Here is a 56,367-nt window from a genome sequence, read left to right as displayed (position 1 = left end):
CGGCGCGTCGACGATGGGCACGCTCTCCGGTGGCGGCAAGGAGATCATCTCGCTGGGCAAGCGCTGCCTGCTCGGCGCCAATGCCGGCTGCGGCATCCCGCTCGGCGACGACTGCGTCATCGAGGCGGGCCTGTACGTCACCGCCGGCACCAAGGTGACCGGTCCGGACGGCACCCAGATCAAGGCACGCGACCTGGCGGGCCAGTCGAACCTGCTGTTCCGTCGCAACAGCCTGACCGGCGCGGTCGAGGTCGTGCCGTGGAAGGGCGACGGCATCGCACTCAACGAGGCGCTGCACAAGCACAACTGAGGTCGACGCAGACCCACCCCTGTGGCCGGACCCAGCACCGACGAGGTGCTGGGTTCGGCCATTTCTGGCGGGTTTTCACTCGGGTCATGCGCCGGCGGGTGGCCGGATCGCCGAATGACTCGTACGGTGGACCCATGAGCACATCGAACAGCAGTTCGACGCCGGGCGGCGATGACGTCCTCGGCGCCGGGGCCGGCAACACCACCGAGAAGGATCCCGACGACTGGGTGACCGGCGACGAGCCGATGACCGGCGCACAGCGCAGTTATCTCGACACCTTGGCCCGCGAGGCGGGCGAGACCATCTCCGCCGACCTCACCAAGGCCCAGGCATCCGAAGAGATCGAGCGGCTGCAGAGCAAGAGCGGGCGGGGCTGACCGCCCGAGACGCCTAGCCGGCCAGGCGCGCGGCCGCGGCGGCGATGCGTTCGTCGGTGCCGGTGAGCGCCATGCGGACGTGCTTCTCCCCGGCCGGCCCATAGAAATCGCCGGGCGCGCAGAGGATTCCGCGCTCGGCAAGCCAGGCGACGGTGTCGCGACACGGCTCGTCGCGGGTGGCCCAGAGGTACAGGCCGGCCTCGGAGTGGTCGACGCGGAAACCCGCCGCCTCGACCGCGGCGAGCAATGTCCGACGCCGAGCTGCGTAGCGTTCACGCTGTTCGTCGGCGTGGGCGTCGTCACGGAGTGCGGCGGTCATCGCCGCCTGGATCGGGAAGGGAAGCATGAAGCCGGCGTGCTTGCGGACCGCGAGCAGTTCGGCGATGAGTTCGGCGTCGCCCGCGAAGAAACCGGCGCGGTACGACGCGAGGTTGGAGATCTTCGACAGTGAGTGCACCGCAAGCAGACCGGTGTGGTCGCCGTCGCAGACCCGCGGGTCGAGGATGGAGAGCGGCTCGCCCTCCCAGCTCAGCCCGAGGTAGCACTCGTCGGACACCACGACGGTCCCGCGTTCGCGCGCCCAGCCCACCACCTTCCGCAGGTGGTCGACGCCGAGGACCTTGCCGGTCGGGTTCGACGGCGAGTTGATGAACATCAGCGCCGGATTCATCGGGCCGAGGGCGACGGTCGAGTCGGCCCGGATGGCGCGAGCTCCGGCCAGCAGGGCACTGACCTCATAGGTCGGGTAGGCGACCTCGGGGATCACCACGTCGTCTCCCGGGCCGAGGCCGAAGGTCGACGCCAGGCCGGCGATCGCCTCCTTGGTGCCGATGACCGGCAGGATCCCCGACTGGTCGAGGTTCGTCACGCCGTGGCGCCGGGTGAGCGACTCGGCAGCGGCCTCGCGCAGTTCGGTGGTCCCGACGGTCGTCGGGTATCCCGGGAATCCGGACGCGTCGGCCAGTGCGTTCCGGATGAGCTCCGGCACCGGGTCGACCGGCGTACCGACCGACAGGTCGACGATGCCGTCGGGATGGGACTGCGCCGTGGCCTTGGCACCCGCGAGGGTGTCCCACGGGAAATCGGGCAGCCGACCGCTCACACGCGTCGCCGACACACGCAGCGGCTCTGCTGCGCGAGAGGTGGGGATGCTCACTGCAGGGCCAGTCCTATCCGTCCGGGGTCTACTTCGAAGACGGGAAGCCGTCGAGCCGTCAGTCGTCTTCGTTCATGGGCGGCAGGCCCTTGATGAAGGCCGGGTCGGCGTCGGTCTTGCCGACCTTGCTCGCGCCGCCGGGCGAACCGAGATCGTCGAAGAAGTCGGCGTTGGCGCTGACGTAGGGTTCCCACTCATCCGGGACATCGTCCTCGTAGAAGATCGCCTCGACCGGGCACACCGGCTCGCACGCACCACAGTCGACGCACTCATCCGGCTGGATGTAGAGCATGCGCCCACCCTCGTAGATGCAGTCGACGGGGCACTCCTCCACGCAAGCCTTGTCCAGGACATCGACGCAAGGCTCCGCGATGATGTAGGTCACCACTCACTCCTTCGCTAGGGAAGATCGTTGCCGGCGCGAGGCGGATGAGCAGTTCGGCGTCGAACGACTCTCCGGCGTCGGCGCCGGTTGCGGTCCGAGGGCTGGTCGAACCGCAACCCAGAGTATCCGCCCCGGTGGTGCCCACGACGAAATCACCCCCGGCTCCAGAGCACGCAGAATGCCCGGTTGTGCCGAGAATCACATCAGCGGCCGCTCGCCGGCCCGAACCGGCACCACGTATGCCGGGCGGAGATACAGCGACGTGAAGCCGGACTTTCGCTCAGCGTGCCGCCAATTCTCGACAAAGGGTGGCCCGAGAGGCATCCTCGGCGACATGTTCGTCGTGAATCCGGTCGCTGTGGGCCGCCCTCGCACCAGCCTGTGGGCTGTGTCGGGGCTCGAGCCGGCGTCGCGGAACATGTGTATGTGCTGTCGCTGACCCTCTGCTCCCGACCCGCACATCCACTCCCCTCAAGGATCTCGTCATGACCTCGACCCTTGCCCGCGCGACGTCTGCCTCTCTCCGCTCGCAGAACGTCACTCCCCCGACCCGGACCCGGGTGGCCGCCGACGCACCGCGCCCGCGAACCCACCTGCCGACACATCTGCGTCCCGCCGACCTGCTGCGCATCACCGACCAGGGCGTCGCCGACGTCCTCGACGGTCGGCACGACGCCCTGCTCCCGGCCGAATGGGACACCGCGCACCGCTGGTCGACGCGCCTCTACGCCGACGACGACCTCGACGTCTGGCTCATCAGTTGGACGCCCGGCGAGGCCACCGAACTGCATGACCACGCCGGCTCGCTCGGTGCACTGACCGTCCTCTCAGGCTCCTTGCGGGAGTACCACTGGACGGGGGACGATCTGGCCGTGCGTGTCCTCGACGCCGGCGACCAGGCCGCCTTCCCTCTCGGGTGGGTCCACGACGTCGTGAAGAACCCGACGATCCAGGTGGCCGGGCCGACGCTCAGCGTCCACGCCTACTCCCCGCCGCTCACCGCGATGTCCTACTACGAGGTGGCCGACGCCGGCCACCTGCGTCGTACCCGCACGGTCCTGACCGACGAACCCGAATGAGCGACAAGCCGACTCCGCGCACCATCGACGACGTGCTCGCCGAGGCACGCCTACGACTGCAGCGCGTCGACGCCGCGTCGGTCCCCGCCGAACTCGAGGCCGGGGCGATCCTCGTCGACATCCGACCGGCCGCCCAGCGCGCGCAAGAGGGCGAGACGGACCTGGCGCTCGTCATCGAGCGCAACGTCCTCGAGTGGCGATGCGATCCCGCCAGCGACGCCCGGATTCCCGAGGCCGTCGACCACGACGTGCGCTGGATCATCCTGTGCCAGCAGGGCTACACGTCGAGTCTCGCCGCGGCCGCATTGCAGGACCTCGGACTGCATCGCGCGACCGACGTGATCGGGGGATACGAGGCGCTCGCGGCCATGTTGCGCTGATTTCGATACGGCTCCTCGCTCCGCTCGTCACCTACTCAACCAGCAGGACAAACGGCCCCCCTCGCCCCGCTCGTCACCTACTCAACCAGCAAGACAACGGCCCCCTCGCGGCGCTCGTCACCTACTCAACCAGCAGGACGAACGGCCCCCTCGCCCCGCTCGTCACCTACTCAACCAGCAGGACAAACGGCCCCCCTCGCTCCGCTCAACCAGCAGCAGGGCGCGGCGCCACTCCTGCCGGCCGAGTGGCCCGAGGCGATAGCCGAGGGACGTATCGAGGTCAGGCGACGGCCGGCCAGGGTCGCGGTGCGGGGCGGGTGTCGACGGCGAGCCCGGTCTCCGGGTCGGCGAGCGCGGCGACGTGGTGCGTGAGGGCCGGGTCGATCCAGTCCGCAGCGTCGAGCACATATCTCGGCTGGGCCGTGATCCGTTCGGTGAGAACGAAATCCGACTCGGCGGTCCGAGCGGCGAGTGCATCCAGGTTCGGCCAGGGACGTTCGGGGTTCACGTGGTCGGGGGTCAGCGGCGACACCCCGCCCCAGTCGTCGATGCCGGAGGCGATCAGCGCGGCACATTCGGCCGGGGACACCAGGTTCGGTGGGGCCTGTACCCGCATGTGGGGTCCGAGCACGATCCGCGCGACGGCGACCGCCGCCAGGAACTCACTCATCTCCGCATCGGGCGTGGATCGCATCGCGGTGTCGGGCTTGGCCCGGAAATTCTGCACGATCACTTCTTGGATGTGACCGCCCGCGGCCTGTACCTCCGCGATGGCGAGCAGGGATTCGGCTCGCTCGTACAGCGATTCGCCGATGCCGACGAGGATGCCGGTCGTGAACGGGACACGTGCGGCACCGGCGTCGCGCAGTACCTGCATTCGGACCAGCGGGTCCTTGTCCGGGCTCCCGTAGTGCGGTTGCCCCTTCTCGGTGAAGAGCCGACGCGACGTGGTCTCGAGCATCATGCCCATCGACGGGGCCACCGGTCGCAGGTGCAGGAGTTCCTCGAGGCTCATCACCCCGGGGTTCAGATGCGGCAGCAGGCCGGTCTCGGTCAGCACGGCCACGGCGGCTGCTCGGACGTAGTCGAGGGTCGACGCATAGCCGCGTTCGGCGAGCCATTCGCGGGCCTCCGGCCACCGGTCCTCGGGGCGGTCCCCCAGCGTGAACAAGGCTTCCTTGCAACCGAGTTCGGCTCCGCGGCGGGCCAGGTCGACGACCTCGTCGAGTTCGAGGTACAACCCCTCGCCGGCGCGGGCGAGTTTGCCGGGCACGGTCACGAAGGTGCAGTAGTGGCACCGATCGCGGCACAGCCGGGTCAGCGGGATGAACACCTTGCGCGAGTAGGTGACCTGCCGGGACCGGCCGACTGCGGCCAACCCCTCGTCGCGGATCGCGCCGGCGATCGACTGCAGGCGCACGAGATCGGCACCCGCACAGGACAGCAGGATGACGGCTTGGTCGAGGTCGATCGGCTCACGGGACTCGGCAGCGGTAAGCGCGGCGTCGATCGCCTCACGCGAAGGACGTTCCGCGGCGGTGTCTTCCGCCTGGTCGGTGCGCACAGTGGGGATGCTGAGGTCGGTCATCGTTCCGCCTCCGGAGAATCGGTGATGGTCAGATAGGGCGCGGGATCGAAGGTGCCGTTGCGTTCTCGGAACGACGCCGCCGTCCCCGGCCACAGCAGGGTCAGACGGCCGCTCTCCGGGTCGACATACCAACTGTCGCAACCGGTCAGCCACACCGTCGACGCGCTGCGCTCGTCGATCTCGCGGGTGTAGGCGGCTTCGGCCTCCGCGGAGACCTCCAGCGCGCGAACCTCGGTGTTCCCCATGAACTCCAGCGCGCCGAGCACGTAGTCGAGTTGCGTCTCGATCATGTAGATCGCCGAGTTGTGACCGAGCGCGGCGTTCGGCCCGTCGAGCACGAACATGTTGGGGAATCCGCTGACGACGGTCGAGGCGTACGAGGTCATCCCGGACGACCAGTGCTCGGACAGACGCAGTCCCGCGCGGCCGACAACGCGGCTCGCGGCCGGAGGGCGGGTGGACTCGAAACCCGTTGCCATGACCAGGACGTCGAGGTCGAAGGTGCGTCCGCTGCGCGCGGTGGCCTTCGACTCGGTGATCGACTCCAGCGCACTCGGCTCGAACACCACGTTCGACCGCTGCAGCGCCGGATAGAAATCATCGCTGAGAAGAATTCTCTTACAGCCGATCTCGTAATCCGGGGTCAACAGCTCACGCAGCTCCGGATCGTCGACCTGCTCGTGGAGATGGTTGCGGGCACGGGCCCGGATCTCGTCGATGTCGGGATGGAGGCCGAGTCGCTGGCGGAACGCCCCGTCGGCCTCGGTGAGTAGCCGGTGGCGAACCTCGCCGGCGACCTCGGGGTCGAGCAGCGCGGCGCGTTCGTCGGACGTGTACCGGCGGTCCTCGCGGGGCACCACATAGGGCGCGGTCCGGCAGAACACGACGAGTTCCTCGGCGGCGTCGGCCAGATGCGGGATGAGCTGCACCGCCGAAGCGCCGGTTCCCACCACGCCGACCCGGGCGCCCTCGACCGCGACGGCGTCGTGCCAGGCCGCCGTGTGGACGACCTGACCGGGGAACTCGCCGAGACCCTCGATGTCGGGGATCTTCGCCTCCGACAACCGGCCGACGGCGAGGACGAGACTGCGCGCGCGGAACGTCCGGCCGGGTCCGTCCGCGGTCTCGGCGGTGATCGTCCAGCGGGCCGTGACCTCGTCCCAGGCTGCCTGCCGCAGTTCGGTGTTCAGCAGAATGTGCTCGGCGAGACCCTCGTCGGCGACGGTCTGCTCGAGGTAGTCGCGGATCTCGCGGCCGCTCGGATACCGCGATGCCCAGTCGGCCGGCGGGCGGAAGGAGAACGAATACAGGTGCGCGGGGATGTCACAGGCGATGCCGGGGTAGACGTTGTCGCGCCAGGTCCCGCCCACCGCGTCGGCACGTTCGAGGACGACGAAGGTTTCGCGGCCGCGACGGGCGAGCTGCGTGGCCATCCCGAGGCCCGCGAAGCCGGCACCGATGATGGCGACATCGACGTCGGGCACCGTGTCGATGTCCACCCGCTCACCCCCCTGCGTCGTCGTCACCGTCACGAACGTACCTGCGGGATCGGGATCAGCCGATCGGCTTCCGGCTCGGCATAGCGGGTGGTGCGCTGACGCGGTGCGCGACCGGCGCGGTCCGCGATGGCGACGAGGGTGTCGACGTCGAGGACGCGGCCCACCTCCGGACCGGCATCCGGCATGAGCCGGCCGTCGAGCAGCAGGCCGCCGATGTCGTCGGCGCCTCCGCGCAACAGCAGATCCACGGTGTCGGGGTCCAGCTTGGTCCAGGCGACCTGCACGTGGTCGATGAGACCGACGGACATCAGCCGGGCGACGGCATGCAGCGCGCGGGTCTCCCGCCGCGAGGCGGTCGACGTCGCTGCGGCGGCCAGGTGCGGGGGCGTGTTGGTGGCGACCATCGGCATGAGGATCAGCTCGGTGAATCCGCCCGTGCGCCGCTGGATCCCGAGCAGCGTGCGCAGATGCGCGACCTGCTGCTGCGGGGTCTCGACATGCCCGTAGACGATGGTGGCCGTCGAGAAGAGGCCGGCGCCGTGCGCGGCCTCGATGACCTCGATCCAGTCGCGGGCAGGTGCCGAGCCCGTCGGCGACAGGTATCCGCGGACGGTGTCGTCGAGGATCTGGGCGGCGGTTCCGGGGATCGAGCCGAGGCCCGCTGCGCGCAGGCGACCGAGATGTTCGGCGATCGGCACCCCGGTCCGGCTCGCGCCGTCGGCGATCTCCGCGGCGCGATACGCGTGCAGGTGCAGACCGTCTGCCGCACCGGTGATCTCTTCGACGAGACGGACGTAGTCGGTGGCCGGTCGGTCGGCGGGCAACGGCCCCTGCATGCAGATCTCGGTGGCGCCGAGTTCCACGGCCTCCCCGACCAGATCGGCGAGCGCGGGTTCGCCGGGACGACGTCCATCCGAGACGAGGCGGGCGGCGACCCCGGTGTCCAGATTGCGGTTGACGACGAAGGTCAGGGTGTCGGGGTCGGTGACCCGGGCCCGGACGGTGTCGGCGAGTTCGCACAGTTCTTCCAGACCGGTACCGGAGGCGCCCAGCAGCGCGACCCAGCCCTCGTCGTCGAGGGCATCGGGGCCGAGGGCCGTCGGGTCGTCACGGAGACGGCTCAGGGCCGCTGTGACGCGCTCGATCGGGGCCGTGATGTCTTCGGCCCACGCGCGCAGAACCATGACCACACTCTAACGCTCGTTCGGTATCGCCCTTCGTCCCGAGGGAACAGCGGCGGGGAAAGTCAGTCGTCGGCCTCGGGGAGCCGGTGGGTCCAGCTGAGCACGGCGGCCGGGCCGACGCCCAGCACGAGTAGGAGAAGGGTCTGGACCAGGTAGTTCCCCGACGTGCTCAGGATGACGTCGCCGCCCGGCCCCGGGAAGCCGCCGGCGATGACGACGACGAGCCCCCACGCGCCGAGCGGCGCATAGCGCAGCGGCGACGACGTGTACCCGGCGGCCAGCCACAGCAGCACCGCGTTGAGGAGACCGCCGATGAGCGCCGCGACGGGCAGCGCGACCCCGCCGAACCGCTGGTATGCGAACGCCACGCTGAGCAGGCCCACCACCAAACCGTCGAGGGTCAGCAGCGCCAGCAGCAGCCGGTTGCGGACGTCTGGATCGAGCGCCGGCATCGTCGCTATCCGATCCCGGCGAAGAGGTCCGTCTCCCGGTCGCCGTCGAGAGCCGGACGCGGATCGTGGTCGGTGAGGATGAAGTGCTCGTGGTCGATGATCGGCTGCAGGATGTTGTTCGACAGCGCGTATTCGGTCCCCGACGGAGCGACCGTCACCTGCGTGGCGTGCGCGGCGAGCCCGGCGACCTTGCACGGGTAGTACGCCCGCACATCGACCTCGGTGGTGATCTGGTCGTCGGGGTAGCTCGGGAGTTCGCCGGGGTCCGGCATGCGCCAACCATCGGGTACGGCCTGCGCGGCCGCCAGCCCGTTCTCCAGAGCGCTGTGCTCGGTGACCGACTCGTACAGCTTCGTCGGCCCCGCACCGGCCTCCCGGGCACGTGCGACCGCGGCTGCGGTGACCTCGTGGACGAGCTTGTGGTCGGGGTGGCCGTACGTGCCCGACGCGTCGTAGCTGACGACGACCTGCGGGGCGAAGTCGAGGAGTAGATCGAGCAGTACACCGACCGGCTCGTCGAACGACGCCTGCACGAGCGCGCGTGGGTGATTCGCCGACGGCGCCCCGGCCATGCCGGAGTCACGCCAACGGCCGGCCCCACCGAGGAAACGCGGCGTGAGGGTCGGCCCGTCGGCCGGGCTCAGCGCCGCGAGGGCACGGGTCAGCTCCGCGATGCGGTACCCACCGAGCTGGTCGGCGCCGCCGTCGGCGACGAGCTGTGCGTACTCGTCACCGATGACCTCGCCCTCCTCGCCGAGGGTGAAGGTCAGCACCCGCACGTCGACGCCTTCGGCGAGGTAGCGGGCGATGGTCCCGCCGGTCATGATCGTCTCGTCGTCGGGATGGGCGTGGACGAGCAGCAGCCGCCGGTCGGCGGAGGGAGAAGTGTCGGTCACGAGAGTTCCCAGTTGACCGCGGTCCCGAAGATCGACTCCTGGATCGGGCCGGTGAGAGGCACATCGCGCACCTCGGGCGTGACGCCGACGACCATCGAATCCTGGTACAGCGGCAGGTAGATGGCCTGCGCGGCGAGCAGCGGCTCCGCCTCGTTGAGCGTCGAGATCGGGTCCTCCTCGGACATCGCGTCGCGCGCGAGTTCGATCAGTGTCGGATCGCAGAGGCCGGAGATGTTGCTGGCGTAGCTGTCGCCGACATCCCCACCGCTCGGCGCGATGCTGGTCGGCGTCGGCGGCGTCGCGGGCGACGGCTCGGTGCTCGGCTTGGGCTGGTTGCAGTCGACCTGGGACGCCAGGGACGCTGCGGGCGGCACACCGAGTCCGGTCCAGCCGACGACGAGGTCGACGCGCTTCTGGGTCAGCGCCGATCCGTACAGCTCGCTGTTCGGCATCGTCACCACCTGGGCGCGGATTCCGGCGCCGCGGAGCTGGTCGACGACGCTCGAGGCGGCCGACGTGGCGCGCGGGTCACCGGCGACGGCGCCGACACGCACGAGAAGATCCTGGCCGTCCTTCTGGAACGGCAGGACGCCCTCGGGTAGCTTCGCGACCTCGACCGCACCGGGGGTCGGCGTCGCCGCCGGGGTCGACGGCGTGGACGAGCCCGGCGCAGAGGGCGTTCCCGAGGCCGGTGCGTCCGTGGATGGTTCGGGGACCGGCGAGGTCTCTCCGGCCGTCTCCGGGTCTGCCCGCCGGTACCCGGCGTCGGCGAGGAGTGCGTCGACCGCGGCGCGATCGGGACGCGGCCGCGAGACGGGTGTGTAGCCGGGGTCGGAGGGTGCGAAGACGGTGTTCGCATACGGTTCGACGATCCAGTCCCCCGCGCCGGCGAACGTGGTCAGCCGCGGGTCGACGAGGCCGAGGATCGCGCGCCGCACCTCGACCGAGCTCATCGCGTCGGTGCGGGCGTTGACGCTGATCCCCAGCGACCGCGAGGTGAGGCTGCGTTCGGTCTCCAGGCCGGGCAGGGCCGCCAGTTCGGCGGCGGTTGCCGGTGAGGCGCCGAGGGCGACGATCTCGGAATCGTCGGAGCGGACCGAGTCGAGCATCTGGGCGTTGCTGCCTGCGCGGCGGAGCACGACCTGGTCCAGTCGCGGCGGCGTCACCCAGTAGCGGTCGTTGCGGGCCAGCCGCACCTCGTCGCGGGTCTTGTCGATCCCGACGATGGCGTACGGGCCGGCCGACACCGGTTTGCCGGTGTCCATGCCGGTCTGGAAGCCGGCCGGGGCGCCCTTGAGGACGTGACTCGGCAAGAGGCCGGTGAACAGCTCGCGCCAGGCCGGATACGGGCGCTCGAAACGCACCTCGACGAGCTTGCCGCCCTCGCGGGACTGCACCGAGTCGATGAGGCGGTAGCCGGCCGGGGCCACCACGTTGGGCTGCCGCGACATCTGCTGCCACAGGTAGCTGAAGTCGTCGCCGGTGACCGGCAGACCGTCGGACCACTGGGCGTCGGTGTGGATCCGGTAGGTCACCGTGAACGGCTGCCGCGATGTCACCTCGGCGGAGGTGACGAAGTGGCGCTGGAGTTCCCAGACCGGTCCGGCAGGCGTCTGCACCGGCGAGAAGGCGCTCGGCAGCGTCATCGCGGCGACCGCGGTGGTCACCGGGTTCTGATCGGCCGCGATGTGCGGGTTGAACCCGTTGCCGACCGAGTCGGTGGCCACGAAGACCGTCTTCTCGACGGGGTACTCCGTCGGCGTCGGCGGCGGACCGGTGTCCCGGACGGGCGGCGGCGGATCCGCCGTGCACGCCGTCAGGGCGATGAGCAGGGCGGCGCCGCACGAGAGCAACCCGAGCACACTGCTCCGGGTCCGGTTCGTGGCGTCGCGACCCTGTGGCCTCGCGCGTTTCACCTCGGATACCCCCATGAAGATGCTTCTCGGTCGATCAGACGAGTGCCGGTCCCCCGCTCGCGCGAGAGACCGGCTCGGCGGTCAGCTGACCGCAGCGTCCCGGGACTTGGCCCGCGAGCGCTCACGGGCACGCGTCGACGAATCGAGGTGAACCTTACGCACTCGGACCACCTCGGGGGTGACCTCGACACACTCGTCGGCGGCACAGAATTCCATGGCGCCCTCGAGATCGAGCTGCATCGGCTTGGCCAGCGTCTCCATCACGTCGGCCGAGGACTGACGCATGTTGGTCAGCTTCTTCTCGCGGGTGACGTTGATGTCGAGGTCCTCCTGGCGCGGGTTGATGCCCACGACATGGCCCTCGTAGCTGTCGTCGCCCGGGTTGACGAAGAAGGTTCCGCGGTCGGCGAGCTGGATCATCGCGAACGGGGTGACGGTGCCGGAACGGTCGCTCACGAGCGAGCCGGTGTGGCGAGCGCGGATCTCGCCGGCCCAGCTGTCGTAACCCTGGAAGACGGCGTTGGCGATGCCGGTACCGCGGGTCTCGGTGAGGAAGTCGGTACGGAAACCGATCAGACCGCGCGAGGGGACGATGAACTCCATACGGACCCAACCGGTGCCGTGGTTGTTCATCTGCTCCATACGACCCTTGCGGGCGGCCAGCAGCTGGGTGACCGCGCCGAGGTACTCCTCGGGGACGTCGACGGTGAGGTGCTCGTAGGGCTCCTGCACCTTGCCGTCGACCTTGCGGGTGACCACCTGCGGCTTGCCGACGGTCAGCTCGAAGCCCTCACGGCGCATCTGCTCGACGAGGATGGCCAGGGCCAGCTCGCCACGTCCCTGGACCTCCCAGGCGTCCGGACGGCCGATGTCGAGCACGCGCAGCGACACGTTGCCGATCAGTTCGGAGTCCAGGCGCTGCTTGACCATGCGGGCGGTCAGCTTGTGACCGGACACGCGGCCGGCCAGCGGCGAGGAGTTGGTGCCGATGGTGACCGAGATGGCCGGCTCGTCGACGGTGATGCGCGGCAGCGGCTGCGGGTTCTCGAGGTCGGCGAGGGTGTCGCCGATCATGATCTCCGGCATACCGGCGACGGCCACGATGTCGCCGGCCGACGCGGACTCGGCCGGTGCGCGGTCGACGCCGACGGTCGCGAGCAGCTCGGTGATCTTGGCGCGCTCGACGACGGGCTCGCCGTCGATTTCACGGCACCAGGACACCTGCTGGCCCTTGCGGATGGTGCCGTTGTGGATACGCACGAGCGCCAGGCGACCGAGGAAGGCCGAGGCGTCGAGGTTGGTGACGTGGGCCTGCAGCGGGGCCTCCGGATCGCCCTTGGGCGCCGGGACGTGCTCGAGCAGGACGTCGAAGAAGGCGTCGAGGTTCTCGGCGTCCGGGACCTGACCGTCGGCGGGCTGCTCGGTGGAGCACACGCCGGCGCGGCCGGATGCGTAGAGCACCGGGAGTTCGAGAACGAGCTCGGCAGCCTTGGCGGCTTCCTCGTCGAGATCCGACGCGAGGTCGAGCAGGAGGTCCTGCGTCTCGTCGACGACTTCCTGGATGCGGGCGTCGGGGCGGTCGGTCTTGTTGACGACCACGATCACCGGCAGCTCGGCGGCAAGCGCCTTGCGCAGCACGAAGCGCGTCTGCGGCAGCGGGCCCTCGGAGGCGTCCACGAGCAGGACGACGCCGTCGACCATCGACAGGCCGCGCTCGACCTCGCCACCGAAGTCGGCGTGGCCGGGGGTGTCGATGACGTTGATGACCACCTCGGTGCCGTCCGGCTGACGCCGGTGCACCGCGGTGTTCTTGGCGAGAATGGTGATGCCCTTCTCACGTTCGAGGTCTCCGGAGTCCATCACCCGGTCGACGACCTCGGCGCGCTCTCCGAAGACGCCGGACTGGCGCAACATGGCGTCGACGAGGGTGGTCTTTCCGTGGTCGACGTGCGCGACGATCGCGACGTTACGGAAGGTGGGGGCAGCGCTCACAGGCTCTCTTTCGTGTTGATGGGGTCCGCCTCGGCGGCAGGCACTCGACGCGAGCCGAACATCTCCGACGCTCGCGGCCGAACAGCTCTGACCGGCGACAAGTGCAGATCACCTAGGGATTCAACGCTACAGAGTATCTGTTTATGCGGTGAGACTGCGATCACAGGCTCCCGATCACCCGTTATTAGGGTCTGCTAACCTCGCCGCATGGGCAAGGTCGACGCGGCCAAGGTGGGCTCTTTGAAGCCCAAGAAGAAGTGCTGCAAGAGCACCAAACGGTGCGTGCGGTGTCCCGTGGTGATCCACCGGATGCGCAAGCTCGACACCTCCGAGATGAGCAAGAAAGAACTCAACAAGGCGCTGAAGAAGGCGCGCGCCGCCTGAGCACTCAATTCGGCGGGAGCTCGTCCTCCTCGACCGACCGCACCGCCACCGCCAGCGCGACCGCCGCGATCCCGAGGGCCTCCAGCGGCCGGGGTACCTGACCGAGCACGATCAGCCCGATCACCGCAGCCGTCACCGGTAGCAGTGCGAGCAGGATCGCGAACCGCGCACGACCGACGCGGCGCAGCACGACCTGATCGAGGGCGTAAGGGATCGCAGTCGACGCCACGCCCAGCACCAGACCCTGGCCGATCAGTGCGGCCGGCGACACACCCTCGCGTACCCCCTCGACCACCCACCAAGCCAGCGGCGAGGTGACGAGAGCGGCGATCACGAAGCCGGTCGCGAGATCCTCGACGCCCGCCCCGCGCGCCGCGACCCGCTTCCCCAGCACGATGTAACCGGCCCAGCACGCGGCAGCGGCCAGCGCGAGCAGCACCCCCACACCGGTCCCCGACCACCGGACGTCGGCGATGAGGACGACGCCGAGCCCGGCGAGGACGAGTGCCGCAATGTCGCGCCGGGTGCGGGAACCCAAGGCCGCCACCGTGATCGGGCCGAGGAACTCCAGCGCCACGGTTGTCCCCATAGGCAGATGCGCCAATGCCTCGTAGAAGGTGATGTTCATGCCTGCGGTGATCACGCCGAAACATCCAGCCAGCCGCAGGCGGGACCACTGCCACGCCGGCCGCGGTGGCCGGACCCAGATCAGCAGCACCAGTGCGGCTCCGGCGATGCGCAGCCAGGCCACCGCCGACGGGGCGACGTCGTCGAAGAGGCCGACGGCGATCGCCGCACCGAGATACATGGACGTCGCGCCGAGCACCATCAGCCCCGGCGGGAGCAGGAGGTCGCGTCGCGCGGTGTCCGTCATCGGGCGGCCGTCGTCATCCGATGACCGCGACCCGCTCGGGAACCAGTCGGATGCGTACCCGGTCGCCGATGGCGACGGATTCGTCTGCCACGGCGTCGATCTCGCCGACCGCGGTCTCGATCCGGACGCGTGGGCCGGCCGGGAGTTCGGCGACGAGCACGACCGTCGCAGTGCCCGTCCCCGAATCGTCCGCCCCCGCCGGACCCATGACCTCGACCGACTCCGGGCGGAGGCCGAGCCGACGCGATCCGTCGGGCAGGTCGAGGACGATCTCGCCGAGCACGGTGTCGGCGATCCCGGCCCGCAACTGTGCGTCGACGACGGTGGTGACGCCGAGGAACTTCGCCGTCCACTCGTCCACGGGGCGTCGCCACAGGTGGGAGGGCGTGGCGACCTGCACCATCGCGCCGTCGCGCATCACCGCGATCTCGTCGGCCATGGTCGCGGCCTCGGCGTGATCGTGGGTGACGACGACGGTCGGCACGCCCGCCGCACGCACGATCTCCGAGATCTCCACCGCCAGCTCATCTCTCAGGCGCCGGTCGAGCGCCGCCAGGGGTTCGTCGAGCAAGAGGAGCCGCGGATGCGGGGCGAGCGCACGCGCCAGGGCGACCCGTTGCGCCTGGCCTCCGGACAGGGTGTCGACGGAACGCTTCTCGTAACCGGGCAGCCCGACGACGTCGAGCAATTCGGTCACGCGGTCGGCGATCCGACGACGCGACCAGCGGCGCATCCGCAGTCCGTAACCGATGTTCGACGCCACGCTGCGCCCGCCGAAGAGCTGCCCGTCCTGGAAGACCACCCCGAAGTCGCGTCGGTGGACCTCGACCCCGGCGAGGTCCTGACCGTCGAAGCGCACGACGCCACGGGTCGGCTGCTCCAGACCGGCGACGGCGCGCAGCAGCGTCGACTTTCCGCACCCGGACGGACCGAGGACGGCGGTCACCAACGACCCCGATCCCCCGACCTGCCAGGACAATCCGTCGATCACAGGGTGTCCGCCGTAGGCGACGGCGAGGTCGCAGATCTCGAGGAGGGCGTGCGACCTCGTGGCAGCGTCTCGTCCGGTCACAGCAGCGGCACCTCCGAACGGGGACGGAACGCCTCGACCACCAGCACGGCGAGGGTCGTCGCGACGACCAGGACCACCGACGCGGCCATCGCGGTCGCGAGATTCGCGGCGCCCGGCCGGTTGAGCGCCGATCCGATCAGCACCGGCAGGGTCGTCGTATCGGCGCGGGCCAGGAAGCTGCTGGCCCCGAACTCGCCGAGCGCCATGACGAAGGCGAAACCGGCGGCCGCGCCCATCGAGCGGCCGACGATCGGCAGGTCGACGGTCGCGAACACGCGGGCGGGCCGGGCGCCCAGCGTCGCGGAGGCCTGGCGCAGCCGGACCGGTACCGATTCGAGCGCCGGGACCATGATGCGGATGACCATCGGGATGGCGATCAGCGCCTGCACGCACGGGACGATCGCCGGCGACGCCGCGATCGCATAGGGCATCGACGCCAGGACGATCAGATATCCGAAACCCAATGTGACAGCGCTGATCCCGAGCGGGACCAGGGAGATGGCCGAGGCGATCGAACCGACCACGCCGCGGGAACGATGGAGCGCGACGGCGGCGAGCATGCCCACCACGAGCGCGATGACGGTCGCGAAGGCCGCCGACACCAGCGAGTACTGCAGACTCTCCAGCGGCGTGACGCCGTTGACCGGTTCGGCGAGGGCCCGGTATCCGGCCAGCGTCCAGTCCCCGCCGACCGTCGGCCGCACCGACCGAGCGATCAACACCACGACCGGTCCGACGAGCAACATCACCGTCCACGCGCCCACCAGCCACATCGCCGGACGCACGAACCGCCCGTGCGCGAACGCCACATCCCGACGCCGTCGCTCGACACCGCCACGGGCCGAACCGGCCCCGGCGGGGTCGGCGAACACGCGGGTGAGCATCAGGGCCGCGAACACGACGACGATCTGCACCATCGACAGCACAACCGCCTCGGGGATGCGGAAGTAACCGATGGCCTGGGTGTAGATCTCGGTCTCGAGGGTGCGCAACTCACCCGCGCCGAGGATGATCACGACACCGAAACTGGTGGAGCAGAACAGGAAGATCAGTGCAGCGGCACCCGCGATCGCAGGAAGCAGTCGGGGGATCACCACCGTCAGCGTCGCCCGGAGTCGCCCGGCGCCCAGGGTGCGCGCCGCCTCCAGCAGCCGGGGGTCGAGGTTCCGCCACGCCGCACCGACCACGCGGACGACGACGGCGACGTTGATGAACACGTGCGCGGCCAGCACCGCACCGAGACCGGACTGGATGTGCAGGAAGGACAGTGGGCCGGTCAGCAACGACCGGAACGCGACGCCGACGACCACCGTCGGCAGCACGAACGGCACCGTCACCGCGACGGCGAGGAGGACCGACGCCCGCCCGCCGACATGGGCGTACAACCAGGCGATCGGCGCGGCCGCGAGGAGCGCCAGCACGGTCGACGCCGCCGCCTGTCCGAGGGTGACCCCCAGGAGTGTGAGTGCGTCTGTCCGGGTGAGGAGTTCACCGAGTCGCTCCCCCGACGCCGCGGCCAGGTTCACCCCGCGGCGGACGAGCGCGAGCACCGGCCACGCGAAGAGGACGGCGATGAACAGAGCCGGGATCAGCCGCAGTGCCACCCGCCCGGCGACCGTCGCCGTCCGTCCAGTGGGCCGCGCCCCGGCCCGGCTCACCGGACGGTCACCTGCCGACAGCGTCACGCCACTGGTCGAGCCACCGCTCGCGGTTCTCCGCGATCGTGGCGGGCGGCAGCGAGGACATCCACCCCGGCACCTCCGCCCGGGCCGGCCAGCCCTCGGGCAGGTCGACGTCGCCTTGCACCGGGTACACGTACATCGACTCCGGCAGGGCGGACTGCACCTCCGGGCTCAGCATGTAGTCGACGAGCTTGCGTGCTCCGGTCGAGTTGCGGGTGCCCTTGAGGACGCCGATGTACTCGATCTGCGGGAAGCAGCTGTCGAGGAGGGCGCTGGTGTCGGGGGTCGCTGCGGGTGAGGACGCGTACGACAGCACGATCGGCTTGTCACCCTTCCCTTCTCCGGCGCTGAACAACTGGTTGTAGGCGACCTCCCAGCCGGACACGATGGTCGCGCCACCGCCGACGACCCGCTTCCAGTAGTCCTGCCAGCCGTCGCCGAGTGCGCCGACCGTCGTCAGCAGGAAGGCCGTCCCCGGCGAGGAGGTCGCGGGGTCGGTCAGGACGGTCTGCGATGCGTACTCGGGCTTCACGAGGTCGCGGAAGCTCGCCGGCGGGGTCAGCGAACGCGATTCGTACCAGGCGTCGTCGATGTTGAGGCAGACGTCGCCGCGGTCGACTGCGGTCAGCTTGTCGGCCGCACCGGGCACCGCGTACTCGTCGGCCCCGTCGGCGGCGAGCGGAGACTCATAGGACTCCAGGGCTCCCGCTTCGATCGGCCGGGACGCGAAGGTGTTGTCGATACCGTAGACCGCATCACCCTTCGGCGCGCCGGGGGTCAGTGACACGGTCGAGGCCAGCTGTCCGGCGTCACCGGAGCGCACGATCTTGAGGGTGAGCCCGGTCTGCCGGCGGAACCCGTCGATGACCGACTCGGGCAGCTCGAAGGACTCGTGGGTCAGCAGGGTGACCTCGCCGCCCGTCGTCGACTCGTCGGCGCAGGCCACCGCGGTCGTGAGAACCATCCCCAGGCCGACGACGAGCGTGACGACCCGGGAGGCGATCCCCGACCACCCTCGACGACGGCCGGCTCTCTCGGCCTGCAGTTCGTCCACACCCGGCAGGTGGTTCACATCCGACTCCTCGCGACTGGCTGTTCCCATCTCCCCCATATCCAACCAGGTGGCGACGAGACGCACGATTCAGCGCCCACGGAACCACTTCTGTAACATTTGCATCAATAACCACATACGTCACAGTCGCAACCGGCCGGAGTACCTGGACACAGAAGACATCGAGGGGCTTAGAATGACCCGCGACGTCCGGGGTGGGAAGATCGACGAACGCCCTCAAGCCCCGGGCGATTCACACGACCAGGATCCACACGACCACGAGGCGCACGAGGCTTGCTCTTCCAGCCGACGCAGCGCCACGACCGATAGGACACCACCAGTGCGTTTCACACGGCCGTCGAGGTTGCGTCCGACCACCTCTCGCCCGCACCGGACCCGGCGCAACCGCCTGTTACTCAGCGCCTCGGCCCTCGTCGCCGCAGCCGGCCTCGCACTTCCGGCCGTCGCCGGTGCTGCGCCCGCTCCCAAGGTCGACCAGCGCGTGCTGGACTCGCTCGGCGCGTTCGCCCCGGCGATCATCGGCTCGGTGGCCACCCCCGGCCCCGACGGCAAGGTCAATGCCCAGCTGCTCCAGCAGGCCGAGGCATTCGCCAACACACCGGGAATGCCTGCCGAGGTCTCCAAGGTCTGGCGCTCGGTCGCCGACTTCCTCGGTGAGCCCGGACGCAAGGCCGCAGCCCGCCAGCTGGCCGCAGAGGCCAAGCCCGGCGATCCGGAGATCCCGAAGGGCCCCAAGGCTCCGAAGATCCAGGAGTTCCTGTACCCGACCTTCGGTCTCGGCTGCATCCCCGGCGGCGGTTCGCTGGGCCGCGCCCTGGTCACCGCAGGCCCACAGGAAGCACCGGCGCCCGGCCCCAAGCGCGGCGAGGGCGGGTATGTCTACACCGCGCTGGGCACTGGCCCCGCCATCGACAACAAGGCCAAGCCGCTGATCGTGAGCTGGCTCAACGTCGACACCGGCCGCACCGGCACCACCACGCTGAAGCGGAACCCGAAGATCAACGTCAAGGACGGCCCCGGTACCTTCACCGGCATCGCCCGGACCGGCAAGGGTCGCGTCATCTCCGCGATCCACGGCAACGTGACCACCAAGACCAAGGGGCAGGTCGTGTCCTGCACGATCGTGCCGGTGATCGGCCTCGCCGTCATCTGACCTCCGGTCGACTTCCTCCAGCGACACCCCGGCATATCGCCGGGGTGTCGTTGTTTTCGGGACCGTTGTCCACGTTCGCCACCCGTCACGTCGCGTTATCCCTTCGAAGCGGCTGTGGCGCCGGCCTCAGTGTCCCCGGGAGCAAAACACCAGGTCGTCGGGAATGTCGGTATCTCGCCGATCGCGCGAATGTCACAGGTCGGACTCGCGACTTGCCGCACTCGTCCCACACATGGTCTCTTTTAACTCAAGTCCCATCTGTCACACCCGCCACACGTGGCGGGGTGTTCGGCTGTTTGAAGGAGTGCCATGTCCCTCACGTCTCGGTTCACACGTCCCCTGATCGGTCGGCGCGGAATCCGGCGCTGCGGCGTGGGCTTGGTGGGCGTGGCGATGGCCGCAGCCGCGGTCACCTCGACCGCCCCGGCCTCGGCCGCGCCGTCGCTCCCGCTTCTCCCCCCGAACATGCTGAGCGCCTACTCGATCCCGTTCGATGCCGAACTGGCCGGCGCGGTCCGTTTGCTGAAGTCCGCGGGCGTCGACCAGATGGCCCTCAAAGCCGCTCAGGCGGTCATGGGCAGCTCCGGACAGCTGTCGGTCCAGGACGTCGTCGGACGCGCCGGTGCGCTGCCCTTCGACGCGTCACAGCCCAAGCCGGCCGCGGCGACTCCTCAGCCGGTGGCTACCACCGATCCGCTGGCGCTGCTGAAGAGCCTGGGCATCCAGACGTTGACCCCGTCCGTCGCCCCCTTCTGCACCACCCCCACCCCGGACAACCCGCTCGGGCTGGTCACCGCGGGCGCCGGCGCGGTCGCGGGCCCGTGGCCACTGAAGACCGATCCGATCGCCGAGCTCAAGCCGCTCCTCGACATGCTCCCGATCGCCGGCATCCCGGACAAGATGAACGTGGTCGAGAACGGCGAGACCGCCTACGCATTCGTGCCGGCCTCGACGAACGCCGGCAAGGGCGGCACCATGCAGGTCGCGTGGTTCAACACCAGCACACTGCAGGGCGGCTTCGCCGATCTCGAGCCGCTCAAGAACGGCGCCACCCTGACCGCCCTTCCCCTGCTCTCGGGTGTACGCCTTGCCCCGGTGAAGACCGGTAAGGGCACCATCCTGTCCGCCGTCTTCGGCACCGCGCAGAACGGCTCCCAGAACTGCTGGTTCCTCCCGGCCGTCGGCATCGTCGACGCCTGATCCCCGATCAACGGCGGGACTCCCTCTCGCCGTTGACCTTCCACCCAGTCACACCGAACGAATAGACGACACATGAATACGCACGGCATCTCTTCAACCCGTCGGAGTGCCTCCATCGCCCGCACGGTCGCGGTCGCCGCAGCCCTCACCATGGGCCTGACCTCGTTCGGCCTCGTCGCCGAGGCCGCCGCGGAACCGACCACGACCACCCCGTCGACCAGCACCCCCTCGCTCGGCGCCACCACCGACGCCACGGATGAGGACACGGGCGCGCCCGCCGACGACAACGCGGGCACCATCGACGCCCGTGGTCCCGGCCAGGCGCCGGGTGCCGTCTACGCCAACCGTGACCTGCCCCGTGGCCGAATGGTGGCCGGTTCCGCCTCCGGCAACGACTTCACCTACTGGAGCACCGGCGCCGACGGCAAGGCACATCTGTCGTCGGGCGTGCTGATGGTCCCGGCCGGCCGGGCACCCGCCGGCGGTTGGCCGGTCGTCGCCTGGGCCCACGGCTCGCGCGGCATCGCCGACAAGTGCGCCCCGTCGGAGCGTCCGACCAAGGACGACACCACCGAACTGAGCCGATGGCTCGGCCGCGGTTACGCCGTCGTCTCCACCGATTACGCGGGCGTCGGCACGCCGGGAACCCCGCAGTACTACGACCTGGAGGCCACCGCCCGCAACATCGTCGACGCGGTGAGTGCCGCCCGCGACGTCACCGACAACCTGTCCCGCTCGTGGGCCGTCGTCGGCGAGGGTCAGGGTGCCGCGGCCGCGATCACGCTGGCCCGCCTGGCGCCGAAGCTGCAGCCGCGCAACTCGCTGGACTTCAAGGGTGCGGCGGCGACGTCGATCCCCGCCGAATTCGGTGCGCTCCTCGCCAATCTCGGACCGTCCTCGGCGAGCATCCCGTCCGGTCTCGCCGCCGACGCGTTGTACACCCTCAGCGCGATCCGCAACGTGAACCCGAAGCTCGACGTCGACTCGCTGCTCACCGACACCGGTAAGAAGTGGATGGCCAAGGCCGCCAACGAATGCATCACCGAGTTCCGTAAGAACGTAGACGGTCTCGCCATCGGCTCCCTGTTCGCAAAGCCGGTGTCGGGCAACACCGAGCTGACCAACCTGCTCACCGAGGCCACCGACCTGCCGAGCCGTGGCTTCGTCAAGCCGGTGATCATGACCCAGTCGCTCCAGGACACGTCGGTCGTCGTGCCGCTGTCGCTGAAGTACCTGAACGAGGCGCGTGCCGACCGCAAGGTCCAGGCCCGCACCTACCTCACCCTCGACGCTGCGCAGTCGGCGAAGTTGTCCGACAACGACATCCGCGCCTTCATCGCCAAAATCCTGAAGTGAGTCGGTGATGGGTCGCCGCCTGCCCGACCGTCGCCTGTCCGGGCAACGGACCTTCGACCTCGCCTACGCGGCGACGACGGCGGCGGCCACCGTCGCCGGTGCTCTCGGGCACCGGCGGGCGGCGGGCCTCACCAAGCCGCTGCCGATGCTGTTGCTGGTGGCACAGGCGGCGGCCGGGGCGCGGGAGCGCGACGCCCTCGACAACGCCGGATTGGCGGGAGCGCTGGCGTTCTCGATGGCCGGCGACCGACTGATGCTGCTCGAGGAGTTCGAGACCGAGCCGGTCGCCAAGGACCGGTACCTGCGTCTCGGTGCGACGCTGTTCGCCGGCGCCCAGTTGAGCTACATCGCGACGATGTGGCGTGCGGGTGCCCGGCCCTCGGCGAAACAGCTGCTCCCCCGCGTCGGGGTGCTCGCCGAGTCGGCCGCGGTGCTGGCCCGTCACCGGCCGGCACTGTTGCCCGTCCTGGGCACCTACGGCAACACCCTGGCGACGATGTCGGCGACCGCGAGCGCCATGCCCGCTCCGCAGCCGCGGTTGCGGATCGGCGGGCTGACGTTCCTGCTGTCGGACCTTGCGATCATCAACCGCCGTCACCTCGTCACCGACCCGCGCCTCCGGATGGCCGGCGAGGCGTGGGTGCTCGCCAGCTACTTCGCCGCGCAGTACCTGCTCGTCGGCGGACTCAGCGAACGCCTGCGTCGACGCTGATCGTCTCTGTCAAGCTGTCGCCCGCCCGCTGCACGACAAGTACTGCGGATTGACCATCGGGACGAATGCCAGGGCGCCGAGCTTCTGCTTGATCGTGAAGACAACCGGACCACGACCCGGATGGATGTCGACCTGCCACTTGACGGTGAATCCGCGCCCCGGCACGAAGACGGAGCCGGTGCGCCCGGTCCGCAGGTTTCGCCACGACACCGTGACGTCGTAGGTGTATTCCAGCGCAACGGGTTTCGCACGATCGGTGCCGATGAGCGCGATCGCCGGTCCGGGTAGGCCATCCGCCGGGAACCGGATGTCGTTGAACACGTCGACGCGGATCTTCACCGGACCGGCCGGCCATGGATTGGCCGAGGTGCAGTTCAGCGTCGTGACGTAGTTCGGTTCGGTGTAGTCGGGGATCGCACTCGCACTTCCCGGCCCGACGACGCCGACGAGCGCCGCCACCAGCCCGACGATCACCGCACCGATGCCCGCCCGGAACGCTGCCCGTGATCCTGCTTGCCCCGTCATGCTCTCCCCGCTGATCATGGGGGCAGTCTAGAGCGGCGCGCGTACCGCGTCTGCCAGAATCGATTCCATGCCGAAGATCCAGATCGCCCAGGAACCCGCGGCCGACGAACTGCTCTCGACCGATTCGTTCGCCCTGCTCGTCGGGATGTTGCTGGATCAACAGTTCCCGATGGAACGTGCCTTCGCCGGACCGGCCAAGATCCGCGACCGCTTCGGCACGATGGACCCGGTCGAGATCGCCGACGCCGACCCCGAGGCCTTCGCGGACCTGTGCTCCACTCCCCCGGCAATCCACCGCTACGGTCGCTCGATGGCGGGACGTGTGCAGGCGCTCGCGAAGGTCGTCGCCGAAGAGTACGGCGGGGATGCCTCCCGCATCTGGACCGAGGCGAGCAGCGGCGCCGACCTGATGAAGCGCCTTCGCGATCTGCCCGGCTTCGGTGAGCAGAAGGCGAAGATCTTCGTCGCCCTCGTCGCCAAGCAGCTCGACGTGAAGCCGTCCGGCTGGACCAAGGTCGCAGGTGACTACAGCAAGCAGGGATACCGCTCGGTCGCCGACGTCGTCGACCCCGATTCGCTGCAGAAGGTCCGCGACTTCAAGAAGGCGGCCAAGGCGGCAGCGAAGGCCGCGAAGGAGTAGCGGTCCGATGTTGGTCACCTGACCACGAATCACCCGACGTTGACCCACGATCAAAAGCCGGTGGCCTAGTGTCGAGAAGCATGGAGTCTCTTCCCGAACGAAGCGCGCCCACCGGGGCCGACCCGGCACGCTCGCTCATCGAGATGCCGTTCCGGCTGGGGTTCGCGGTGGCGGGGGTTGTGCTGGATGCGGCCGAATCAGCGGTGACCATCGCGCGGATCACCGCCGGCAGCGTCCAGAACGAATTGACCCATGCGGTGGGCCTCGACGACGACAGCGTGAACGTCGCGCGCACCCCGATGGCGCTGCTCAGCCAGTTGTCGGAGCTGCTCGGCCCGGACCGGCCGTTCGGACGCATCCTCGCGACCGATGGACCGTTGGAACGACTTCTCAACCCAGGCGGCGTCATCGACCGCCTTACCGCACCCGACGGCCCGTTGGAGAAACTCACCGCCAAGGGCGGACTCCTGGACCAGATGGCCGACGAACGCGGCATCCTGATGCGTCTGACCGCCAAGGACGGTCCGCTTGACCGCCTGACCCGCCCCGGTGGTGTGGTCGACCAGTTCACCGAGAACGAGGGCATCCTCGAACGCCTCACCTCCGAGGGCGGCATCGTCGACAAGCTCACCGCACCCGACGGCATGTTGGAGAAAGTCACCGAGCCCGGCGGCATCCTGGACCGGTTCGCTGCCGAGGCCGGCCTCCTGGACCAGCTGGTCGGCGAAGGCGGTGCGATCGAGCGCGCCATCGCACCTGGCGGCCCGCTGGACCGGATCACCGAGCTGACCGAGGTGATCGGTCAGCTCGCACCGAATCTGATCGCCATGCAGGACACGGTGCACGAGCTCGCCGAGACCGTGGACCTGCTGAACCAGACGGTCGCACCCCTCGGCGGTCTCGCCGAGCGTCTGCCCAAGCGGCTCACCCGCGGCCCCAAGGGTTCCGGCGGCAACGGCAACGGTGACGCCGCCCCGGCGGACACCAACGGCTACCCGAAGGGCTGACCTCAGCTGACCGGGTCGCCTCGTAGGCATTCCCGCGCAACCATTTCCTTACCGCTTGGCGGGTAGCGCCCGCGCGAAGGAATCCCAATCGCGGGAAGGAAACGGTTACGCGAGAGCCGCCCGCAACAACTCCACATACCGGTCGACGTCGGGCATGATCTCCGGACTGGTGGTCACCGACACCGCGACCCGGTCGCCGATGCCGTGCACCCCGTGGGTGAGCCCCTGAACCGGCGACAGCGCGGGAAAGCCGGTGGTGAACAGGATCTCGCCGCCGTCGAGGTCGAAGTCGGCGGCACCGCGGTCCACCGAGGACACCACGGTGACACCGGTGACCGTCTCCGGCCGGGTGTCGAGGTCGAAGGCCCGGATGCCCCACCATGCGAGGATCGCCGGAGTCACCTCCGATACGCGTCGCTGCGCGACTCGTGCCGGGTCGGCGTTCGCGGCGCGGGCGGCGTCGATCTCACCGCGAATGAGCCGAGCCCGTGCCGCAGAGTCGTCGACTTCGACGTGCAGGTCGATCCCCACATTGCGGAAGTTGTTGCGCGCCTCTGATCTCTCCGATCGCCCGACGGTCAGCTCCACACCGAGACGTGTGCAATCCTCGCCGAGGTATCGCGGTAGAGCCTGCGAGATCGCGGTCAGCACGGCGACGGTGACCGGAGACCCGGCTGCGGTGAGACGCTCGCGTTCGAGCACGATGACCCGCAGGAGCCTCCGCGGTCCGGGGTTGCGGTTCAGCCGTGTCAACGGATAACCCGGTGTCCCCGGATTCGCCTGTCCCCCAACCCGAGAGACCTGTATACCGCGTCGGATCGTCCTGACGAACTCACCCGGAAACCGCAGCATGCCGAGCGCGAGGGTCCCGACCTCGCGTATCGGCCCTGGCACTCCGAAGGCTCCCAACCGGCGCTCATCGTCGTGCGGCGCGGTGAACAGATCCCGCGCGATCTGCGATGCGCGACGACCGTCACCGAGTGTGTGCGAGATCTGCAGCACGACAACAACTCCCGTGACCGACTCACCCTCGCCCGTCGGGAGGTCGGTCACCGGACCGAACAGATGCAGGCGCCAGGCCGCGCGGGACGGCACCAGCTGATCGGCGACGAGTTCGCCAACGGCCACCAGAGACGACGACCAGGTCCGCGTCGTGGTGTCGACGCGGACCTGGTCGGATGTGGGTTCGGCGGAGACCCAGTACGGACGGTCGGCGGTCGCCGGGACGTCGTGGACCCGTAGACACAGGTCGTCGACGTGCCTCGCCCGCGCCAGCAGTCGCCGGGCACATTCGTCGAGTGAGATCGACGGTGCGGCAAAGCAGTACAGCAGGAATTGGTCGTTCGGGATGCGTTCGGACATCCAGTACGATGCGGCGTCCGCCGCCGCCATCCGCTGCATGCGGCCAGGGTAACCCCCTACTTCTGGCCGGCACTCCATGCATAGGGCAGATCGGTGCCGTTGAGGACGTGGTCACCGATGGCCTGCAGCTTGAAGATCAGCGGGTTGTGCACCGAGATCACCCGGGCGTTGCGCCAGTGGCGGTCGAGGCGCAGCCGCTCGGAGGTGATCGACGCACCGCCGACCTCGAACAGTTGGGTGGTCGCGTCGAGCACGAGCGGGATGACGGTCGCCTGTGCGCGGGCAACGTCGAATTCGACCTTGTCGAGCAACTTCTCGTCCTGCCAGCCGGTCTCGGCGAGTCGGTCGAGCTGATCGGCGATCTCGAGGACGATCGTGCGCGCCGAATAGGCGGCGGCAGTCAGCCGGCCGATGACCTGCTGCACCAGCGGATCGTGGCGGGGCAGGTCGGCGGTCGAGTGGGTGAAGGTGCGCTTGCGTTCACGGACCCACTCGGACACGTCGTCGGTGGCGCGCTGCGCGATGCCCGCGAGCACCGACAGCTGCACGAGCTGGAGGTAGGACGTCGCGTAGGTCCGGCCGGCGGAGCCGTAGCCCGGGCCGAGGATGCGGTCATCGGACACCTGCACGCCGCTGAACTCGGTGGTGCCGCTGGCTGTCAGGCGCTGACCGAAGCCGTCCCAGTCGTCGTGCTGGGTGACTCCCTGGGCGTCGGCGTCGACGAGCACCGACACGCGCTCGCCGTCTTGGTCGGCGGCGACGAGGATGTGGTCGGAGTAGAGGCTGCCGGTGCTGTAGTACTTGGTGCCGTCCAGACGCCATGCGTCACCGTCTGCCGTCAACCGGGTCTGGTAGCGGTCGATGGCGCCGACACCGGGCTCGGTGATGGCGTTGCCGACGAGCGTGCCCTCGGCGACCTCGCGGAGCCAGCGCTCGGCTTCGGGATCGGGCAGCGCGGTGAGCTGATCCTCGACGAACGACCAGTGCACGCGCAGCGCCTGCGGGAGGTTCGACTCGGCGGTCGCCAGGTCGATGAGAAGCCGGAACACCTGGCGCACCGAGGCGCCGTACCCGCCGAGCTCGACCGGGACGCGCAGGGCGCCGAACTTGGCATCGCGAAGCCACGACACCTCGTCGTGTGCGAGCCGGCGGTCGTCTTCGCGTGCCACCGCACCTTCGGCGATACGGGCGAAGATCGGGGCGAACACCTCGTCGAGCCGTTCGTCGGTGGTGCCGGCGGCCGACGTGCTCGTGGGCACGGTTGCGGTCATCAGATGGTCCTTTCGGTGCAGACTGTCGGCGGATAGTCTGGCCGTCGCCCGAGCCGAGGACCACGATTGAAACCGCGCTGAACGCAACGTTCCCAAGCCTCGTATCCGACGCCACAATGAAGACCGAACCCGCAGGTATGGGCGTATGCGGGACCACTTTGAGACGTCAGCCCCGTCTTTGTGCCATTGTGTGCGTATGCCAATCTCGATCGCTGATCTCGATCCGAACACCCCTGTTGTCGTCGGCGTCGGCCAGGCCTCCGAGCGTCTGACCGATCCCGGATACGAAGCGCTGGGTGAAGCGGACTTCGCGGCGCGGGCCGTCACCGCCGCCTTCGACGACGCCGGGGCCTCTGACCTCGCCTATTCCATCGACACCATCGCCGCGATCCGCTCGTTCGAGATCTCCAGTCCGCTGTCCTCATCGCCGCTCGGCCGGCCGGACAACATGCCCCGCGCCGTGGGTAAGCGCGTCGGCGCCGACCCCCGTCGCGCCGTGCAGGCCGTGACCGGCGGTCAGACCCCGCAGACGATGCTCACCGAACTCGCCGGCGACATCGCGGCGGGCGACTCCGATGCCGCGATCATCTTCGGCGCCGAGGTCATGTCGACCGTGCGCCATCTCCAGTCCAAGCCGGACAACGAGCGCCCGAGCTTCGCCGAGGAGGTCGGCGGACAGCTCGAGGACCGCGGTTACGGCCTCAAGGGCATCATCACCGTCGCCGAGATGCGTCACGGTCTCGCCTCGGTGATCCCGCAGTACGCGCTGCTGGAGAACGCCCGCCGCCACAACACCGGCCTGGGCCGCGAGGCATACGCCACCGCGATGGGCGAGCTGTTCGCCCCGTTCACGAAGGTCGCCGCAGCCAACCCCCATTCGGCTGCCCCGACCGAGCGCGACGCCGCCGAGCTGGTGACCCCGACCGAGGGGAACCGGATCGTCGCCGATCCGTTCACGCGCTACATCGTCGCCCGCGACCAGGTGAACCAGGCTGCCGCCGTCGTCGTCATGTCGGTTCGCGCCGCGCAGGCCGCCGGCATCGACCCGTCGAAGTGGGTCTTCCTGCACGGTCACGCCGAGACCGTCGAACGCACCTCGCTGCTTCGACCGAACCTCGGTGCCGCGCCCGCCGCCCCGGCCGCGGTGAAGCACGCGCTCGAGGTCGCCGAGATCGGCCTCGACGACGTGTCGGTCATCGACATCTACAGTTGCTTCCCGATCGCGGTGTTCAACATCCTCGACGGGCTCGGCCTCTCCCCCGACGACCCGCGTGGTCTCACCGTCACCGGCGGCCTGCCGTTCTTCGGCGGTCCGGGCAACAACTACACGCTGCATGCGATCGCCGAGGTGGTCTCGCGCGTCCGGCAGTCCCCGGGCGACTTCGGTCTCGTCATCGCCAACGGCGGTGTGCTCAGCAAGCACGCGGCCGGCGTCTACTCGACGACCCCGGCTCCGTGGCGCGCCGATCACAGCGCCAAGATCCAGGCCCAGCTCGACGCGGCGCCCACCGTGCCCACTGTCGGTGACGCCGACGGCCCCGCGATCCTGGAGACCTACACCGTCATCCCGTCGAAGAGCGGAAAGCGGACCGGCGTCGTCGTCGGCCGCCTCGTCGACGACTCGGCACCGGACCGCCTGGGCGCCCGGTTCGTCGCCAACCTCGACTCAGACGACGAGGAGTTCTTCGACCTGCTGCTGAACGCGGACGACCCGACAGGCACCGAGATCGTGGTGCGTTCCTTCGACAAGGGCAACCGCGTCAAGCTGACCGAGGCCGCGATGAATGCCAAGTACCCGGCGGTCGTACCGGCCTTCCGCGACAGTTACGAACACGTCGAGATCCGTCGCGACGGCCACCTGCTCGAGGTGACCATCAACCGTCCCGACGCGCGCAACGCGCTGAACCCGGCCGCCAACGCCGAGCTGGACTCGATCTTCGACGCCTACTTCGCCGACGACGACCTGTGGGTCGCCATCCTGACCGGCGCGGGTGACAAGGCGTTCTCGGCGGGCAACGACCTCGCCGCCACGGCGAGCCCGGCCGCACTGTCGGTGCCCAAGAACGGATTCGCGGGACTCACCGCACGCGAGAGCCTGCCCAAGCCGGTCATCGCCGCGGTCAACGGCTTCGCACTCGGTGGCGGCTGCGAGATCGCGATGGCCTGCCACATCATCGTCGCCGACGAGGAGGCCTCGTTCGGCCTTCCCGAGGTGAAGGTCGGGTTGGCCGCCGCCGCAGGCGGTCTGGTCCGTCTGCCGCGGATGATCCCGCCGGCACTCGCCCGCGACATGATCCTGACCGGCCGCCGAATCTCGGCCGCCGAAGCCGCCGAAGCAGGGCTCGTCAGCCGGATCGCCCCCGCCGGAACGGTTCTCGAGACCGCCCGCAAGGTGGCCGGGGAGATCCTCGCCGCATCGCCGACCTCGGTTCGCGCCTCGATCGCGACGATGGAGCAGTCCGACGCGATCACCGACACCGTCGAGGCCGTCCGCGCGAGCACCAACGTCCTGGACTCGCTGATCATCAGCGGTGACATCCTCGAGGGCATCATGGCGTTCGTGATGAAGCGCGAACCCCAGTGGAAGGGTCGCTGACCCCGGAACGCGAGTGAGGCCGATGGCGGCACCGCAACTGCACGAAAGCGCCGCGGAACCCCCTGAAGTGCTGAAGACTTGACTCCGGCTCACGCCGGAGCGAGCCGCCGCACCCAGGGGGTCCCGGTAGAAAGGCGCTGTCCGATGCCTGATCACGACCAGCCCGCGCACGACGAGCCCGACCGCGACAAGCCGGCCGACAGCGATCCCGGCCGCGGCGATGCCGGCCCCGTTCGAAAGGCATCCGCCCACACCCGGGACCGTGGTTCTCGGGACAGGCGTGGGCGGGACACCGTCACCCCCACCTACCGCCCTGACCCACCGGCCTGGACGCTCCCGCGCGGCACCATCGTGCTGCTCACGATCGCCGGGCTTGTGGTCGCGGTCGCCGGCATCAAGGCGGTGGCGTCGTTCGCCGCGCCGACGTTCCTCGCGTTGATGCTGACCGTCGCGGTGCAGCCGGTGCCGAGATGGTTGCGCACCAAGGGCTTTCCCGGCTGGGCGGCGTTCCTGACAACCGTCCTGCTCGTCTACGGCATCCTCATCGGGTTGTTCGCGTCGCTGGTGTTCTCCGTCGCCCGGCTCGCGTCGATCCTTCCGGACTACGACGACAAGTTCGACGACATCATCACGAACTTCCAGGACTTCCTGACCAGCCACGGCGTCAGTCAGGACAAGGTCCACGACATGATCTCCCATGTCGACACCAGCAAGGTCGTCAACGTGGTCACCGAGTTGCTGTCCAGCACCCTCAGCGTCGCGTCGGCCCTGGTTCTCGTACTCGCCCTGCTGCTGTTCATGGCCGCCGACTCGGTCGGATTCGACGACCGGATGAACCACCTGCGGGGTATGCGGCCCGACATCGCCTCGGCCTTCGGCTCCTTCGCGCAGGGCACACGTAGCTACCTGTGGGTGTCGACGGTGTTCGGCCTCATCGTCGCCGTCTTCGACAGCATCGCCCTGGCCTTGCTGACGGTCCCGCTGCCGATCCTGTGGGGTCTGCTGTCGTTCATCACCAACTACATCCCGAACATCGGGTTCGTCATCGGCCTCGTCCCGCCCGCACTTCTCGCGCTGCTCGACGGTGGCGTTTCGAAGATGCTCATCGTCATCGCGGTCTACAGCGTCATCAACGTGGTCATCCAGTCGGTGATCCAACCGAAGTTCGTCGGCGACGCGGTCGGCCTGTCGACGACGCTGACGTTCCTGTCGCTGATCTTCTGGGCTTGGGCCATCGGGCCGTTGGGCGCGATCCTCGCGGTACCGCTGACGTTGCTCGCCAAGGCGCTCCTCATCGATATCGACCCTGCCACCCGCTGGGCCGACGTCCTGTTGTCCTCGTCGGGCGCCGAGCCGGAACCCGAGAACCCACCCGCCGCAAGGACGCCGGAACCACCTGCGGACGACGCATCGCGCGTCACACCGCGGCCCGAATCATGAGCCGGGCTACGCTCCGGAGCGAACATTCGGTAGATTGCCATTCGACCCCGATCTGACCACAGCCGTTTACAGATAGGTTGCGCACCGCTCATGGACATGAACTGGTCTCCGGCCGACGCCGCGTTCCGCGACGAGGTACGGGCGTTCCTCGACGAGAAGCTGACCGACGACCTGCGCGCGGCGGGCACGCTGCGCACCTCGGTCTACTCCGACCACGAGGCCTCGATGAAATGGCAGGCCATCCTGCACGAGCGCGGCTGGGCCGCGCCGGCGTGGCCGGTGAAGTACGGCGGTTGCGACTGGTCGCAGTCCCAGCACTACATCTTCAGCCGCGAGTCGATTCTGGCCGGCGCACCGGCTCTGTCGCCGATGGGCATCCGGATGGTCTCGCACGCGATCATGGCGTTCGGCACCGAGGAACAGAAGAACTTCTTCCTCCCCGGAATCCTCGACGGCAGCGTCTTCTTCTGCCAGGGCTACTCCGAACCCGAGGCCGGTTCCGACCTCGCCTCGCTGTCCATGGCTGCGGTCGACGACGGCGATGATCTGGTGGTCACCGGTTCCAAGATCTGGACGACCCACGCCTCCGAGGCCAACTGGATCTTCTGCCTGGTGCGCACCTCGCGTCAGGAGCGCAAGCAGCAGGGCATCACCTTCCTGCTCATCGACATGAACTCCCCGGGGATCGAGGTCCAGAACCTCGTCTTCGCCTCCGGCGAGCAGGTCCAGGCGCAGGTGTTCTTCGACGGCGTGCGCGTCCCCAAGAAGAACGTGCTCGGCAAGATCGACGACGGTTGGACCGTCGCCAAGTACCTCCTCGTGTTCGAGCGAGGCGGCGGTGCGGCCGCCCCGGCGCTGCAGGTCATGGCCGAGCAGCTCGGCCGGGACGCCGCCACGGTGACCGCACCCAACGGCGGTCCGCTGTCGGAGGATCCGGCTTTCGCCGCCAAGCTCACCGACATCCAGGTACGTGCGAAAATCCTCGAGGTCCTCGAGTACCGCGCGCTCGCCGCCATGAGCTCCGGGAAGGACCCGGGTTCTATCGCGTCGATGCTGAAGATCCTGGGAACCGAACTGAGCCAGGAGATCACAACGCTGTCCCTCGAGGCTGCGGGCCCGCACGGCCGCGTCTTCCAGCCGCACGCGACCCGTCCCGGCGGCCCGATCTTCCAATACACGCCGCCCACCGACGGTTACGTCAGCGGTGAGCCGTGGCAGGCCGTCGCACCGCTGCACTACTTCAACGACCGCGCCGGTTCGATCTACGCGGGCAGCAACGAAATTCAACGGAACATCCTCGCCAAAGCGGCTCTGGGTCTCTGACGGGTCACAGGAGAAAACTGATGGACTTCACACTCACCCCCGAACAGCAGCTGCTGTCGGACGGACTCAACAAGTTCCTCGACGCACGCTACGACTTGCAGGTCAGTCGCGATGCCGCGAAAGTCGGCGAGGGTTGGCAGCCCAACATCTGGAAGGCCTTCGTCGAGGATCTCGGCGTCGTTGGCGCCTGCCTACCCGAGGAGATCGGCGGATTCGGCGGCGGCGCCGAGGAATTGATGGTCGTCACCGAGGCACTCGGACACGCCCTCGTCGTCGAACCGTTCGTCGACTCGGTGGTTCTCGGTGCCGGACTGCTGCACTCCACCGGAAACGCCACCGCCCTCGAGGCAGCACAGCGCATCGCCGCGGGCGAGGCCCTCAGCGCGCTCGCCGCACTCGAGGACGGCTCGGGCGGCGTGCTGTCGCGGATCGAGACCAGCGCCGATCGCGATGGTGAAGGGTGGAAGCTCAACGGCAGCAAGGCCGTTGTCACCACCGCACCGCTCGCCGACTACCTCGTCGTCAGTGCCCGGACCTCGGGTGAGCCACACGATCCCGCGGGCGTATCGCTGTTCTTGATCGACCTCGCCGACGGCGCACCCGAGGGCCTCGGGCTCCACAAGCTGCGCACCATCGACGACCGTCAGGCCGCCGACATCACCTTCGACGACGTCCGACTGCCCGGCGATGCACTCATCGCCGGCGACGGTGCGATCGACCTGCTCGAGAAGGCCTGGGACACCGCTACCGCGGCCGTCGTCTCCGAGGCCGTCGGACTGATGCGCAAGGTCTTCACCGACACCGTCGAATACGCCAAGCAGCGGGAGCAGTTCGGCGTCCCGATCGGCAGCTTCCAGGTGCTGCAGCACCGCATGGTCGACATGCACCTGCAGCTCGAACAGTCGGTGGCCGCGCAGTATTACGCCATCCTGTCACTCGACGCCGAACCCGCCGAGCGAGCCGCGGCCGTCTCGGCCGCCAAGGCGACGATCAGCCGGGCCGCACGGTTCATCGGGCAGAACTCGGTGCAATTGCACGGCGGCATGGGCATGACCGAGGAACTGGCCATCGGCCATTACTTCAAGCGCCTCACCGCGATCGAGTACGAATTCGGCACCGCCGACGCCCATCTCGCGCGGTTCGCCAAGGCGACCGCGGAGACATCAGCCCGAGTCGACGTCTGACCCGTCCGCAAACCCACCACAGATCGCCAGGTCCACCACCCTGAGGGGTGGTGGACCTGGCCAATTGCGGTGGGTTTCGCGGCTATTCGGTCCAGACCGGTTCGCGCTTCTCCAGGAACGCCGAGATCCCCTCCTGCGCATCGCAGGTCATCGCGTTGGTCGCCATGGTCTCCGACATCTCGACATACGCCGACACCTCGTCGAGTTCGATCTGCTTGTAGAAGGCCTGCTTGCCGATCGACACCGTCCGGGCACTCGACCCGGCGATGTGCAGCGCCAGTTCCCGGACCGTCGTGGCGAGGTCGTCATCGTCGACGACGCCGCTGAGCAGTCCCCAGTCGGCCGCCGTCTCGGCGTCGATCGCCTCCCCGGTCAGCAGCATGTGCATGGCGCGTTTGCGGCCGACGGCCCGTGTCAGGGCGACCATCGGCGTCGAACAGAACAAGCCGATCCGGACGCCGGGGGTCGAGAATCTCGCGCTGCGTCCCGCGACCGCGAGATCGCACGTCGCAACGAGCTGGCATCCGGCGGCGAAGGCCATGCCGGCCACCTCCGCGATCACCGGCTGGCGCACCTCGTGGACGGTTCGCATCAGCTCGGAGCAGGTGTCGAAGACGGCGCGTTCGTCGTCGAGCGTGCGGTCGACGAGTTCGCCGAGGTCGTGACCGGCCGAGAACGCCGGACCTTCCGCACGGATCACGATGACGCGCACGTCGGAATCCTCGTGGAAGCGTCGGAGTCCAGCGGTGACGGCCTTCATCGTAGTGCTGGACAACGGATTTCGACGCCGCGCGGCGCGCAGGGTGATCACTCCGAGCGGCGCGTCGACCTCCACCGACACCGCGTCTGTCGTCTCGCTCATGGTCGGGCTCCTTACTTCGGTGTCACTCGCCGGGGATCGCGTACCGCGACCCGACGCTGATGTACACGGTGTAACCGACCACGGCCACCAGGTAGATCGCAACCGGGATGGCCAGGGTCCACGATGCGCTGTCACTGCTCCCGATGATGGCCGATGCCGCGAGCAGCCAGGCCATCATCAACAACGTCGCACCGCCGAGCAGGGACAGGTCATCGGCCATCCGGCGGTTGAACCCCTCGCGGTTCGACGGTTCCATCCAGTACGCCTTGCGACGACGGCTCGGGAAGTTGACCGCGCTTGCAGGGAGGCGGGACAGAACTCGTTCGGCGCCACCGAAGATGACCACGAGCACCAACCCGACGACTCCCAGCCAACCCAGGAACACCCACTTCGAGTCCCAGCGGGTGACCTCGCCGTCCAGGCCGATGTGGCCCGCCATCTCGTCGGAGCCGACCACCGCGACCCCGATCCAGACCGCGGCGAACACGATCACCGACAGCGGAAAGAACAGGCGGCGCGCATCTCGCGAGGGCTGCGTCATGAATCTCAACCTACCGCCCGGGGAATAGCCTCAGGCCGAGGCCGTTGACCCTATTCGTGACCAGTACAGCGCTCTTCGAACCGATCACGCTCCGCGATGTCCGGATTCCCAACCGGATCTGGCTCGCGCCGATGTGCCAGTACAGCTGCTTCGCCGGCGACGGAATCCCGACCGATTGGCATCTCGCCCATCTCGGTGCCCGCGCCACCGGCGGTTTCGGCCTGATCCTCACCGAGGCGGCCGCGGTCCTCCCCGAGGGCCGGATCAGCCCCCAGGACGCCGGGCTGTGGAACGACGAGCAGGCGCAGGCCTGGAAGCGGATCGTCGACTTCGTGCACTCCCAGGGCGCGACCATCGGCACCCAGATCGCGCATGCCGGACGCAAGGCCTCGACGTACTCCCCCTTCGCCGAGCATTCCGGATCGGTGCCCGCCGAGGACGGCGGATGGACCACCGTCGGACCGTCGGACGTGCCCTTCGAGGGCTACGCCGAGCCGGTCGCACTGACGGTCGGACAGATCGCCGAGGTCGTCGACGCCTTCGCGCAGGCGGCCCGGCGGGCCGACGAGGCAGGGTTCGACGTGGTCGAGATCCACGCGGCTCACGGATATCTGCTGCATCAGTTCCTGTCGCCGTTCTCCAACACACGCACCGATGCCTACGGCGGCGACTTCGCCGGCCGCACGCGGATCGTGCTCGAGGTCGTCGAAGCCGTCCGTGCGGTGTGGCCGGAGTCGAAGCCGCTCTTCGTCCGGCTCTCCGGCACCGAGTGGCGCGACGGCGGCTGGGACGTCGCCGAGTCCGCCCGGCTCGCCGAGATCCTCGCCGCCCGTGGTGTCGATCTGATCGACGTCTCCTCCGGCGGCAACGTGCTCGCCGACATCCCCGTCGGCCCCGGCTACCAGGTCGACCTGGCCCGGTCCATCCACCGGGACTCCGGCGTCCCGACCGCGGCGGTCGGACTCATCGTCGAACCCGACCAGGCGGAGAAGATCGCCGGTGACGACGACATCAGCGCCGTTCTCTTCGGTCGCGTCGCACTCCGCGAGCCGTCCTGGCCGCAACGAGCCGCACACGAGCTGGGCCTCCCGCGCGACGAGGCGCCCTACCCGCCGCAGTATCTGCGCGGCGCCTGGCGCTGATCGGAGCTAGTACCCACCGGCCAGGACCAGGGCGAGGCACGCCGCTGTCGCGGGTTCGATGATCTCCGACAGCGGCGCGCCCGACTCCACGGCGTCGGCCGTCAGCTCGCGGACCCCACCCCAGAGGAACACCGCCCGCTCCCGGCTGATCGGCGGTATTCCGCGGGCGACCATGGCCGGGGCGGAGCTCAGTCGGACGAACAGGTCGACCCACTCCTCGACCGCCTCGTTCTTCACGACGTCGGCGGGCCGCCCGAGCGCCGGCAGTTCACGAATCCAGCTCAGGACCAACCCCGGATAGCGATCGCTGGCCGCCACATACGACGAAACAGCTTGGCGCACCTGATCTTCCGGTTCGGCCTGCGGGTCGACGCTGCGTGCGATCTCATCGATGGTCAGCCGGGTGGTCCGCCGCACCAGCGCAAAGAAGCAGTCCTGCTTGTCGGTGAACTCCTGATAGAAGGAGCGACGCGAGGTCTGCGCCACGCGGACGACGTCGGCCACGGTGGTCTCGCGGTATCCCGAGGCGGCGACGCAGTCGAGCATCGCCGCCAGCAAACGCTCGCGCGTCGACGAGGCACCTTCCGGCCACAGGTCCGAGTTCACGTTGCGAGCATATGCCTCTTGCCCTCTCCGGTACCCGCGCGTACCGTCACTGGTACGCCGACGTACCAGACCCGAGAGGCCTCGAGCCGATGAGTACATCCGTCCTACGCAGTGACTCGCACCTGCCGCCCGCCACGCGGCTCCCCTCGGCGGTGCAGGGACTGGCGGCGATAGCGTCGAGACGACTGTTCTTCGGCCACCTCCACGACCGGCACGGAACGGCCTTCACCGTGCACCTCCCCGTCTTCGGACGGGCGGTGGTGATCTCCGACGCGTCGCTCGCACGCGAGCTGTTCACCGCCGGGGACAAGGTCATCAACGTCCAGCCCAATCTGGGTCGCATCCTCGGTACCGGGTCGATCTTCTCCCTCGAGGGCCGGGAGCACCGGGCGCGCCGCAAGCTGCTGACCCCGCCGCTGCACGGCAAGCGGATGAAGACCTATGAGCAGATCGTGGAGGAAGAGGTCCGGGCCGAGACCTCTACGTGGCCTGTCGAAACCGAGTTCGCCTCGATGGAGCCGATGATGCGGATCACCCTCAACGTGATCCTCCGCGCGGTGTTCGGCGCCGTCGGCGACGATCTGGAGAACCTGCGCCGCATCATCCCGCCGATGGTCACCGTCGGTTCTCGCGCGGCAACCGTCCCCAACCTCCCCCGCGTGCTGAGTGCGGTCGACCCCAACCGTCGATACGAGCGCATGCGCGTGGAGGGCAAGGCCCTCCTCGGCGATCTGATCACCAGATCACGCAACGACCCCCGACTCGAGGAACGCGACGACATCCTCGCCCTGATGCTGCGCAGCCGCTACGAAGACGGCACGTCGATGGGCGACGACGAGATCGGCGACGAGCTGATGACCATGCTCGCCGCCGGACACGAGACGACCGGGACGACGCTCGCCTGGGCGTTCGAGCGTCTGCGTCGCCACCCCGAAGTCCTGGGACGACTTGTCGCCGAGGTCGACGAAGGCGGCACCGAGTACCGGCATGCGACCATCCTCGAGACCCAGCGCAGCCGCCCGGTCATCGACTTCGCCGCCCGACACGTGGTCGCCGACCACCTCGACCTCGGCCCGTGGCGCATCCCGCGCGAATACAACGTGATGGTCTCCATCGCCCTGCTCCACGACGACAGCCGCGAGTTCGCCGATCCGGAACGGTTCGATCCGACCCGGTTCCTCGGCACCGCGCCGTCACCCGCGTGGCTGCCGTTCGGCGGCGGAACCCGACGCTGCATCGGCGCAGCCTTCGCGACCATGGAGATGGACGTGGTGCTCCGGACGATTCTCAGCGAGTTCGAGTTGCTGCCGACCGACGACCGCGCCGAGCGCTGGTTCTCCCGGGGCGTCGCGTACGCGCCCGCACGCGGCGGACGTATCGCCGTTCGACGCCGCCATTAGCCCCCTGAGAGCCCGCGAGCAAGTGTTCCACACCACCGCGAAGGTGTGACCTTTGTCATCGAACACGTCCGAACACCAGCTTTCGCATCCGCCCGCGGAATGCCGCGATGCGCTGGGGTTTTGCCCCAAAGCTAACGGCGTTATCCATGCGTTACCAAAATTCTGCAGGTCACGACCCTGACGTGACCTGACCGTTATCAATCCGTATGGTCGGCCACGTCCGAAATCAACCACCTTGCCAACCCCGGGTGGTGATCAGGAGGAAGACCATGCGTATGACCAAGACCAACATGACCAAGCTCGTCGCCCGCGCCGCCGTCGTCGGTGCCCTCACCGCAGCCCCGTTCGGCATGATGGCGTCCACCGCCTCGGCCGACTCCGGCAACTGGGACGCTGTCGCCCAGTGCGAGAGCGGCGGCGACTGGAGCATCAACACCGGCAACGGCTACTACGGCGGCCTGCAGTTCTCGCAGAGCACCTGGGAGGCCAACGGTGGCTCCGGCAACCCGGCGAACGCCTCGCGTGAGGAGCAGATCCGTGTTGCGGAGAACGTCCTCGCCACCCAGGGCCCCGGTGCGTGGCCGGTCTGCGGCGCGAACCTCTGATAGCAGTGCCGGCGCCTGAGGCGTCGTGGCTGCATCACCAGAAGCACCGATGAGTGCTTCGCACGGCATGAGGCCGGTGAGTCCACTCGGACTCACCGGCCTCATCCGTCGTTTCAGACCCGTTCAGTCCGACTTCGCGTCGTCACCCGGCTCCGCGTCGAGCGACTCGTCGAGAGCGCTGACCGCGATGCCGTACGGCAGGAACCGCACCTTGCGTCGCGGATCGGTGTTGTTCTTGTTGGCGCGGAGCGCGTCGAGCTCGGTGGGGTAGACCTGTTCGACGCGGGCGCCGCCGTCCTCGTCGACGACGAAGACGGCCCACACACCCGATCCGGTCTCACCGGCGGTCTCCGGTCGCGGCTGCGTCCGGGTGCGTCCACGCGCCGCCTCGTCGAAGAACATCGAGAACGCTCCGGGGGCTGCCTGGCCCTCAAAGAGCTTGCCGAACACGTCGCGCAGTCCCTCGCCCGCCTCGCGCGCGAAACGATCGAAGTCCTCGGGACCGAAGTTGAACGCTCCGCCACCGAATCCGCTGTTGTCGCTCATGGGTGTTCCCTATCTGTGGTTCGGCTCGACGGCCGACCGTCGTGGCCGACCTCGCCCACCAGTGTCCTCAGGATCGTTCGTCTCCGCCACCAGCGGTGTCGGCCTCCGCCAGGCGCTGGTGCAGACGTTCGCGGACGTCGTCGGCCGAATAGGCGTTGCGCTGACGCTGGTCCCGCGCGATCAGCACACCGCCGGTCGTCACGCCGACGGCGCCGGCGAGTCCCAGCCACTTCCACACATTCCTCATGCGGGCAGGATAGGTCGCTTTCCTCGCCGATGGCCGTCCTCACCCGCAAGCTCTAGTCTTCGGGGATGCCCAGCAGCAGAAGGCCGCGTCGCGCCGACCTCGCCGCAGAGTCCGGCGGCGTCTCGCTGACCACCGCACTGGATGCGACCCGCACCGGCGACGTCTGGCTGTTCCGCGGCCATTCCGGCCCCGACCGCGCCATCCGCACGCTCACCAATGCGCCCGTGAACCACGTCGCCATGGCGGTCTGTATCGACGACCTGCCGCCGTTGCTGTGGCACGCCGAACTCGGCGACAAACTGACCGACGTCTGGACCGGGTCGAATCACCGCGGCGTCCAGCTGCACGATGCGCGTGAGGCCGTCGAGCAGTGGATGGTCCGGTATGAGCAGGCTTGCTGGATCCGTCAGCTCAGCCCCGAGGTCGGCCGCGAGCAGGAGGACCAGCTCCTCAAGGTGATCGCCCGGCTCGACGGCACCCCGTTCCCGACCACGGCGCGGCTCGCCGGCCGGTGGTTCCGCGGCCGCGTCCCCAACTCGATCGACGTCGTGCGCGGCATCCCCTACCTCGACCGCAAGGTCCGAGCGCGACGTGAGCGACGGCAGCACGAGGTGTCGGCACCGGAACCGGTGAGCCTCGAGGCCGCGTACTGCGCCGAGGTCGTCGCGATCACCTACTGCGACATGGGAATCCTCGACACCACCAAGGACTCCAACTGGTTCGACCCCGGGCGGTTCTGGAGCGGCGACCGTCTCCCCCTCCACGCACCGCACACCCTGGGGCCGGAGATCGCGGTCCATCTGTGATCGCCGTCCATCCGTCGTAGGACACCCCCTAATTTCAGAGCACCCGCTCTGTTAATGTGGCGGCATCCGCACCACGCGGTCTCTGCACTGTGAAGAGGGGAATCTCCATGGCAACGATCACGACGAACGGCGCCGTCTGGACGCTGAATCTCGGCGACGACGAAAACCGTTTCACTCCCGCGTTTCTCGACGAGGTCGAGTCCGGACTCGACAAGCTGGAGGCTTCGGACGAACCGGCCGTCCTGGTCACCATCGGCACTGGGAAGTTCTTCTCCAACGGACTCGACCTGCAGTCGCTGGGCCTACAGTTCGAGGGCCGGGGCAGCTACGTCGAACGAGTCCAGGCACTCTTCGCCCGGTTCCTCACGCTCCCGGTTCCCACGGTCGCGGCGGTGAACGGCCACGCCTTCGGAGCCGGCGCGATGCTCGCGATGTCGCACGATTTCCGCGTGATGCGTGACGACCGCGGCTTCCTGTGCTTCCCTGAGGTCGACATCAAGATCCCGTTCACGACGGGGATGTCGGCGCTGATCACCGCGCGGCTCACCCCGCAGGCGGCGGTCACCGCGATGACCACCGGCCGCCGTTACGGCGGAGTGGACGCCGCCCGCGACGGACTCGTCGACGCCACCGCGTCGGCCGACGAATTGCACTCGGCCGCAGCCGAGATCGTCCGCCCACTGGCCGGCAAGGACCGCGGCACTCTGGACGCCATCAAGAACACATTGTTCGCCCCGGCCGTCGACGCGCTGCGCGCCCCGATCGGATGACACCCGAGGCACGCCGGTCGCGAGGGCGCCCGCGCCGCCACGACCGAGCCGAACTGCTCGACCACACCAGGGACCTCTGGATCGAGCGCGGCACGGCCGGGGTGACCATCCGCGCGCTCAGTACCGCGACCGGCGTGTCCAACGGCGCCATCTACAACGCTTTCGGGTCACGCGACGGATTGCTTGCCGCCGTCTGGGTCCGGGAGGCCGTCAAGTTCCTCGAATTCCAGCGTTCCGCCGTCGAAAAGGCGCGTGGCACCGACGATTCCGCGGCGGACATGGTGGTGGCCGCCGCACTCGCCCCGGCCGGCCTGGCCGATACCGGTGATCCGGGCGCGCAACTGTTGCTCGCGGTGACCGCCGACGACCTAGCCACCTCCGAGCTGACCGGCGAGCAGCGCAGCGAGCTGTTCGCGCTGAAGAAGTCGTTGGGCGAGTTGATCATCGGTCTCGCCGACGCCGTGTGGGGACGCCGCGATCACCGTGCCGTCACGCTGATCCGGCACTGCGTCGTCGAGCTCCCCGGCACCCTGCTCCTGCGTCGCGGCAACGTACGCGACCCCCTCGCGCGGCACGCCCTCGAGCACGCCGTCCGCGGCATCGTCACCGCTCCCCCGCCGCCGGCATCGGCGTAAAACGATTGACATGACAACCACATTGCGATGAACTGACCGGCCGGTGCACGAGGGCCACAAGCCGTCGTCACCGACGACACATCATCGATCAAGGGGGAACACCATGCCCGAGATGATCGCAGAGAAGGTGCTCAACTTCGCCTCGATCCTCGACGACACGACCAGAGTTCAGGCACATGAGATCTCGTCGCTGCCGTTCATCCATCCGCACGTCGCGTTGATGCCCGACGCCCACGCGGGCAAGGGATCCGCTGTCGGCACGGTCATCCCGACCGTCGACGCCGTGATCCCGGCCGCGGTCGGCGTCGACATCGGTTGCGGCATGATCGGCGTGCAGACGTCGCTCACCAAGGATGACATCGCCGAATTCGATCTCGCCGACCTGCGCGGTCGCGTCGAGGCGACGATCCCGCTGTCGCCGGGCAACTACAACAAGACGCTGCGATACGCGCACACCCGCGCGCGTATCGATGCCCTCGAAGAGGCGGCGTCGGCCAAGGGTGTGGACCTGTCCCACTCACCGAAGTGGCGTGAGCAGCTGGGTTCGCTGGGCGGCGGCAACCATTTCATCGAGCTGTGCGAGCAGATCGGGGACGGACAAGGCAGGGGCGAGGCCACCGGCAGCATCTGGTTGTTCCTCCACTCGGGAAGCCGGGGTGTCGGCAACAAGATCGCGCAGAAGCACATCCGGATCGCCCAGAAGTTGTGCCGGCGCTGGCACATCACGCTGGCACACCCCGATCTCGCGTACCTGGCCTCGGGTACGGACGAGTTCGGCGCCTACATCCGGGAGTTGCGGTGGGCGCAGGCCTTCGCCTACGAGAACCGCGCCGAGATGATGGACCGGTTCGTCACGGTGTTCGGTGAGTGGTTGACCGACAACGCCTTCCGCCCGCGCGAGCAGGTGGAGGTGCGGCGGATCAACTGCCACCACAACTACACCGAGAAAGTCGAGATCGCGGGCAAGAAGGTGTGGCTCACCCGGAAGGGTGCGATCGACGCCTCCGCCGGAACATACGGCCTGATACCGGGATCGATGGGCACCAAGTCGTATGTGGTGCGTGGTCTCGGGAACGAGTCCGGGCTGTTCTCCGCGCCGCACGGTGCGGGCCGGGCGTACTCGAGGTCCAAGGCACGGCAGCTGTTCACGCTCGACGACCTCGCCGAGGCGATGGTCGGCATCGAGTACCGGCACGGCGCCGAGTGGATCGACGAGATCCCGGCCGCCTACAAGCCGATCGACCAGATCATGGAGGACGCGCGGGATCTGGTCGAGGTCGAGGCCGTGCTGCGCCAGTTGCTCAACGTGAAGGGCGTGTGACCGCGCTCGTCAGATGGTCATCGCCTCACGGACGGTGGCCTCGGCAGCCGTCCCACCCTCGCCCGACGATGTGACCCGGCCGCTCTCGAGCACGTAATACTGTTGTGCCGCTTCGAGAGCGAAGCCGATGTGCTGTTCGACGAGCAGCACCCCGAGTCCGCCCCGCTGGGTGAGGGTGGTGATGGTCTGTTCGATCTCGGCGACCACCGACGGCTGGATTCCTTCGGTCGGCTCGTCGAGGATGAGCATCCGCGGCTCGGTGATCAGGGCCCGGGCGATCGCGAGCTGTTGGCGCTGACCGCCCGACAACAGACCCGCACGGCGGCCCAGCAGTTCCTTCAGCGCCGGGAACATGTCCAGCATCTCGGCGATCAGTTCCTTGCCGCGCTTACGGCCGTCGGCCACCACCTGCAGGTTCTCCGCGGTGGTGAGGTGGCCGAAGCTCTGCTGACCCTGCGGGACGTAGGCGATGCCGTGCTTGACCCGCGCGCTCGGGCGGGCCTTGGTGATGTCGACGCCGTCGAACGTGATGGAGCCCTTGGTGGTCTTCACCAGACCGACGGCGGCCCGGAGCAGCGTCGTCTTGCCGGCGCCGTTGTGCCCCATCACCGCGACGACACCGTCGGACGGGACCTCGATGTCGACGCCGTGGATGACCTCGGTGCGGCCGTATCCGGCGTGCACCCCGGAGAGTTTCAGCATCGGGGTCAGCCCTTCTTCTCGGTCGAGACAACAGCAGAGTCGTCGGAGCCGGCAGCGATCTCCTCGAGTTCCTCACCGCCGGCAGCGGTTCCGAGGTACACCTCCTGAACCTTCGGATTGGCCTGCACCTCGGCGACACTGCCCTCGGCCAACACCTGACCGCGGGCGAGGACCGTCACCGACGTCGCGAACGCCCGCATGAAGTCCATGTCGTGTTCGACGACGACCACGGTCCGCTCACCGCCGATCCGGCGCAGCAGGTTTCCGGTCTCCTCACGTTCCTCGTGGCTCATGCCGGCGACCGGTTCGTCGAGCAGCAACACCGAGGCGTTCTGCACCAGCAGCATGCCGATCTCCAGCCACTGTTTCTGACCGTGCGCGAGGACGCCGGCCGGGGTGTCGCGCAGGTCCTGCAGCCCGATGGTCTCGAGCGCCTCGGCGATCCCCTCGGGGATCTCGGTGGGCCTGCGACGCAGCATGGTCCACACCGACCGGCCCGCGCCGGCGGCGATGTCGAGGTTCTGCAGCACGCTCAGTTCCTCGAAGACGCTGGCGGTCTGGAAGGTTCGGCCGACGCCGAGGCGCGCGATCTGGTGCACCTTCTTGCCGACGAGTTCCACACCCGACTTCTGGATCGACCCGGTGGCCTTCACCAGACCGGTGATCGCGTCGATGATCGTCGTCTTGCCGGCGCCGTTGGGGCCGATGAGGAACCGCAGATCACCCTGCAGCAGCGTGAGATCCACGTCGGTGACGGCCTTGAAACCGTCGAACTCGACGGACAGACCACGCACCTGGAGGTAGTCGCTGTCCATTCCGGCATTGCCACCGGCGACCGGTTCGACCGTGCCCACCGTCTCGGGTTCGCTCATGAGGAGGCTCCTACCTTGCTGTCTGCGTGTTCGTCGATGTCACCGGTGGGCGACGGATCGGTCGCTTTCTTCCGACGCCACTTGAGCGCGACGCCGATACCGGCGAGGCCGGCGGGGAAGAACCCGACGACGACGATGAACAGGATGCCCTGCGCGTAGGTCCATCCGGAGGGGAAGCTCTCCGACAGACTGGTCTGCGCCCAGGCGACCGCGATGGCACCGAGTACCGGACCGAGAAGTGTTGTGCGACCGCCGATTGCGACACCGATCAGGAAAGCGATGGACGGGACGATGCCGACATCGGCGGGCGAGATGATGCCGACGATGGGCACGAACAGGGCGCCGGCGATACTCGCGAACAATGCGGCGATCGCGTAGGCGACGACCTTGACATTGGCCGGGTCGTAGCCCAGGAAGCGGACGCGCTCCTCCTGGTCGCGCACAGCGACCAGCAGTTCGCCGTAGCGGCTGTACATCAGTTGCCGGGTGATCGCGACAACGACGAGCAGGGTGGCGGAAGCGATGTAGAAGAGCAGGTGGCGGTTCACCGGGTCGTTCAGGGCGAGACCGAAGAAGCTGCGGAAACGGTTGAGGCCGTTGCTGCCGCCGGTGCTCTGCTGGCCGATGAGCAGGATCGCGAAGGCGGCGGCGAGCGCCTGCGACAGGATCGCGAAGTAGGCGCCCTTGACCTTCCGCTTGAACACGCCCAGGCCCAGCAGGACCGCGATCAGGGTGGGCACGAACAGGATTCCGAGGATCGTCACCAGCGGCGAGGCGAACGGTTTCCAGTATCCGGGGAGTTCGCGGATACCGGCGATCTGCATGAAGTCCGGCACGTCGTCGCCGCGGATCTCGGCGTCGGCGATCTTCAGGTGCATCGCCATGATGTAGGCGCCGAGGCCGAAGTACACGCCCTGACCGAGGGTCAGCATGCCGCCGCGACCCCAGGCCAGGCCGATGCCGACCGCGACGATGCCGAAGCACAGGAATTTGCCGAGCAGGTTGAGCCGGAAGTCGGAGAGCACCGCGGGTGCGACGCCGAACAGGAGCACCGCCGCGACGGCGAACCCCGCGTAGGTCTTCCAGTGACCGCTGAAATAGTCCTTCACACGAGACTCCTCGACTGGACCGTGAACAGGCCCTGGGGGCGGATCTGCAGGAAGATCACGATGATCACGAACACGGCGACCTTGGCCACCGATGCGGTCGTGTTGTATTCGATGAACGAGTTCAGGATGCCCAGGGCGATGGCCGCGATGACCGCGCCCTTGATCTGGCCCAGACCGCCGATGACGACCACCAGGAAGGCGTCGATCAGATAGGTCATACCGGTGTTCGAGCTGGTGGAACCGATGAGGGTCAGCGCCACACCGGCGACACCGGCGAGTCCGGAGCCGATGAAGAAGGTGGTGATGTCGGTTGTCCGGCTGGAGATCCCGCTGGTCTCGGCCAGGTCGCGGTGCTGGACGACCGCGCGGATTCGACGCCCCATCGGGGTGTACTTCATCGTCACGGCAATCGCCACCACCGCGATGACGGCCAGCAGCATGATGAACAGGCGGGTCTTGGGAACCACCGCACCGAGGATGTCGACGCCTCCGGAAAGCCACGGCGGCGCGGTGACGCGGACCGCCGGCGCACCGAAGATGTCGCGCGCGAGCTGTTGCAGGATCAGTCCGACGCCGAACGTCACCAGCAAGGTGTCGAGCGGACGGTCGTACATGCGCTTGATGAGCGTGACCTCGAGCAGCACACCCATGAGGCCACCGACTCCGAATCCGATGAAAAGCGAGACGATCAGGGACACACCGGCGTTCGAGATCAGGTATTCCTGCACCGAGTACGCGGTGTAGGAGCCGGCCATGATGAACGACCCGTGGGCCATGTTGATCACGCCCATCTGACCGAAGGTGAGAGACAGACCGAGTGCTGCCAGGAGCAGGATCGATCCGAGACTCAGCCCGGTGAAGAGCTGTCCGATAACGGTTTCCACGTTCCCATCCGTTCGTCGTGGTGTCGGTGCGGCGTCCGGGGTGGCCCGTCTCGCGCAGGGCACAAGACGGGCCACTCAGACGTCAGCTGCTGAGGCCCTCGGCCCACGGGTAGGACTTGAGGTACGGGTCCGGCTCGATCGGCTGCCCCGAATCCCACACCGTGTAGATGAGGCCGTCGCCGCGGATCTCACCGATGCGAGCGGTCTTGGTGATGTGGTTGTTCTCCCCGTCGATGGTCACCAGGCCCTCGGGGGCCTCGAAAGTGACTCCACCGGCGGCCTTCTGGACATCGGCCACGGCGAACGAGTTCGCCTTCTCGACAGTGTTCTTCCACAGGTACACCGAGACGTAGGCGGCCTCCATGGGATCGGAGGTCGGCTTGTTCGCGCCGTAGGCGGCCTTGTAGTCACGGACGAAGGACTCGTTCACCGGGTTGTCGATGGTCTGGTAGTAGTCCCAGGCGACCAGCTGCCCCTCGATGTTCTCCACACCGATGCCGCCGACCTCTTCCTCGGCGATCGAGACCGACACGACCGGCATCGCCTGCGGGGTCAGACCGACGTTCTTGTACTCACGGAAGAACGCCACGTTGGAGTCGCCGTTGAGGGTGTTGAACACGGCGTCGGCGTCGGCGGTGCGAACCTTGTTGACGATGGTCGAGAAGTCCGTCGAACCGAGCGGGGTGTAGTCCTCGCCCTTGATCTCGATGCCGTTGGCCTCGGCGTAGGCCTTGATGACGCGGTTGGCCGTCTGCGGGAAGACGTAGTCGCTGCCGACGAGGTAGAGGGACTTGACGCCCTTCTCCTTCAGGTACTCCAGGGCCGGCACGATCTGCTGGTTGGTGGTGGCACCGGTGTAGAAGATGTTCTTCGACGACTCGAGACCCTCGTACTGCACCGGGTAGTACAGCAGGGAGTTGTTGTCCTCGAAGACCGGCAGCATCGCCTTGCGGCTCGACGACGTCCAGCCGCCGAACACCGCTGCGACGCAGTCGGCCGAGATGAGCTTCTCCGCCTTCTCGGCGAAGATGGTGGGCTCGGAGGCGCCGTCCTCGCCGATGAGCTGGATCTGCTTGCCCAGCACACCGCCGTTGTCGTTGATCTGGTCGACGGCCAGCTTGATCGAGTCACGCACGGTGACCTCGGAGATCGCCATCGTGCCCGACAGCGAGTTCAGTGAACCGACCTTGATGGTGTCGCCCGAGGTGTCGACGCAGGACTCGGCGCTCGATGCCGAGTCCTCACTCGCCGAGCTGCCACAGGCGCTCAGCGCGAGTGCGACGGCGGACAGCGCCGCCGGGATGAGGATGCCGTACCGCCTACGGCGTGTGGGGGTGACGGCGGACGGCAATGAATCAAACGGCATCCGAAGGCCTTTCTCAATACGTCTCAGGTCGGCTCGAGCGGGGCCATGACAGACACCCGGCGCTGCTTCGCACCGCGTGACCCCCCCGAAGAGATACGCGTCGCACTCGATCGGCGAACTCGCGTATGTCGGGTAAACGTATTTAGGCTTTGTTACACCGGCGTGACGAGAGATGAATTCCCTGTTTCCGCTTCAGTGCGGCTCACGCCCGATTCACACTGCCGAATGTTGTTGCCGGATCGGATTTTTCGACGACGAAGGCGGCGCATCGCTGTTGGACGCGCCGCCCCGGGGTCGGTGGCCTGGGTCGGTGGCCTAGTGCGAGAAGGCTGCCTCGACCTCCGCGCGACTGAGCTCGGGATCGGAGCCGAGTTCGTAGCGCGGCAGGGTGTGCGGCACGTCGGTGCCGCCGGCGACGCGTCGCTTGGCAGCGGCGAACTCGGGCGCCTCCCCCATCGACAGGTGAGCCGAGTTGATGATGGTCCACACGGCGGATCGGCGGGCGCGCCGTTCGACCGGATTCGGCGGCCGGTAGGAGATGAGCTGCTGGGCCCAGCGCGGCTGGATGTCCCGGATCGCCCAATCCACCGCCGCCTGAGCACGATTCCGCAGATTGGCGCCTGTGGCCATCGCGTTGCCGTGCGTCAGCGCCAGCCGGGGCAGGTATGACTCGAGACATTCCAGGGTCTCGGCCTTGGTGGTGGGCAGGTCGGTTCCGCCCAGCGCATGACCCACGCGCACGAATTCCCCGTAGTACCTGTCGAGTTCGGTTCCCCGCAGGGGTCGCGGGTGGTAGATCTCGTGCGCCGTCGCGATACCCCACACGACCGTCGCGTAGTTCCAGCGCAACCACTCGGGATCGTCGGCGTCGTAGGCCGCGCCGTCGGGCCGGACACCCTTGATCGTGTGGTGCATCGCCCGCACGGTGCGAGCAAGTCGCTCGGCGGTTTCCGACGATCCGTAGGCCGTCCCCATGAAGAATGCGAGCGAGTGCCCGAGGCGGGTCATCGCACCGTCGGGGTCGATCGAGGTGGTCGCGGTGCCGTCCTCACGTCGCCTGACCAGGCGGGAGTGGTGCATGCCCATCCAGAAGATGCTGGGGTCGAGGCGTTCGATGTACGACGCGCTCTGCAGCCCGAAGATCAGTGCCGGTGTGTGCGAGTGGACGTACCAGGTGGCGCTGTCGGGTCCGAACCACCCGGGGTCACCGGCCGGGTCCTCGAACTCCATCCCGCGGAAGAACTTGGCGCGGACGTTCTCGTCGAACTTGCCGTTGAGCCACGATCCGAGCATCTCGTGCGGCAGGTCCAATGGGACCCATTCCGTGGATGGCAGCCGTAGGGGCGCGAGGGGAACGTTCATCGATCGTCCTTTCTCGATACCGACGACGCCACACGGGCACGTCGCCATGTGGTCACGGTTGTACCCACTTTAACGCTTTGGGTACACACGTGACCAGACCTTGCTCCGTCCCGGGTCAGCCCGTCTATGGTGAAACGATGTCGAGTCCGACCCGATGGGCCGGCGTCCCCTTGGAGGACCGCCGTGCCGAGCGACGAGCGATCCTGATCGCCGCGGCGTTCGACATCTTCGGGGGCAGCGGACCCGAGACCGAGCTGTCGGTGCGGTCGGTGTGCCGGCATTGCGGCTTCAACACCCGCTACTTCTACGAGAGCTTCGCCGACACCGACGAACTACTCGGCGCCGTGTACGACGCGACCGCCGCCGAGCTGGGCGCGGTGGTCGAGGCTGCGATGACCACCGCAGGACACTCCGTCCGGGCGCGCACCCGCGCCGGCATGCTTGCGGTCCTCGGCCACGCGTCGGAGGATCCGCGTCGCGGCCGCATCCTGTTCACAGAGGGACGGACCAATCCGGTGCTCGCGCAGCGGCGTGCCGCCACGCAGAACATGCTCTTCGAACTCTCCTTCGCCGAGGCCGACGCCCGGGAGACCGATCCCCTGACCGGTCGGGTGCGGGCCGCCGTCTTCACCGGCGCCATGGCCGAGCTCGCTCAACAGTTTCTCGCCGGAAGCCTGGGGGACGATCTCGAACGGGTCGTCGACGAGGCCCTGGCGACGCTCATCCCCGGTCGCCGCTGATCGCTCACCGCCGGCCGAGGCGCGAGAGCTTCCCACTGCCGGCTGAGGTGCGAGAGCTTCCCACTGCCGGCTGAGGTGCGAGCTTCCCACTGCCGGCTGAGGTGCGAGAACTCCCCACTGCCGGCTGAGATGCGAGCTTCCCACTGCCGGCTGAGGTGCGAGAGCTTCCCACTGCCGGCTGAGGTGCGAGGAGCGCAAGCGACGAGCCACGAAGCCCTGGCGACGATCCCCCGCCACGTTTCAACCCACCGAGCGCGACGCTCTCCGCGCGAGTGCTCGGATCGTGCTCGGCCCCATCCCGCGATCGAGCGCGCGGATCATGACAACGACGCCGATCCCCGAGAGCACCAGTGCCGTCGCGAACAGCGTCGGGAAACCGAACAGGTCACCGACGACACCCGCAGCGAACCCGGCCGCGCCCTGGACGCCCACCACCGCGCAGGCGAACAGCGTGTAGTCGCTGCCCTCGTATCCCTTCTCGCAGGCGTCCATCATGAGCGTGAACACCGCGACGGTCGCTGCACCGCCGAGGATGTGTTCGGCCAGGCTGGCGCTCACCACAAGCCAGAACCCGCCGACGCCCGATGCGGCCACCAGGTACAGAGCCAGACTGAGTGTTTGGGTGACACCGCCGAAGAGCAGGGCCTGGCGTCGTCCGCAGCGGAACGCCAGCCATCCGCCGAGGGCCGCTCCGGCGAGCGCCCCTGCCGACGACAACGCACCTTCGACGAGGGCGATCTGTCCCAGGCTCAGGCCGATGTCGGACATGAAGGGTCCGACGAGGGCCGAACCCATCGAGTTGCCGAACTTGTAGGCCCCGACGATCAGGATGAACACCACCACGCCGGGGCGTCGGAGCCGGGCGAGCCAGCCGGTGAGGAGCAGTGACGGCGACGGCCGAGAGACATGCGCCTGTTCCGGCGACGACGTCGTCGCGTCCGCGGGTGTGCGGGCGAGGTACCAGACCGGGATCGTGAGGACGACGAGCAGGATCGACATCGCGACGAAGAGGCTGCGCCAGCCGGCGAGCGAGAACAACCACAGCAGTCCACCGCCGCCGACGATCATGCCGACCCGGTAGGCGCCCACCTGAATCCCGTTGCCCAGACCTCGTTGTCGGGGTCCGAGGGACTGAACGGCGAGTCCGTCGGTGGCGATGTCCTGGGTCGCCGAGGCCAGGTTGATCACCGCGATGCCGACGAGGAGCCAGACCAACGTCCCGGAGAGGTCGATGCAGGCCAGGACGAGGGCGATCGTCGCGGATGTCAGTTGCATCGCGAGGAGCCAGCGGCGTCGGGTCCCGTATCGGTCGACATACGGTGCCCACAAGAACTTGAGTCCCCACGGCGCGAAGAGCAGCCCATAGACGCTGATCTGCGTGAGCGAGTACCCCTCCTCACGCAGGATGACGGGCACCGCCTGGCTGAAGAACCCGTACGGCAGGCCCTGCGCGAAGTAGAGAGCCGTGAGCAGGACCATGGTGCCGACGGCGAGCGAGCCGGTGCGCGACGGGGTCGACATGGCAGACATCATGCCGCAGTCACGACGCCGGGGTCGTCGCGGTCAGAACCTTCTCGACGGCTCCGGGTCGGCGTCAGCCGGCCATGGCCGGGAACGCGAGGGAGACCAGCATCAACGCGAAGAGGAACCACGCGGCGCCCTGCCACATCGGCCAGGTTCCGCCGCGGCGGTAGGTGCGGTAGGCGATGACCAGCGCGCCGATACCGCCGAGGACGAATACGCCGGGGACCAGGGATGCGAGGACCATGTTGGTGCGGTCAACGGCGAGGAAGATCGCACATGCGATGGCTCCGACTCCGACGACGGCGGCCACGTAGAGCGCTGCGGACCGGTAGCTGCCGGTGTCCTGCCACCTCTTCTCGACGTCCTGTCGCCCGCGGTCGCTGGGATTCTGTACGTCGTTCATCCCGGAGGCTTACCCGCGCCGACCTGCGCTCGAAACCCCCAACTACTGTGAGTAGCACTACTCATGTCCCGCGGGCCATGAGAAGACAGGGTCATTCCATGACCATTTCCAGCAGCACATTCGGGGGCGATCCGGGAGCCGCGACACTCGCGCGGATCTCCACCGAATTCGATGCCATCGCCCGCCAGATGTCCACGGTCTCGGCCGAGTTCGCCGAACTGCGGCGGATCGTCGACGATGTCGGGGGTCCTGCCGGCGAGGCCGCACAGTCCGACCCTCCGGTACAGCCGGAACCGGCACGGCAGGAGGCTCCGGCCGGACCGCTCACCGCGCCGACCGTGGCCCCGGCGCCCGCGCCTCCTCCGCCCGCATCTCCGATGGGCAGCGGGCAGCCGTCTCCGTGGGCGTCACCCGGTCGGCCGGCAGGTCGGGGTGCGTACACCTACGGGCCGCCCGTCCAGCAGGCTCCGTCACGTCCGGGACCGCATCCCGCATATGGGCCGATGCCGCGACCGCCGGCCGCTCCCCTGCCGACACGTCCACCCGCGCGCCCGCTGTCCGAGCGTGTCGCCGCGGCCGCGGAACGGGGTCTGATCGGCAAGATCCTCGCCACCGCCGGCGTGGGCGTCACGCTGATCGGCATCGCCCTGCTGCTCGTCCTGGCCGCGCAGGCCGGCGTCCTGCGCCCGGAGTTCCGCGTTGCGGGCGGCGGGGTGCTTGCGGCAGCACTTGTCGGCACCGCGATCTGGTTGCGCCGCAAGCCGGATGGCCGGATCGGCGCGATCGCCACGGCCGCAACAGGGATCGCGGCCGGGTACCTCGATGTCCTGGCCGCCACCAAGATCTACGAGTGGCTCCCCATCGTGGCGGGTCTGGCAGTCGCCGGCATGGTCGCAGCCGGCGGCCTGGTCCTCGCATATCGTTGGCGCAGTGAACATCTCGGCTTGCTCGTGGTGGTCCCGCTCGTCGTTCTCGGTCCGGTGCTGACCGGCGGTCTCGACATGACCCTGATCGCGTTCATGGTGGTGCTCGCCGCCGCGTCGGCATGGGTCCAGTGGGGCCGCGACTGGATCTGGTTGCACACCGTGCGCCTGGCCGCACCCACGATCCCGCTGACCGCCGTCGGCTTGGCCGCCCTGGGCGGAACGAGCACCGCGAACACCGGCTTCGAATTCGCCGGCGCCGCACTCGTCGTGATCGTCCTCGGTTACGCGGGCGCCCTGGTGGCGATGCCCACCACCCGATTCCGCGAGGTCATCGCGGGCCTGGCATCGGCGACGACGATCCCGGTCCTGTTCACCGGCGCGGTGATGGACATTGCGGGCGCGGTCGCGCTGCAGGCGTCGGTCGCCGTGCTCGTCATCGGTGTCACCGTCATCTGCTCGGTGGTGCGGACCGAGCGCTTCGAACTCCCCGACGTCGTCGCCCAGATCTGGACCGCGACCTCGCTCGTCGTGCTCTTCGTCGCGATCCTCGTGTGCTTCGACGGCATGGTGGCCGTGTCCGCGGTGCTGGGCCTGGCGACAGTAACGGCCCTGGTCGCGCGCACATGGTCGGCGACGTCGCTGGTGCTGCTGGGCGGTAGCACGGTCCTCTGGGCGATCGGTTTCGCAGCTCTGCTGGACGACATGCCGCCGTACGTGCTGGCCCAGGCCCGTCTGATGGAGGACAACGCCTCGTTGTCGATCGTGATCGGCAGCCTGCTCGCCGCCGCGGGGGCCGTCGTGATCGCCGCCGGGTGGACCCGACTGACGGCCGAAGACCTGGGCCGCGTCGCCTACACCGCTGCCGCCGTCGTCGGGGTTTATGCCATCACCGCCATCAGCGTCACGTCCGGAGTGCTGATCGCCGGCGCCGACGGATTCCTCGGCGGGCACGTCATCGCGACCACCTGCTGGGTCGTCCTCGCCGGTGCGGCGCTGGCCTTCGCCCGGCGACGCGCGGGTAACGAGCGCACCGCCGCGGTCACCGGCGGACTGGTGCTCGTCGCGGCGGCGATGGCCAAGCTGTTCCTGTTCGACCTGGCCACCCTCGACGGGATCTTCCGGGTCCTCGTGTTCATCGTGACCGGTCTGATTCTTCTGGGACTCGGCGCCTGGTACGCCAAGGCCCTCCAGGGCGAACGCGTCCCGGGGTCGCCGACCACGACCCCGGGAGCGGATACACCGGTCAGACCGTTTTGACGGTCTCGATCTCGGCGGGCGCCGCGACGTCGACCTCGGTCGTCTCGTCATGGGAGACGGGCCGACGGTCGGCGGCGGTGCGCGCGTGGGTGATGTAGATCGTCAACCCGACGAAGGTGAGACCGCCGACGAGATTGCCGATGACCGTGGGGATCTCGTTCCAGACGAGGTAGTCGCCGATCGAGAAGTCGCCCCCGAGCATCAGTCCCGAAGGGAACAGAAACATGTTGACGATCGAGTGCTCGAATCCCATGTAGAAGAACACCATCACCGGCATCCACATGGCGAGGACCTTGCCGGGCAACGACGTCGACATCATCGCGCCGACGACACCGGTGGACACCATCCAGTTGCACAGGACGCCGCGGATGAACAGCGTGAGCATGCCGGCGGCACCGTGCTCGGCGTAGCCGACGGTTCGACTCTCGCCGATGTGCCCGAGCTGCTGGCCGATCTCGTCGGGGTCGACGCTGAAGCCGTAGGTCACGATCACCGCCATCATCACCGCGACCGTGAAAGCACCCAGCAAGTTCCCCACGAACACCCAACTCCAGTTCCGCAGCATGGATTTCACCGTCACACCGCGCCGTTTGTCGATCAGGGCGAGCGGGACGAGCGTGAAGACCCCGGTGAGCAGGTCGAAGCCCATCAGATACAGCAGGCAGAAGCCGACCGGGAACAGCAACGCCCCGAGCAGTGGTTCCCCGGTGCGGACGGTGACCGTCACGGCGAATGCCGCGGCAAGGGCGAGGATCGCGCCGGCCATGTAGGCGCGGATGATCGTGTCGCGGGTGGACAGGAACACCTTCGCCTCACCGGCGTCCACCATCTTCACCGCGAATTCGGACGGATTCACATAGGACAAGAGATTCTCCCCGAGCGTTTCGATTCGTGACACTTGTCCCCCATCGAATCGAGGCCACATGTCGTTGAGGTGTCGTCAGGACGACCCGGTGTTACATCGACCTCTCTCGAACGCTCCGTCGGAGTGATGTTTCGCCGCGATTACCTCCTGCTCGTACCGTCGTGTCCGTCGTGTGAAATCTCCGGCCGAGTCCGGCAACACCTTGGAAATCCGCCGGCACCTGTGCATGGTGGAGATAACCCTCGACGTACCAACGACATTCGGCCTGGAGCGCCGACCCCCGCGTCGAGGGAGCATCACCGAATCGACGAGGAGACACGATGACCACTCCGATCATGCCGAAGTCCGACGCCGCCGACCTGATCGTCGCGGCCCGAATTCGGCAGGGACTCACCTGGGCGGCGATCGCCGAGAAGATCGACGCACCGCTGGTGTGGACGGTCGCCGCGCTGCTCGGCAAACACCCCGTACCGGCGGACAAGGCCACGGTCGTGGTCGAGATGCTCGGCCTCGGCGAGGGCGTAGCCGAGAGCCTGCGCCAGCAACCGACCCGAACCCCGGACGAGGCCGCCGCCAGTGACCCCACGATCTACCGCTTCTACGAGGCCCTCGACGTCTACGGTCCGGCGCTGAAGGAACTCATCCACGAGGAGTTCGGCGACGGGATCATGAGCGCGATCAACTTCAAGGTCGACATCGCACGCGGCGCCGACCCAGGCGGCGACCGCGTGGTCGTGACCTTCGACGGGAAGTTCCTCGACTACAACTGGTGACCTCGCCGCCGTTTTATAGCTCCAACCCGCGGTGAG

55 protein-coding genes (1 of these 55 only partly in view) are annotated in these 56,367 nt (G+C 68.4%); 25 read left to right on the top strand and 30 right to left on the bottom strand.

The window, feature by feature from the left end:
• Positions 1-310 carry the 3' end of a 2,3,4,5-tetrahydropyridine-2,6-dicarboxylate N-succinyltransferase gene (dapD, locus tag M1L58_RS17520; protein WP_248659862.1) on the top strand. Its footprint begins 656 nt before the window's first position, so 310 of the gene's 966 nt are visible here — the last part of the coding sequence; its start codon lies beyond the left edge, outside the window; it ends in the stop codon at positions 308-310.
• A gap of 134 nt (positions 311-444) precedes the next feature.
• The gene (locus M1L58_RS17515; RefSeq protein WP_248659861.1) at positions 445-687 is read left to right on the top strand and encodes a DUF3072 domain-containing protein; all 243 of its coding nucleotides are present in this window, start codon (positions 445-447) and stop codon (positions 685-687) included.
• A gap of 13 nt (positions 688-700) precedes the next feature.
• Here M1L58_RS17515 and dapC read toward each other — a convergent pair whose 3' ends face one another.
• Together dapC and fdxA are read right to left on the bottom strand one after the other, a co-directional pair.
• The gene (gene dapC / locus M1L58_RS17510; protein WP_308221825.1) at positions 701-1,843 is read right to left on the bottom strand and encodes a succinyldiaminopimelate transaminase; all 1,143 of its coding nucleotides are present in this window, start codon (positions 1,841-1,843) and stop codon (positions 701-703) included.
• Between the two features lie 58 nt (positions 1,844-1,901).
• Positions 1,902-2,231 carry a ferredoxin gene (gene fdxA / locus M1L58_RS17505; protein WP_119032849.1) on the bottom strand — a complete coding sequence of 110 codons (330 nt, stop codon included), beginning with the start codon at positions 2,229-2,231 and terminating at the stop codon, positions 1,902-1,904.
• A 482-nt stretch (positions 2,232-2,713) separates the two neighbouring features.
• On the opposite strand from fdxA, the gene M1L58_RS17500 reads away from it, so the two are divergent.
• Complete coding sequence (locus tag M1L58_RS17500; protein WP_248659860.1) at positions 2,714-3,307, top strand: cysteine dioxygenase; 594 nt, start codon at positions 2,714-2,716, stop codon at positions 3,305-3,307.
• Complete coding sequence (locus tag M1L58_RS17495; RefSeq protein ID WP_248659859.1) at positions 3,304-3,687, top strand: rhodanese-like domain-containing protein; 384 nt, start codon at positions 3,304-3,306, stop codon at positions 3,685-3,687. The genes M1L58_RS17500 and M1L58_RS17495 overlap by 4 nt, the downstream gene beginning before the upstream one ends.
• A gap of 280 nt (positions 3,688-3,967) precedes the next feature.
• Here M1L58_RS17495 and cofG read toward each other — a convergent pair whose 3' ends face one another.
• The 7 genes from cofG to typA form a co-directional block, all read right to left on the bottom strand.
• The gene (gene cofG / locus M1L58_RS17490) at positions 3,968-5,275 is read right to left on the bottom strand and encodes a 7,8-didemethyl-8-hydroxy-5-deazariboflavin synthase CofG (RefSeq protein ID WP_248659858.1); all 1,308 of its coding nucleotides are present in this window, start codon (positions 5,273-5,275) and stop codon (positions 3,968-3,970) included.
• On the bottom strand, positions 5,272-6,807 hold the full coding sequence (locus M1L58_RS17485; RefSeq protein WP_248659857.1) for a flavin-containing monooxygenase: 1,536 nt from the start codon (positions 6,805-6,807) through the stop codon (positions 5,272-5,274). The genes cofG and M1L58_RS17485 overlap by 4 nt, the downstream gene beginning before the upstream one ends.
• The gene (locus M1L58_RS17480) at positions 6,804-7,958 is read right to left on the bottom strand and encodes an FO synthase (RefSeq protein WP_248659856.1); all 1,155 of its coding nucleotides are present in this window, start codon (positions 7,956-7,958) and stop codon (positions 6,804-6,806) included. Before M1L58_RS17480 ends, M1L58_RS17485 begins: the two co-directional genes overlap by 4 nt.
• Before the next feature lie 62 nt (positions 7,959-8,020).
• Positions 8,021-8,410 carry a facilitated glucose transporter gene (locus M1L58_RS17475; protein ID WP_154884772.1) on the bottom strand — a complete coding sequence of 130 codons (390 nt, stop codon included), beginning with the start codon at positions 8,408-8,410 and terminating at the stop codon, positions 8,021-8,023.
• Positions 8,411-8,415: 5 nt separating this feature from the next.
• Positions 8,416-9,306, bottom strand: coding sequence for an N-acetyl-1-D-myo-inositol-2-amino-2-deoxy-alpha-D-glucopyranoside deacetylase (gene mshB, locus M1L58_RS17470; RefSeq protein ID WP_248659855.1), 891 nt, complete (start codon positions 9,304-9,306; stop codon positions 8,416-8,418).
• The gene (locus M1L58_RS17465) at positions 9,303-11,237 is read right to left on the bottom strand and encodes an ABC transporter family substrate-binding protein (RefSeq protein WP_248659854.1); all 1,935 of its coding nucleotides are present in this window, start codon (positions 11,235-11,237) and stop codon (positions 9,303-9,305) included. Before M1L58_RS17465 ends, mshB begins: the two co-directional genes overlap by 4 nt.
• Positions 11,238-11,303: 66 nt before the next feature.
• On the bottom strand, positions 11,304-13,214 hold the full coding sequence (gene typA, locus M1L58_RS17460; RefSeq protein ID WP_248659853.1) for a translational GTPase TypA: 1,911 nt from the start codon (positions 13,212-13,214) through the stop codon (positions 11,304-11,306).
• 207 nt (positions 13,215-13,421) lie between these two features.
• Here typA and M1L58_RS17455 point away from each other — a divergent pair, with 207 nt between their 5' ends.
• Complete coding sequence (locus M1L58_RS17455; RefSeq protein WP_248659852.1) at positions 13,422-13,598, top strand: hypothetical protein; 177 nt, start codon at positions 13,422-13,424, stop codon at positions 13,596-13,598.
• 4 nt (positions 13,599-13,602) lie between these two features.
• On the opposite strand, the gene M1L58_RS17450 is transcribed toward M1L58_RS17455, so the two are convergent.
• Genes M1L58_RS17450 through M1L58_RS17435 form a run of 4 tightly spaced genes read right to left on the bottom strand, consistent with a single transcriptional unit; the run spans position 13,603 to position 18,298 of the window.
• On the bottom strand, positions 13,603-14,472 hold the full coding sequence (locus M1L58_RS17450) for an EamA family transporter (RefSeq protein WP_006865608.1): 870 nt from the start codon (positions 14,470-14,472) through the stop codon (positions 13,603-13,605).
• 13 nt (positions 14,473-14,485) lie between these two features.
• Positions 14,486-15,544 (bottom strand): ABC transporter ATP-binding protein, encoded by a 1,059-nt coding sequence (locus M1L58_RS17445; RefSeq protein ID WP_248659851.1) that lies wholly within the window; start codon positions 15,542-15,544, stop codon positions 14,486-14,488.
• Positions 15,541-17,202 carry an ABC transporter permease gene (locus tag M1L58_RS17440; RefSeq protein WP_248659850.1) on the bottom strand — a complete coding sequence of 554 codons (1,662 nt, stop codon included), beginning with the start codon at positions 17,200-17,202 and terminating at the stop codon, positions 15,541-15,543. Before M1L58_RS17440 ends, M1L58_RS17445 begins: the two co-directional genes overlap by 4 nt.
• A gap of 7 nt (positions 17,203-17,209) precedes the next feature.
• Positions 17,210-18,298, bottom strand: a complete 1,089-nt coding sequence (locus tag M1L58_RS17435) for a thiamine ABC transporter substrate-binding protein (RefSeq protein ID WP_374112745.1) — start codon at positions 18,296-18,298, stop codon at positions 17,210-17,212.
• A gap of 319 nt (positions 18,299-18,617) precedes the next feature.
• On the opposite strand from M1L58_RS17435, the gene M1L58_RS17430 reads away from it, so the two are divergent.
• From M1L58_RS17430 to M1L58_RS17415, 4 genes are all read left to right on the top strand, one after another.
• Positions 18,618-19,451 (top strand): Rv1157c family protein, encoded by an 834-nt coding sequence (locus M1L58_RS17430; protein ID WP_248659848.1) that lies wholly within the window; start codon positions 18,618-18,620, stop codon positions 19,449-19,451.
• Between the two features lie 309 nt (positions 19,452-19,760).
• Positions 19,761-20,651: a hypothetical protein gene (locus tag M1L58_RS17425; protein ID WP_248659847.1), complete on the top strand. Its 891-nt coding sequence runs from the start codon at positions 19,761-19,763 to the stop codon at positions 20,649-20,651.
• A gap of 72 nt (positions 20,652-20,723) precedes the next feature.
• Positions 20,724-22,007, top strand: coding sequence for a lipase family protein (locus M1L58_RS17420; protein ID WP_248659846.1), 1,284 nt, complete (start codon positions 20,724-20,726; stop codon positions 22,005-22,007).
• Between the two features lie 7 nt (positions 22,008-22,014).
• On the top strand, positions 22,015-22,719 hold the full coding sequence (locus tag M1L58_RS17415) for a lysoplasmalogenase (RefSeq protein WP_248659845.1): 705 nt from the start codon (positions 22,015-22,017) through the stop codon (positions 22,717-22,719).
• A gap of 9 nt (positions 22,720-22,728) precedes the next feature.
• Here the strand turns inward: M1L58_RS17415 and M1L58_RS17410 are convergent, their stop codons facing one another.
• On the bottom strand, positions 22,729-23,262 hold the full coding sequence (locus M1L58_RS17410; RefSeq protein WP_374112744.1) for a hypothetical protein: 534 nt from the start codon (positions 23,260-23,262) through the stop codon (positions 22,729-22,731).
• Between the two features lie 49 nt (positions 23,263-23,311).
• On the opposite strand from M1L58_RS17410, the gene M1L58_RS17405 reads away from it, so the two are divergent.
• Together M1L58_RS17405 and M1L58_RS17400 are read left to right on the top strand one after the other, a co-directional pair.
• Entirely contained in the window at positions 23,312-23,884 is a 573-nt protein-coding gene (locus tag M1L58_RS17405; protein ID WP_006865599.1) for an HhH-GPD-type base excision DNA repair protein, read from the top strand.
• Positions 23,885-23,964: 80 nt separating this feature from the next.
• A complete protein-coding gene (locus M1L58_RS17400) occupies positions 23,965-24,891 on the top strand; it encodes a hypothetical protein (RefSeq protein ID WP_006865598.1) in 927 nt (308 codons plus the stop codon).
• A gap of 105 nt (positions 24,892-24,996) precedes the next feature.
• On the opposite strand, the gene M1L58_RS17395 is transcribed toward M1L58_RS17400, so the two are convergent.
• Entirely contained in the window at positions 24,997-26,292 is a 1,296-nt protein-coding gene (locus M1L58_RS17395) for a WS/DGAT domain-containing protein (RefSeq protein ID WP_248659844.1), read from the bottom strand.
• 17 nt (positions 26,293-26,309) lie between these two features.
• Positions 26,310-27,524 (bottom strand): acyl-CoA dehydrogenase family protein, encoded by a 1,215-nt coding sequence (locus M1L58_RS17390; protein WP_248659843.1) that lies wholly within the window; start codon positions 27,522-27,524, stop codon positions 26,310-26,312.
• Between the two features lie 196 nt (positions 27,525-27,720).
• Here M1L58_RS17390 and M1L58_RS17385 point away from each other — a divergent pair, with 196 nt between their 5' ends.
• From M1L58_RS17385 to M1L58_RS17370, 4 genes are all read left to right on the top strand, one after another.
• Positions 27,721-30,120 (top strand): acetyl-CoA acetyltransferase, encoded by a 2,400-nt coding sequence (locus tag M1L58_RS17385; protein WP_248659842.1) that lies wholly within the window; start codon positions 27,721-27,723, stop codon positions 30,118-30,120.
• A gap of 144 nt (positions 30,121-30,264) precedes the next feature.
• Positions 30,265-31,560, top strand: a complete 1,296-nt coding sequence (locus M1L58_RS17380) for an AI-2E family transporter (protein ID WP_248659841.1) — start codon at positions 30,265-30,267, stop codon at positions 31,558-31,560.
• Positions 31,561-31,650: 90 nt separating this feature from the next.
• Positions 31,651-32,883 (top strand): acyl-CoA dehydrogenase family protein, encoded by a 1,233-nt coding sequence (locus tag M1L58_RS17375; protein WP_006865593.1) that lies wholly within the window; start codon positions 31,651-31,653, stop codon positions 32,881-32,883.
• A 20-nt stretch (positions 32,884-32,903) separates the two neighbouring features.
• Positions 32,904-34,067, top strand: coding sequence for an acyl-CoA dehydrogenase family protein (locus tag M1L58_RS17370; RefSeq protein ID WP_248659840.1), 1,164 nt, complete (start codon positions 32,904-32,906; stop codon positions 34,065-34,067).
• Positions 34,068-34,149: 82 nt separating this feature from the next.
• Here M1L58_RS17370 and M1L58_RS17365 read toward each other — a convergent pair whose 3' ends face one another.
• Positions 34,150-34,929, bottom strand: a complete 780-nt coding sequence (locus tag M1L58_RS17365) for an enoyl-CoA hydratase (RefSeq protein ID WP_248659839.1) — start codon at positions 34,927-34,929, stop codon at positions 34,150-34,152.
• A 22-nt stretch (positions 34,930-34,951) separates the two neighbouring features.
• Positions 34,952-35,470: a hypothetical protein gene (locus M1L58_RS17360; RefSeq protein WP_248659838.1), complete on the bottom strand. Its 519-nt coding sequence runs from the start codon at positions 35,468-35,470 to the stop codon at positions 34,952-34,954.
• 56 nt (positions 35,471-35,526) lie between these two features.
• Between M1L58_RS17360 and M1L58_RS17355 the strand changes: the two genes are divergently transcribed.
• On the top strand, positions 35,527-36,612 hold the full coding sequence (locus tag M1L58_RS17355) for an NADH:flavin oxidoreductase/NADH oxidase (RefSeq protein ID WP_248659837.1): 1,086 nt from the start codon (positions 35,527-35,529) through the stop codon (positions 36,610-36,612).
• A 6-nt stretch (positions 36,613-36,618) separates the two neighbouring features.
• On the opposite strand, the gene M1L58_RS17350 is transcribed toward M1L58_RS17355, so the two are convergent.
• Positions 36,619-37,218 carry a TetR/AcrR family transcriptional regulator gene (locus M1L58_RS17350; protein ID WP_248659836.1) on the bottom strand — a complete coding sequence of 200 codons (600 nt, stop codon included), beginning with the start codon at positions 37,216-37,218 and terminating at the stop codon, positions 36,619-36,621.
• Positions 37,219-37,307: 89 nt separating this feature from the next.
• Between M1L58_RS17350 and M1L58_RS17345 the strand changes: the two genes are divergently transcribed.
• Both M1L58_RS17345 and M1L58_RS17340 read left to right on the top strand, forming a co-directional pair.
• Positions 37,308-38,618 (top strand): cytochrome P450, encoded by a 1,311-nt coding sequence (locus tag M1L58_RS17345; protein ID WP_248659835.1) that lies wholly within the window; start codon positions 37,308-37,310, stop codon positions 38,616-38,618.
• A 269-nt stretch (positions 38,619-38,887) separates the two neighbouring features.
• The gene (locus M1L58_RS17340; protein ID WP_282578829.1) at positions 38,888-39,223 is read left to right on the top strand and encodes a transglycosylase family protein; all 336 of its coding nucleotides are present in this window, start codon (positions 38,888-38,890) and stop codon (positions 39,221-39,223) included.
• A gap of 123 nt (positions 39,224-39,346) precedes the next feature.
• On the opposite strand, the gene M1L58_RS17335 is transcribed toward M1L58_RS17340, so the two are convergent.
• Both M1L58_RS17335 and M1L58_RS17330 read right to left on the bottom strand, forming a co-directional pair.
• The gene (locus M1L58_RS17335; RefSeq protein ID WP_006865585.1) at positions 39,347-39,769 is read right to left on the bottom strand and encodes a hypothetical protein; all 423 of its coding nucleotides are present in this window, start codon (positions 39,767-39,769) and stop codon (positions 39,347-39,349) included.
• Positions 39,770-39,836: 67 nt separating this feature from the next.
• Positions 39,837-40,016, bottom strand: a complete 180-nt coding sequence (locus M1L58_RS17330) for a hypothetical protein (RefSeq protein ID WP_040535358.1) — start codon at positions 40,014-40,016, stop codon at positions 39,837-39,839.
• A gap of 65 nt (positions 40,017-40,081) precedes the next feature.
• Here M1L58_RS17330 and M1L58_RS17325 point away from each other — a divergent pair, with 65 nt between their 5' ends.
• The 4 genes from M1L58_RS17325 to M1L58_RS17310 all read left to right on the top strand — a co-directional run bounded on the left by M1L58_RS17325 (position 40,082) and on the right by M1L58_RS17310 (position 43,548).
• Positions 40,082-40,822, top strand: a complete 741-nt coding sequence (locus M1L58_RS17325) for a guanylate cyclase (RefSeq protein ID WP_248659834.1) — start codon at positions 40,082-40,084, stop codon at positions 40,820-40,822.
• 107 nt (positions 40,823-40,929) lie between these two features.
• Entirely contained in the window at positions 40,930-41,592 is a 663-nt protein-coding gene (locus tag M1L58_RS17320; RefSeq protein ID WP_248659833.1) for an enoyl-CoA hydratase-related protein, read from the top strand.
• Positions 41,589-42,227 carry a TetR/AcrR family transcriptional regulator gene (locus M1L58_RS17315; protein WP_248659832.1) on the top strand — a complete coding sequence of 213 codons (639 nt, stop codon included), beginning with the start codon at positions 41,589-41,591 and terminating at the stop codon, positions 42,225-42,227. The genes M1L58_RS17320 and M1L58_RS17315 overlap by 4 nt, the downstream gene beginning before the upstream one ends.
• Before the next feature lie 103 nt (positions 42,228-42,330).
• Positions 42,331-43,548 (top strand): RtcB family protein, encoded by a 1,218-nt coding sequence (locus tag M1L58_RS17310; protein WP_248659831.1) that lies wholly within the window; start codon positions 42,331-42,333, stop codon positions 43,546-43,548.
• A 9-nt stretch (positions 43,549-43,557) separates the two neighbouring features.
• Here the strand turns inward: M1L58_RS17310 and urtE are convergent, their stop codons facing one another.
• The 6 genes from urtE to M1L58_RS17280 all read right to left on the bottom strand — a co-directional run bounded on the left by urtE (position 43,558) and on the right by M1L58_RS17280 (position 49,843).
• Positions 43,558-44,250: an urea ABC transporter ATP-binding subunit UrtE gene (gene urtE, locus M1L58_RS17305; protein WP_006865581.1), complete on the bottom strand. Its 693-nt coding sequence runs from the start codon at positions 44,248-44,250 to the stop codon at positions 43,558-43,560.
• Between the two features lie 5 nt (positions 44,251-44,255).
• Positions 44,256-45,122, bottom strand: coding sequence for an urea ABC transporter ATP-binding protein UrtD (gene urtD / locus M1L58_RS17300; RefSeq protein ID WP_248659830.1), 867 nt, complete (start codon positions 45,120-45,122; stop codon positions 44,256-44,258).
• Entirely contained in the window at positions 45,119-46,231 is a 1,113-nt protein-coding gene (urtC, locus tag M1L58_RS17295; RefSeq protein WP_006865579.1) for an urea ABC transporter permease subunit UrtC, read from the bottom strand. Before urtC ends, urtD begins: the two co-directional genes overlap by 4 nt.
• Entirely contained in the window at positions 46,228-47,115 is an 888-nt protein-coding gene (gene urtB, locus M1L58_RS17290) for an urea ABC transporter permease subunit UrtB (RefSeq protein ID WP_005198578.1), read from the bottom strand. The genes urtC and urtB overlap by 4 nt, the downstream gene beginning before the upstream one ends.
• An 82-nt stretch (positions 47,116-47,197) precedes the next feature.
• Positions 47,198-48,481, bottom strand: coding sequence for an urea ABC transporter substrate-binding protein (gene urtA, locus M1L58_RS17285; RefSeq protein WP_006865578.1), 1,284 nt, complete (start codon positions 48,479-48,481; stop codon positions 47,198-47,200).
• A 315-nt stretch (positions 48,482-48,796) separates the two neighbouring features.
• A complete protein-coding gene (locus tag M1L58_RS17280; RefSeq protein WP_006865577.1) occupies positions 48,797-49,843 on the bottom strand; it encodes an oxygenase MpaB family protein in 1,047 nt (348 codons plus the stop codon).
• A gap of 137 nt (positions 49,844-49,980) precedes the next feature.
• On the opposite strand from M1L58_RS17280, the gene M1L58_RS17275 reads away from it, so the two are divergent.
• Complete coding sequence (locus tag M1L58_RS17275; RefSeq protein WP_248659829.1) at positions 49,981-50,583, top strand: TetR/AcrR family transcriptional regulator; 603 nt, start codon at positions 49,981-49,983, stop codon at positions 50,581-50,583.
• A gap of 240 nt (positions 50,584-50,823) precedes the next feature.
• Here the strand turns inward: M1L58_RS17275 and M1L58_RS17270 are convergent, their stop codons facing one another.
• Positions 50,824-52,104 (bottom strand): MFS transporter, encoded by a 1,281-nt coding sequence (locus M1L58_RS17270; RefSeq protein WP_248659828.1) that lies wholly within the window; start codon positions 52,102-52,104, stop codon positions 50,824-50,826.
• Positions 52,105-52,177: 73 nt separating this feature from the next.
• Positions 52,178-52,510, bottom strand: a complete 333-nt coding sequence (locus M1L58_RS17265) for a hypothetical protein (protein ID WP_248659827.1) — start codon at positions 52,508-52,510, stop codon at positions 52,178-52,180.
• Between the two features lie 98 nt (positions 52,511-52,608).
• Between M1L58_RS17265 and M1L58_RS17260 the strand changes: the two genes are divergently transcribed.
• Complete coding sequence (locus M1L58_RS17260; protein WP_248659826.1) at positions 52,609-54,693, top strand: DUF2339 domain-containing protein; 2,085 nt, start codon at positions 52,609-52,611, stop codon at positions 54,691-54,693.
• Here the strand turns inward: M1L58_RS17260 and M1L58_RS17255 are convergent.
• Positions 54,680-55,558 (bottom strand): formate/nitrite transporter family protein, encoded by an 879-nt coding sequence (locus M1L58_RS17255; protein WP_248659881.1) that lies wholly within the window; start codon positions 55,556-55,558, stop codon positions 54,680-54,682. The two genes, M1L58_RS17260 and M1L58_RS17255, sit on opposite strands and share 14 nt — an antisense overlap.
• 320 nt (positions 55,559-55,878) lie before the next feature.
• Here M1L58_RS17255 and cynS point away from each other — a divergent pair, with 320 nt between their 5' ends.
• Positions 55,879-56,331, top strand: a complete 453-nt coding sequence (gene cynS / locus M1L58_RS17250; RefSeq protein WP_248659825.1) for a cyanase — start codon at positions 55,879-55,881, stop codon at positions 56,329-56,331.
• Positions 56,332-56,367 lie beyond the last annotated feature (36 nt).

The organism is Gordonia sp. C13 (assembly GCF_023218005.1).
Lineage (GTDB): Bacteria > Actinomycetota > Actinomycetes > Mycobacteriales > Mycobacteriaceae > Gordonia > Gordonia namibiensis.
Note: the sequence above shows the minus strand (reverse complement) of the source record. Positions and strands in the feature narration are given on the sequence as shown.

Excerpts from the sequence above, each read along its gene's own strand:
- M1L58_RS17515 (WP_248659861.1), top strand. The coding sequence starts at position 445 with ATGAGCACATCGAACAGCAGTTCGACGCCGGGCGGCGATGACGTCCTC.
- M1L58_RS17500 (WP_248659860.1), top strand. The coding sequence starts at position 2,714 with ATGACCTCGACCCTTGCCCGCGCGACGTCTGCCTCTCTCCGCTCGCAG.
- M1L58_RS17495 (WP_248659859.1), top strand. The coding sequence starts at position 3,304 with ATGAGCGACAAGCCGACTCCGCGCACCATCGACGACGTGCTCGCCGAG.
- cofG (WP_248659858.1), bottom strand. The coding sequence starts at position 5,275 with ATGACCGACCTCAGCATCCCCACTGTGCGCACCGACCAGGCGGAAGAC.
- M1L58_RS17480 (WP_248659856.1), bottom strand. The coding sequence starts at position 7,958 with ATGGTTCTGCGCGCGTGGGCCGAAGACATCACGGCCCCGATCGAGCGC.
- M1L58_RS17475 (WP_154884772.1), bottom strand. The coding sequence starts at position 8,410 with ATGCCGGCGCTCGATCCAGACGTCCGCAACCGGCTGCTGCTGGCGCTG.
- M1L58_RS17465 (WP_248659854.1), bottom strand. The coding sequence starts at position 11,237 with ATGGGGGTATCCGAGGTGAAACGCGCGAGGCCACAGGGTCGCGACGCC.
- M1L58_RS17455 (WP_248659852.1), top strand. The coding sequence starts at position 13,422 with ATGGGCAAGGTCGACGCGGCCAAGGTGGGCTCTTTGAAGCCCAAGAAG.
- M1L58_RS17450 (WP_006865608.1), bottom strand. The coding sequence starts at position 14,472 with ATGACGGACACCGCGCGACGCGACCTCCTGCTCCCGCCGGGGCTGATG.
- M1L58_RS17425 (WP_248659847.1), top strand. The coding sequence starts at position 19,761 with ATGTCCCTCACGTCTCGGTTCACACGTCCCCTGATCGGTCGGCGCGGA.
- M1L58_RS17420 (WP_248659846.1), top strand. The coding sequence starts at position 20,724 with ATGAATACGCACGGCATCTCTTCAACCCGTCGGAGTGCCTCCATCGCC.
- M1L58_RS17415 (WP_248659845.1), top strand. The coding sequence starts at position 22,015 with ATGGGTCGCCGCCTGCCCGACCGTCGCCTGTCCGGGCAACGGACCTTC.
- M1L58_RS17410 (WP_374112744.1), bottom strand. The coding sequence starts at position 23,262 with ATGATCAGCGGGGAGAGCATGACGGGGCAAGCAGGATCACGGGCAGCG.
- M1L58_RS17405 (WP_006865599.1), top strand. The coding sequence starts at position 23,312 with ATGCCGAAGATCCAGATCGCCCAGGAACCCGCGGCCGACGAACTGCTC.
- M1L58_RS17400 (WP_006865598.1), top strand. The coding sequence starts at position 23,965 with ATGGAGTCTCTTCCCGAACGAAGCGCGCCCACCGGGGCCGACCCGGCA.
- M1L58_RS17395 (WP_248659844.1), bottom strand. The coding sequence starts at position 26,292 with ATGCAGCGGATGGCGGCGGCGGACGCCGCATCGTACTGGATGTCCGAA.
- M1L58_RS17390 (WP_248659843.1), bottom strand. The coding sequence starts at position 27,524 with ATGACCGCAACCGTGCCCACGAGCACGTCGGCCGCCGGCACCACCGAC.
- M1L58_RS17385 (WP_248659842.1), top strand. The coding sequence starts at position 27,721 with ATGCCAATCTCGATCGCTGATCTCGATCCGAACACCCCTGTTGTCGTC.
- M1L58_RS17380 (WP_248659841.1), top strand. The coding sequence starts at position 30,265 with ATGCCTGATCACGACCAGCCCGCGCACGACGAGCCCGACCGCGACAAG.
- M1L58_RS17375 (WP_006865593.1), top strand. The coding sequence starts at position 31,651 with ATGGACATGAACTGGTCTCCGGCCGACGCCGCGTTCCGCGACGAGGTA.
- M1L58_RS17370 (WP_248659840.1), top strand. The coding sequence starts at position 32,904 with ATGGACTTCACACTCACCCCCGAACAGCAGCTGCTGTCGGACGGACTC.
- M1L58_RS17365 (WP_248659839.1), bottom strand. The coding sequence starts at position 34,929 with ATGAGCGAGACGACAGACGCGGTGTCGGTGGAGGTCGACGCGCCGCTC.
- M1L58_RS17360 (WP_248659838.1), bottom strand. The coding sequence starts at position 35,470 with ATGACGCAGCCCTCGCGAGATGCGCGCCGCCTGTTCTTTCCGCTGTCG.
- M1L58_RS17345 (WP_248659835.1), top strand. The coding sequence starts at position 37,308 with ATGAGTACATCCGTCCTACGCAGTGACTCGCACCTGCCGCCCGCCACG.
- M1L58_RS17340 (WP_282578829.1), top strand. The coding sequence starts at position 38,888 with ATGCGTATGACCAAGACCAACATGACCAAGCTCGTCGCCCGCGCCGCC.
- M1L58_RS17335 (WP_006865585.1), bottom strand. The coding sequence starts at position 39,769 with ATGAGCGACAACAGCGGATTCGGTGGCGGAGCGTTCAACTTCGGTCCC.
- M1L58_RS17330 (WP_040535358.1), bottom strand. The coding sequence starts at position 40,016 with ATGAGGAATGTGTGGAAGTGGCTGGGACTCGCCGGCGCCGTCGGCGTG.
- M1L58_RS17325 (WP_248659834.1), top strand. The coding sequence starts at position 40,082 with ATGCCCAGCAGCAGAAGGCCGCGTCGCGCCGACCTCGCCGCAGAGTCC.
- M1L58_RS17320 (WP_248659833.1), top strand. The coding sequence starts at position 40,930 with ATGGCAACGATCACGACGAACGGCGCCGTCTGGACGCTGAATCTCGGC.
- M1L58_RS17315 (WP_248659832.1), top strand. The coding sequence starts at position 41,589 with ATGACACCCGAGGCACGCCGGTCGCGAGGGCGCCCGCGCCGCCACGAC.
- M1L58_RS17310 (WP_248659831.1), top strand. The coding sequence starts at position 42,331 with ATGCCCGAGATGATCGCAGAGAAGGTGCTCAACTTCGCCTCGATCCTC.
- urtE (WP_006865581.1), bottom strand. The coding sequence starts at position 44,250 with ATGCTGAAACTCTCCGGGGTGCACGCCGGATACGGCCGCACCGAGGTC.
- urtD (WP_248659830.1), bottom strand. The coding sequence starts at position 45,122 with ATGAGCGAACCCGAGACGGTGGGCACGGTCGAACCGGTCGCCGGTGGC.
- urtA (WP_006865578.1), bottom strand. The coding sequence starts at position 48,481 with ATGCCGTTTGATTCATTGCCGTCCGCCGTCACCCCCACACGCCGTAGG.
- M1L58_RS17280 (WP_006865577.1), bottom strand. The coding sequence starts at position 49,843 with ATGAACGTTCCCCTCGCGCCCCTACGGCTGCCATCCACGGAATGGGTC.
- M1L58_RS17275 (WP_248659829.1), top strand. The coding sequence starts at position 49,981 with ATGTCGAGTCCGACCCGATGGGCCGGCGTCCCCTTGGAGGACCGCCGT.
- M1L58_RS17270 (WP_248659828.1), bottom strand. The coding sequence starts at position 52,104 with ATGTCGACCCCGTCGCGCACCGGCTCGCTCGCCGTCGGCACCATGGTC.
- M1L58_RS17265 (WP_248659827.1), bottom strand. The coding sequence starts at position 52,510 with ATGAACGACGTACAGAATCCCAGCGACCGCGGGCGACAGGACGTCGAG.
- M1L58_RS17260 (WP_248659826.1), top strand. The coding sequence starts at position 52,609 with ATGACCATTTCCAGCAGCACATTCGGGGGCGATCCGGGAGCCGCGACA.
- cynS (WP_248659825.1), top strand. The coding sequence starts at position 55,879 with ATGACCACTCCGATCATGCCGAAGTCCGACGCCGCCGACCTGATCGTC.